General features: G+C 49.1%; 49 protein-coding genes and 1 pseudogene. 30 read left to right on the forward strand and 20 right to left on the reverse strand.

Going from position 1 to position 57,057, the window contains the following annotated elements:
• Positions 1–868 precede the first annotated feature (868 nt).
• Together QN379_RS17730 and putA are read right to left on the reverse strand one after the other, a co-directional pair.
• Positions 869–2,872: an AsmA family protein gene (locus QN379_RS17730; RefSeq protein ID WP_323507190.1), complete on the reverse strand. Its 2,004-nt coding sequence runs from the start codon at positions 2,870–2,872 to the stop codon at positions 869–871.
• Between the two features lie 566 nt (positions 2,873–3,438).
• Positions 3,439–7,176 carry a trifunctional transcriptional regulator/proline dehydrogenase/L-glutamate gamma-semialdehyde dehydrogenase gene (putA, locus tag QN379_RS17735; RefSeq protein WP_323507191.1) on the reverse strand — a complete coding sequence of 1,246 codons (3,738 nt, stop codon included), beginning with the start codon at positions 7,174–7,176 and terminating at the stop codon, positions 3,439–3,441.
• Between the two features lie 199 nt (positions 7,177–7,375).
• On the opposite strand from putA, the gene QN379_RS17740 reads away from it, so the two are divergent.
• Positions 7,376–7,834: an Lrp/AsnC ligand binding domain-containing protein gene (locus QN379_RS17740; RefSeq protein WP_322234490.1), complete on the forward strand. Its 459-nt coding sequence runs from the start codon at positions 7,376–7,378 to the stop codon at positions 7,832–7,834.
• 74 nt (positions 7,835–7,908) lie between these two features.
• On the opposite strand, the gene QN379_RS17745 is transcribed toward QN379_RS17740, so the two are convergent.
• On the reverse strand, positions 7,909–8,940 hold the full coding sequence (locus QN379_RS17745; RefSeq protein WP_322240316.1) for a LacI family DNA-binding transcriptional regulator: 1,032 nt from the start codon (positions 8,938–8,940) through the stop codon (positions 7,909–7,911).
• Between the two features lie 719 nt (positions 8,941–9,659).
• Between QN379_RS17745 and gntK the strand changes: the two genes are divergently transcribed.
• The gene (gene gntK, locus QN379_RS17750) at positions 9,660–11,189 is read left to right on the forward strand and encodes a gluconokinase (RefSeq protein ID WP_323507223.1); all 1,530 of its coding nucleotides are present in this window, start codon (positions 9,660–9,662) and stop codon (positions 11,187–11,189) included.
• Between the two features lie 162 nt (positions 11,190–11,351).
• Here gntK and QN379_RS17755 read toward each other — a convergent pair whose 3' ends face one another.
• Entirely contained in the window at positions 11,352–11,747 is a 396-nt protein-coding gene (locus QN379_RS17755; protein WP_323507192.1) for a VOC family protein, read from the reverse strand.
• Between the two features lie 107 nt (positions 11,748–11,854).
• Positions 11,855–12,817: a LysR family transcriptional regulator gene (locus QN379_RS17760; protein WP_322234488.1), complete on the reverse strand. Its 963-nt coding sequence runs from the start codon at positions 12,815–12,817 to the stop codon at positions 11,855–11,857.
• Between the two features lie 371 nt (positions 12,818–13,188).
• Between QN379_RS17760 and QN379_RS17765 the strand changes: the two genes are divergently transcribed.
• Together QN379_RS17765 and QN379_RS17770 are read left to right on the forward strand one after the other, a co-directional pair.
• Positions 13,189–13,509: a hypothetical protein gene (locus QN379_RS17765; protein WP_323507193.1), complete on the forward strand. Its 321-nt coding sequence runs from the start codon at positions 13,189–13,191 to the stop codon at positions 13,507–13,509.
• Between the two features lie 13 nt (positions 13,510–13,522).
• The gene (locus QN379_RS17770; protein WP_322234484.1) at positions 13,523–13,855 is read left to right on the forward strand and encodes a DUF2798 domain-containing protein; all 333 of its coding nucleotides are present in this window, start codon (positions 13,523–13,525) and stop codon (positions 13,853–13,855) included.
• Positions 13,856–14,190: 335 nt separating this feature from the next.
• Here QN379_RS17770 and QN379_RS17775 read toward each other — a convergent pair whose 3' ends face one another.
• Positions 14,191–16,056 (reverse strand): phosphoenolpyruvate carboxykinase (GTP), encoded by a 1,866-nt coding sequence (locus QN379_RS17775; RefSeq protein ID WP_322234483.1) that lies wholly within the window; start codon positions 16,054–16,056, stop codon positions 14,191–14,193.
• Between the two features lie 420 nt (positions 16,057–16,476).
• On the opposite strand from QN379_RS17775, the gene QN379_RS17780 reads away from it, so the two are divergent.
• Entirely contained in the window at positions 16,477–17,469 is a 993-nt protein-coding gene (locus QN379_RS17780) for a D-2-hydroxyacid dehydrogenase family protein (protein ID WP_323507194.1), read from the forward strand.
• Between the two features lie 16 nt (positions 17,470–17,485).
• On the opposite strand, the gene QN379_RS17785 is transcribed toward QN379_RS17780, so the two are convergent.
• Positions 17,486–18,253 carry an L-asparaginase gene (locus QN379_RS17785; RefSeq protein ID WP_322234479.1) on the reverse strand — a complete coding sequence of 256 codons (768 nt, stop codon included), beginning with the start codon at positions 18,251–18,253 and terminating at the stop codon, positions 17,486–17,488.
• A 125-nt stretch (positions 18,254–18,378) separates the two neighbouring features.
• On the opposite strand from QN379_RS17785, the gene QN379_RS17790 reads away from it, so the two are divergent.
• From QN379_RS17790 to QN379_RS17805, 4 genes are read left to right on the forward strand one after another with little or no spacing between them, the layout of a single operon-like run.
• The gene (locus QN379_RS17790; protein WP_323507195.1) at positions 18,379–19,149 is read left to right on the forward strand and encodes a sorbitol dehydrogenase family protein; all 771 of its coding nucleotides are present in this window, start codon (positions 18,379–18,381) and stop codon (positions 19,147–19,149) included.
• A gap of 2 nt (positions 19,150–19,151) precedes the next feature.
• On the forward strand, positions 19,152–20,753 hold the full coding sequence (locus QN379_RS17795; RefSeq protein WP_323507196.1) for a GMC family oxidoreductase: 1,602 nt from the start codon (positions 19,152–19,154) through the stop codon (positions 20,751–20,753).
• Positions 20,750–22,336 carry a cytochrome c gene (locus QN379_RS17800; protein WP_323507197.1) on the forward strand — a complete coding sequence of 529 codons (1,587 nt, stop codon included), beginning with the start codon at positions 20,750–20,752 and terminating at the stop codon, positions 22,334–22,336. Before QN379_RS17795 ends, QN379_RS17800 begins: the two co-directional genes overlap by 4 nt.
• Positions 22,337–22,341: 5 nt before the next feature.
• A complete protein-coding gene (locus QN379_RS17805) occupies positions 22,342–22,827 on the forward strand; it encodes an asparaginase domain-containing protein (protein ID WP_323507198.1) in 486 nt (161 codons plus the stop codon).
• Between the two features lie 147 nt (positions 22,828–22,974).
• On the opposite strand, the gene QN379_RS17810 is transcribed toward QN379_RS17805, so the two are convergent.
• The 5 genes from QN379_RS17810 to QN379_RS17830 form a co-directional block, all read right to left on the reverse strand.
• Positions 22,975–24,042, reverse strand: a complete 1,068-nt coding sequence (locus QN379_RS17810) for a porin (protein WP_322234469.1) — start codon at positions 24,040–24,042, stop codon at positions 22,975–22,977.
• 149 nt (positions 24,043–24,191) lie between these two features.
• On the reverse strand, positions 24,192–25,268 hold the full coding sequence (locus tag QN379_RS17815; RefSeq protein WP_323507199.1) for an ABC transporter ATP-binding protein: 1,077 nt from the start codon (positions 25,266–25,268) through the stop codon (positions 24,192–24,194).
• 24 nt (positions 25,269–25,292) lie between these two features.
• On the reverse strand, positions 25,293–27,107 hold the full coding sequence (locus QN379_RS17820) for an iron ABC transporter permease (protein WP_322234464.1): 1,815 nt from the start codon (positions 27,105–27,107) through the stop codon (positions 25,293–25,295).
• 299 nt (positions 27,108–27,406) lie between these two features.
• The gene (locus tag QN379_RS17825; RefSeq protein ID WP_322234461.1) at positions 27,407–28,510 is read right to left on the reverse strand and encodes an ABC transporter substrate-binding protein; all 1,104 of its coding nucleotides are present in this window, start codon (positions 28,508–28,510) and stop codon (positions 27,407–27,409) included.
• Positions 28,511–28,639: 129 nt separating this feature from the next.
• The gene (locus tag QN379_RS17830; RefSeq protein WP_322234459.1) at positions 28,640–29,665 is read right to left on the reverse strand and encodes a Bug family tripartite tricarboxylate transporter substrate binding protein; all 1,026 of its coding nucleotides are present in this window, start codon (positions 29,663–29,665) and stop codon (positions 28,640–28,642) included.
• Between the two features lie 336 nt (positions 29,666–30,001).
• Here QN379_RS17830 and QN379_RS17835 point away from each other — a divergent pair, with 336 nt between their 5' ends.
• The 14 genes and pseudogenes from QN379_RS17835 (at position 30,002) to QN379_RS17900 (ending at position 45,707) form a co-directional block, all read left to right on the forward strand.
• Positions 30,002–30,682, forward strand: coding sequence for a response regulator (locus tag QN379_RS17835; RefSeq protein ID WP_323507200.1), 681 nt, complete (start codon positions 30,002–30,004; stop codon positions 30,680–30,682).
• Positions 30,682–32,184, forward strand: coding sequence for a sensor histidine kinase (locus tag QN379_RS17840; RefSeq protein WP_322234455.1), 1,503 nt, complete (start codon positions 30,682–30,684; stop codon positions 32,182–32,184). The genes QN379_RS17835 and QN379_RS17840 overlap by 1 nt, the downstream gene beginning before the upstream one ends.
• Before the next feature lie 493 nt (positions 32,185–32,677).
• The gene (locus QN379_RS17845) at positions 32,678–34,459 is read left to right on the forward strand and encodes a ShlB/FhaC/HecB family hemolysin secretion/activation protein (protein ID WP_323507201.1); all 1,782 of its coding nucleotides are present in this window, start codon (positions 32,678–32,680) and stop codon (positions 34,457–34,459) included.
• Positions 34,460–34,533: 74 nt separating this feature from the next.
• Positions 34,534–40,590: pseudogene (locus QN379_RS17850) on the forward strand (filamentous hemagglutinin N-terminal domain-containing protein); the annotation flags it as partial.
• A 1-nt stretch (position 40,591) separates the two neighbouring features.
• On the forward strand, positions 40,592–41,539 hold the full coding sequence (locus QN379_RS17855) for a hemagglutinin repeat-containing protein (protein ID WP_323507202.1): 948 nt from the start codon (positions 40,592–40,594) through the stop codon (positions 41,537–41,539).
• 68 nt (positions 41,540–41,607) lie between these two features.
• The gene (locus QN379_RS17860) at positions 41,608–42,078 is read left to right on the forward strand and encodes a hypothetical protein (protein WP_323507203.1); all 471 of its coding nucleotides are present in this window, start codon (positions 41,608–41,610) and stop codon (positions 42,076–42,078) included.
• A 2-nt stretch (positions 42,079–42,080) separates the two neighbouring features.
• Positions 42,081–42,347, forward strand: a complete 267-nt coding sequence (locus tag QN379_RS17865; protein ID WP_323507204.1) for a hypothetical protein — start codon at positions 42,081–42,083, stop codon at positions 42,345–42,347.
• Positions 42,238–43,260 (forward strand): hypothetical protein, encoded by a 1,023-nt coding sequence (locus QN379_RS17870; protein ID WP_323507205.1) that lies wholly within the window; start codon positions 42,238–42,240, stop codon positions 43,258–43,260. The genes QN379_RS17865 and QN379_RS17870 overlap by 110 nt, the downstream gene beginning before the upstream one ends.
• Positions 43,257–43,526 (forward strand): hypothetical protein, encoded by a 270-nt coding sequence (locus QN379_RS17875; RefSeq protein ID WP_323507206.1) that lies wholly within the window; start codon positions 43,257–43,259, stop codon positions 43,524–43,526. The genes QN379_RS17870 and QN379_RS17875 overlap by 4 nt, the downstream gene beginning before the upstream one ends.
• Before the next feature lie 115 nt (positions 43,527–43,641).
• Positions 43,642–44,085 carry a hypothetical protein gene (locus tag QN379_RS17880; protein WP_323507207.1) on the forward strand — a complete coding sequence of 148 codons (444 nt, stop codon included), beginning with the start codon at positions 43,642–43,644 and terminating at the stop codon, positions 44,083–44,085.
• Entirely contained in the window at positions 44,073–44,303 is a 231-nt protein-coding gene (locus QN379_RS17885) for a hypothetical protein (protein WP_323507208.1), read from the forward strand. The genes QN379_RS17880 and QN379_RS17885 overlap by 13 nt, the downstream gene beginning before the upstream one ends.
• Positions 44,304–44,311: 8 nt before the next feature.
• Complete coding sequence (locus QN379_RS17890) at positions 44,312–44,656, forward strand: DUF2489 domain-containing protein (RefSeq protein ID WP_323507209.1); 345 nt, start codon at positions 44,312–44,314, stop codon at positions 44,654–44,656.
• A 16-nt stretch (positions 44,657–44,672) separates the two neighbouring features.
• A complete protein-coding gene (locus QN379_RS17895; protein WP_323507210.1) occupies positions 44,673–45,350 on the forward strand; it encodes a hypothetical protein in 678 nt (225 codons plus the stop codon).
• Between the two features lie 72 nt (positions 45,351–45,422).
• Complete coding sequence (locus tag QN379_RS17900; protein ID WP_323507211.1) at positions 45,423–45,707, forward strand: hypothetical protein; 285 nt, start codon at positions 45,423–45,425, stop codon at positions 45,705–45,707.
• Positions 45,708–45,816: 109 nt separating this feature from the next.
• On the opposite strand, the gene QN379_RS23725 is transcribed toward QN379_RS17900, so the two are convergent.
• A complete protein-coding gene (locus QN379_RS23725) occupies positions 45,817–45,975 on the reverse strand; it encodes a SymE family type I addiction module toxin (protein ID WP_369124720.1) in 159 nt (52 codons plus the stop codon).
• A gap of 324 nt (positions 45,976–46,299) precedes the next feature.
• Between QN379_RS23725 and QN379_RS17905 the strand changes: the two genes are divergently transcribed.
• The gene (locus QN379_RS17905) at positions 46,300–46,632 is read left to right on the forward strand and encodes a hypothetical protein (RefSeq protein ID WP_323507212.1); all 333 of its coding nucleotides are present in this window, start codon (positions 46,300–46,302) and stop codon (positions 46,630–46,632) included.
• A gap of 9 nt (positions 46,633–46,641) precedes the next feature.
• Positions 46,642–46,854 (forward strand): hypothetical protein, encoded by a 213-nt coding sequence (locus tag QN379_RS17910; RefSeq protein WP_323507213.1) that lies wholly within the window; start codon positions 46,642–46,644, stop codon positions 46,852–46,854.
• Positions 46,855–47,017: 163 nt separating this feature from the next.
• On the opposite strand, the gene QN379_RS17915 is transcribed toward QN379_RS17910, so the two are convergent.
• From QN379_RS17915 to QN379_RS17940, 6 genes are all read right to left on the reverse strand, one after another.
• Positions 47,018–47,686 carry a hypothetical protein gene (locus tag QN379_RS17915; RefSeq protein ID WP_323507214.1) on the reverse strand — a complete coding sequence of 223 codons (669 nt, stop codon included), beginning with the start codon at positions 47,684–47,686 and terminating at the stop codon, positions 47,018–47,020.
• Positions 47,687–47,884 carry a YqaE/Pmp3 family membrane protein gene (locus QN379_RS17920; RefSeq protein ID WP_323507215.1) on the reverse strand — a complete coding sequence of 66 codons (198 nt, stop codon included), beginning with the start codon at positions 47,882–47,884 and terminating at the stop codon, positions 47,687–47,689.
• A gap of 199 nt (positions 47,885–48,083) precedes the next feature.
• The gene (locus QN379_RS17925) at positions 48,084–48,449 is read right to left on the reverse strand and encodes a hypothetical protein (RefSeq protein WP_323507216.1); all 366 of its coding nucleotides are present in this window, start codon (positions 48,447–48,449) and stop codon (positions 48,084–48,086) included.
• Between the two features lie 244 nt (positions 48,450–48,693).
• A complete protein-coding gene (locus QN379_RS17930; protein WP_416186793.1) occupies positions 48,694–49,356 on the reverse strand; it encodes a DUF799 domain-containing protein in 663 nt (220 codons plus the stop codon).
• A gap of 10 nt (positions 49,357–49,366) precedes the next feature.
• Positions 49,367–49,729, reverse strand: a complete 363-nt coding sequence (locus QN379_RS17935; RefSeq protein ID WP_322234425.1) for a DUF4810 domain-containing protein — start codon at positions 49,727–49,729, stop codon at positions 49,367–49,369.
• 15 nt (positions 49,730–49,744) lie between these two features.
• Positions 49,745–50,431, reverse strand: coding sequence for a CsgG/HfaB family protein (locus QN379_RS17940; protein ID WP_323507217.1), 687 nt, complete (start codon positions 50,429–50,431; stop codon positions 49,745–49,747).
• 511 nt (positions 50,432–50,942) lie between these two features.
• Here QN379_RS17940 and pilV point away from each other — a divergent pair.
• The 5 genes from pilV to QN379_RS17965 all read left to right on the forward strand — a co-directional run bounded on the left by pilV (position 50,943) and on the right by QN379_RS17965 (position 56,417).
• Complete coding sequence (gene pilV, locus QN379_RS17945) at positions 50,943–51,497, forward strand: type IV pilus modification protein PilV (protein WP_323507224.1); 555 nt, start codon at positions 50,943–50,945, stop codon at positions 51,495–51,497.
• 17 nt (positions 51,498–51,514) lie between these two features.
• On the forward strand, positions 51,515–52,069 hold the full coding sequence (locus tag QN379_RS17950) for a pilus assembly PilX family protein (RefSeq protein WP_323507218.1): 555 nt from the start codon (positions 51,515–51,517) through the stop codon (positions 52,067–52,069).
• A gap of 44 nt (positions 52,070–52,113) precedes the next feature.
• Complete coding sequence (locus tag QN379_RS17955; protein ID WP_323507219.1) at positions 52,114–54,042, forward strand: pilus assembly protein; 1,929 nt, start codon at positions 52,114–52,116, stop codon at positions 54,040–54,042.
• Positions 54,043–55,016: 974 nt separating this feature from the next.
• Positions 55,017–55,340, forward strand: coding sequence for a helix-turn-helix domain-containing protein (locus tag QN379_RS17960; protein WP_323507220.1), 324 nt, complete (start codon positions 55,017–55,019; stop codon positions 55,338–55,340).
• Between the two features lie 3 nt (positions 55,341–55,343).
• Positions 55,344–56,417: a replication initiator protein A gene (locus QN379_RS17965; protein WP_323507221.1), complete on the forward strand. Its 1,074-nt coding sequence runs from the start codon at positions 55,344–55,346 to the stop codon at positions 56,415–56,417.
• Between the two features lie 435 nt (positions 56,418–56,852).
• Here QN379_RS17965 and QN379_RS17970 read toward each other — a convergent pair.
• Positions 56,853–57,057, reverse strand: a 205-nt coding sequence (locus tag QN379_RS17970; RefSeq protein ID WP_323507222.1) for a hypothetical protein, incomplete at its 5' end; no start/stop codon positions are given.

Here is a 57,057-nt window from a genome sequence, read left to right on the forward strand (position 1 = left end):
TAGTTAAATGTTTGTAAATTTTCGCCATGGCGGCACCTTACAGCAGAAGGTGTTGCACTTGGTCTTTGAGAACGCCCAGCTTCCAAACAACTATTTGCAGAATTAAATTCTCAATAGGCCAGTTAAACGGATTTAACTGAGTGAAACACCTGGTTTTTGCTCTATTTTTTTGAAAAAATCTTTTTTATCTCTTTAGTTAACGATTTATAGATATAAATAGTAGTAATAGTTAACGACGACATTTTTTGTGGATAACAGCATAAATCTGTTTGTAAACATACTGTTAAAGAGTGAATAAAGCTTGAGTAAACGTTGTATGAGTAAAGGATAGTTGCTGAATAAAAAAGAAATGCGTCAACAATAACGAGATATCCCCATTAATAGATCGACATATCCACAGCCTTATCCACATTACTTCTATTCATTTAAAATATTAAGCACGACATCAGCCAGCACATCTGGTTAGTTCGCGTACGGCATATTGCATGTCAATTTGGGCTTTACCCAATGAGGCAATTAGTGCATAAAATCACCTAAGGCGATTCACATTTGGTGCAAATTTGCGAAGTAAGGAATCAAAATAAGGAGTCGAAATAGGAATGAAGCGCTATAGAAGCCAGAATGAACGCTCTAAGCATCCGGGACGAACGATACAATCGCTTTTTGCACCTCAAGAAGCGATTGTCGAGCATTACCTGACCTTGAATTGCGCTCCGAATAGGAAAGCGCCTGACCGTCCGAAGGAAGCGCTTGGCGCGGAGGGTGTTTGCTGCAATTTTTGAAGGCGCTTAATGGAATGATTAGCGACTGCTATTGATAAGCCGAGTAAAACATGCTTAGACATCTAGTGAGAGTCTAGTTGTAAGTTTCAATGTGCTGACGGAGGTATCACAGGTTTAAGTTTGACTTCTGCAAGTAACGACGCGCAATCTGTCTGCTGGGTAGAGCCGATATTCACCAGTGGCAAGATCGCTGCGACCGGAAATAGGACGCCAAGCGCAATCGCGCTGCCAGCCTTTAATGCCAGTACACCCTTATCAACCCCTACATCTGGGTTTTTGAAGGTCCCAGCGACGTATAGAGGCGATCTGAAGGAAATTATGCGTAGACCTTTGCTTTTTGGTTTGACATTCAGCGCCATAACCTCGGTCTTCAGATTAATCTGACCATTGACGGTAATCATTGCATCATCCGTATCCAGTAGGAATGTTCGTGTCTGCATGACGCCATTGACAATCACAAAGTCGCTAGCCAGGCAATTGAGCTTTACCTGTTTATCGCCGAAGAGTTTAGACAGGACAACATTACCGACGTTCAGACCGGCTGCCTCCAGTATGAATTTACTCAGGGTTCCTTGGTTAATCAACGTTTTGAGTTCGCCGTTAGACGTCGCCATTAGCGCTGCAACAGAATTGCCCGTACCCATCAAGGCAGCATCACCATTGATCTCACCAAGGCTGGCGCGGGCTGACTCAAGGGTTGGGAAAAGACGATTAATTTTCAGGTGCCGAGCTGAAAGCGTTATTTTGGCCTTCATAACTTTACCGCTACCGTCCAGCCTGATGGTTGAAATCAGGTTTCCACCCGCTATACCGAAATCTAACGGCGTCAGTGATAGTTGGCTGTCTTTTAAATGGATATTCGTTTTGAGGTCTTGAATAGGCAGGGCCTCAGACCGGATGATTTTTTTAGCGGTAAATTTTACATCAGCATCGATACTGCCCCAACGAGATGTATCAAACTGCTCCGTCGGAAGCACTTTGTCGGCGGGTTGATTTGGTGCTACGCCTCGGTTAGCTTTACTTGCATTGGAATCTGCTCCGATTAACGGACCCAGGTCGACCAGGCGCAACTGATTTGATACCAATGTGCCCTTCAATAATGGTCTTGGATCTCGTGCCATATAATCGAGTGTCCCGGATAAATCGCTTGAGCCGACGTGACCGTTAAAATTCTCGTAACGCCACTCGCCGCCGCTAGGCTTGACGTTGCCGATCAAGCGTCCTTCTGTGGAAAACGGAGGTGTTGCTGGCAATAAAATACCAGTCAACGGATACAAATCAGCCATACTTGTTGCGGATAGTGTTAAACGCAAATCGAGCGCGGCCAGATCGCTCGGTTTGGTTAAACTTCCTTTGATCGCGATGATGGTTTTTCCGATGTGCACGTCCGCTTCTAGTGGATAGGGCGCATTCACATTCTCCAGCGATAATACTGCGCCGGCTTTGCCTTTACCGCTGACTGCTGCTTTGTTAAAACTACCTTTTACACTCCAACCTAACCCATAACCCTCTTTTGTAGTGGTCGGCAGAGTCGCAATATGCGCGTCGATATCAATTTTTTTTATTGGACTCAGCAACCGTATCGTGCCTTGCGTTAACACCACTTTTTGCAGGTTTACTTTCCATTGGCTCGGCCCTGTTGAAGGAAAGGTCCAGTTATTCTTACCATCCGCAGATTGTTCAAGCATGACGACCGGCGTATCGAGTTGCAGGTTCGGAATGATGATGCGTTTTTCAAGTAGCGGTAGCGGCTGTAACGTAAAGGTGACCTGACCCACTTCAACCATATGCAGACCGGTTTTTGCCCAATCGGGGTTGGCCAGCACAATATTTTGCGCCGTAAGTTGTGGCCACGGAATCCATTTGTGCCAACTGGTTTCTTCTGTTTGCGGATTAAACCAATGTAATGACAAATCACCGTTAATTGCAAAGGGGCGGCCTGCAGCATCGCTAACGCGCTGATTTAGCCATGGGCGTGCCAGATTCCAATCGAAAGTCAGCATAAAAACCACGCATAACGCCAGCAGAATAAATAAGCCGCCGAGACACCATGAAAAAATTTTTAACAGGCGAAATTTGGTAGTAGTCATATCAATATGGGGATAAACATATGGGGTTAGACATGCTGCAAATTTCAATCGGAGAGTAAATCGTTAGCGTGGACTTATCACGTGAAAACTAGTCACTTGGTCGATGTGCACACATCAAACTCTCAGGCAGCGAATGCAATATATCTTTCAGCACTACCATGTTAAAAGCATGGTTTTTTGCGGTGCCGTCGTGCGATGTTAGGTAGTAAAAAGAGTATTTTGAGTCTTTATTCAGCCTATTTAACCAGATTAATAGCTTGAAGAAAAGCAATGTTTACGCATGAACCTATTACGATAATATCGGATGTCTACGAATTTATACATGCCTAAATCAGAGATTAGTGTCAGATGGCGTCGCTAAAGTGATTCATAAAAAGATGATTAGCATCGATTCACGCCGCTTAGGTGCATAGCCAGTAAAACAGCGCGGCAATAAAGTTCACGTTTAAAGATGAATGTCACCAATGCCTAATATCGACGTTCTGTGCAATTTCACAAATAAAAAAGGCCATCGCTTTAAACGATGGCCCCGCGAGCACGCAATAAAGCCAGAAGAGGTTGAAGCCTTAAGCTTCTAACGTCATCAAACTGGCATTTCCTCCCGCTGCGGTAGTATTCACGCATAGGGCGCGTTCGGCCACTAATCTCCACAATGGAATTGGTGCATATTCCGATGTTTCAAGTACTGGCACAAGAGCACCTTCGCGGGCAGCCAATAACGGATACAGTCGCTCCAGATCGGCACCATCAACCAGGGCAAAATGTAACGCGATAGTATTTTTATCGGCACGGTCAGTCGTATTGCTAACCGTGTCAATGATACGAATAGTGTCGTGTACAGCTTTTGGTAATCCGCTTGGTATTAAAGCATATGATGCCGCTTCGATGATTGGTGTGTTGCCGGTAGCAAGTACGGCTGCGAGCTGATTTAACATGACTGCGACCGTCCGTGCACTGCATAACACCGCACCGCGGGGTGCGAACGACAGCGTATTACGCTCACCCGTTGGTCCCGGCAAGACCATCGATGTTCCAAGCCAGCTATGATGAATATATTCCTGACCTAACGCGGCAATACGTTGATGGCCGTGCGTTTTTGCCCAGCCCAATAAGGATTGCAATGCTGACGTGCCTTCTTGAACAATCGTATTGGCCTCGTGAATGGTATGCGCGCCTAAATTAGCTTCGGCGTTGCGCTGCAGACGTTTCAGGTATAACGGGCCACCCGCTTTTGGACCTGTCCCTGATTTACCTTCTCCACCGAACGGTTGCACGCCCACTACTGCGCCAACAATATTCCGATTGACGTAAATATTACCGACATGTGCACTGCGTGAAATGAAATCGATAGTTTCATCAATGCGCGAATGCACCCCAAGCGTGAGCCCATAACCGCTCTCATTAATCGCATTAATGAGCTGCGGTAACTGTTCGCGGGCATAGCGCAAAACATGTAATACCGGACCGAAAACTTCGTGTTTCAATTCACCCAGCGAACCAATTTCAATCAAAGTTGGGGATACAAATGTGCCATGGTTTTCTGCCTCAGATAATGGCAATTGAAAGAAGTCTTTTGCTGTCACCTTCATCTTATCAATATGCACCAATAATTTTTCTTGCGCTTCAGCATCAATAACTGGGCCGATATCGGTAATCAGACGATCGGGATTGCCAATACACAATTCTTGCATTGCACCTTTCAGCATATGGATTGTTTTGTCTGCGATATCATTTTGCAAACATAAAACGCGCAAGGCAGAACAGCGTTGGCCAGCGCTATCAAAAGCCGAACTCAGCACGTCAACCACGACCTGTTCCGGAAGTGCACTGGAGTCCACAATCAATACATTTTGACCGCCGGTTTCAGCAATGAATGGCAGATCAACTTTTTCCTTCGTTGCGCGATCTGCAAGCGTGCGATTAATCAATTGCGCAACTTCCGTTGACCCAGTAAAAATAACGCCTTTTACACGTGGATCAGCGGTTAATCTGGCACCCACGGTATCACCACGACCCGGCAATAATTGCAGGGCAGCACGTGGAATACCAGCTCGATGCAACAATTCTACTGCTCGTGTGGCGATCAATGGCGTTTGCTCAGCCGGTTTAGCAAGTACGACATTTCCTGCTGCCAGCGACGCGCTGATTTCACCAACAAAAATTGCTAATGGGAAATTCCATGGACTGATGCACACTACTGGACCAAGCGCCAACGCGTTTTGCGTATGACGAATTTGGGCGGCGTAATAACGTAAAAAATCAACCGCTTCACGCACTTCAGCAACGCCATTGGGTAACGATTTTCCAGCTTCACGGATAGCCAGCGCAATCAATTCAAACTGATTTTCTTCAAACAAATCGGCAGCTCGCATTAACACCTCTGCCCGATCTGCGGGCTTCCTTGTTTGCCAGTCCATGGCGTAAGATGTTGCTACATGCAGAGCGGTTTCAATGTCATCAGCGCTAGCCTCGACTACGGTACCAACGATATCGCGATGATCGGCCGGATTCAAAATTTTCTGGGCTTCGCGTGTTGCCGTAACTGTAGTTTCCTCACCAACTTGATCGACGGCAAGTAAAGGTTTGGCTTGCCATTGATTGCTGCGGAATTGCTGAAATGCGGTATCGATGTCACGCAAAACATCTTCGTTGCTGAGATCAACACCAGCCGAATTTTTTCTTTCAGCGCCATACAATGCACGCGGCAATACGATATTGGCATGCGGTTCACCGCCGAGCTTACGGGATTCTTCCAATGGATCAGCAATCAGCATATCGATGGAAACATTTTCGTCCACGATTTGATTAACAAACGACGAGTTCGCACCATTTTCCAGCAAGCGACGCACCAGATAAGCCAGCAGTGTCTGATGCGATCCGACGGGCGCATAAATTCGGCATGGTTTGTTCAGATTTTGTTTTCCCACGACTTGATCATAGAGCGTCTCACCCATACCGTGCAGGCATTGAAATTCATAATCGTTAATCCCTTTTTCTTCTGCCCAGCAATAAATAGTCGCCAATGTCCGCGCGTTATGTGTGGCGAATTGTGGGTAAAGTACATCCGTTGCAGCTAATAATTGTTGGGCGCACGCAAGGTAGGAAACATCGGTATAGACCTTGCGGGTGTAGACCGGATAGCCGGGCATGCCATCGACTTGCGCACGTTTAATCTCAGCGTCCCAGTACGCGCCCTTAACTAGTCGTACCATAAACTTTTGACCGCTGCGGCGCGCCAGATCAGCCAGATAATCGATGACGAACGGGCAGCGCTTTTGATAACCTTGTACGACGTAGCCAATACCCTCAAAACCGGCAAGGTCAGGATCGAAAGCCAACGCTTCCATTAAGTCCAGAGAAAGTTCAAGTCGATCAGCTTCTTCGGCATCAATATTCAAACCAATGTCGTATTGCTTGGCTAACAGCAACAGCTTTTTTAGGCGTGGCAGTAATTCAGTCAGCGTGCGATGCTTTTGAGCACGTGAATAGCGTGGATGCAGGGCGGATAATTTTACCGAAATCCCTGGACCATCTTTGATCCCACGACCATTCGAGGCGCGGCCGATAGCGTGAATCGCTGTTTCATAGGAAACATAATACGCAGCCGCATCTTCTTCGGTTAATGCGGCTTCACCCAACATATCGTATGAGTAGCGATAACCGCGTTTTTCATTGTCGCGGCTGTTGACGAGCGCTTCGGCGATGGTTTGCCCCGTGACAAATTGGTTGCCCAGCATTCGCATAGCGACGTCTACACCCTTGCGGATTAGCGGTTCACCGCCTTTGCTGATGAGTTTGGTCAGCGCCGAACCGAGACCGCGCTCGCTATTGGTGCTGACTAATTTGCCAGTGATCAGAAGGCCCCAGGTGGCTGCATTGACGAACATTGATGGCGATTCGCCCAGATGACGACGCCAGTCACCTTTGCTGATTTTGTCGGCGATTAATCGGTCTGCGGTCTGATGATCGGGAATGCGTAATAACGCTTCAGCAAGGCACATTAGCGCCACGCCCTCTTCTGACGACAATGAAAATTCATGCATTAACGCGTCTACACCCGACGCACGTGTACGTTTGTCGCGCACCGATTGCACCAGTTTGCTCGCCAGTTGGGCACTCGCCACTCTTGCGCTCGAACTATCTTCCACCTGGCCTAGCAACCATTGCACCGCAAGCGATTCATCACGGCGATAGGCGGCGGTGATCGCTGAACGCAAAGGCGATGGATTGCGAATCACTTCAGCATGAAATTCGGTGAAGGGGATTGCGCCCAGCGAGGAAGTCAACGTGGATTGCGTCGGCATGGTATTTTCTCAAAATAGGTAAAAAAACAATAAAATAAGGGAGGAACGGGTAGAATTGCTGAATAATGCTAAGTGCAGGCGAATCGTTCGATTGTAGGCGGCATCACGATGGATTTATTCTGGTAATACAGGTCTCTATCAAAATTTTGTTATTAATGCGAAAATTTAACCGAATAAAATTCTTCCGGAAACAAGCAAAATGCTAGATAAAATAAGCAAAAAAATTCTATCCGAATTGCAAAACGATGGCCGGATTAGCAATGTAGACTTGTCAGGGCGCGTCAATTTATCACCAGCGGCTTGTCTCGAGCGCGTACGTAAATTGCAGGATGCTGGTTACATCATGCATTACACGGCTCAACTCAATCCCCAACTGCTGGATGTCGCGTTGCTCGTGTTTATTGAAGTGGTCTTGGATCGTACGACCCCGGAGGTGTTTGATGCCTTTAGCAAAAGCGTACAGGTAATCCCAGAGGTTTTAGAGTGCCATATGGTCGCCGGCGGCTTTGATTATCTGGTTAAGGCGCGGGTAAAAGACATGAACGCTTATCGCGAGTTTTTGGGGAAATCGTTATTACAGCTGAAAGGTGTGCGTGAAACCCATACTTACGCAGTGATGGAAGAAGTAAAACATACCACAAAGTTGCCAATTCGATAGTCTTGATACTCTCAGAACTTACGCTAAAACGCCCTGGCGGGGGGCTTTCCCAAAGCACCCACGCTGGCGATTTTTCAGGTGCTTCCTCTAATTGCCAGTTCAAAGCCGAGATCTATTCGGGCTTTTTCTATCGGTTTGCCTTTTAACGTTTTCAGTAAGAGTTCGGCGGCGACGTAACCGATGTCGTAGCGTGGCGTGACGATTGTGGTAATTGCCGGAATGGATTGGGCGGCCCACGGCAGATCATTAAAACCAACGATGGCCATTTGCGCTGGCACTGCAATGCCACGGCGCTGACATTCAAATAGCACCCCAAGGGCCAAGTCATCGTTGCAACAAAATACCGCGTCGCAATTCGGGGTCTGCGCCAGAATTTTGGCGAGTAACTGCGCGCCAAGTTCGATGGTCGAAGGTACTGGCAACAGAATTTCCAGATTCGGATTCAGTCCAGCTTCCATCAAACCTTTTCTAAAACCTTCGCGCCGTTTCATTGACCTGGGATCTAGCTGGGCTGCCATAAACGCGGGACGTTGATAGCCGCGCTCGATGAAATGTCTGGCAACACTGTAGCCCGCTTTTTTTTGCGAAAAGCCGACGGTCAGATCATGACTGCTTTTGCTAAGATCGTACATTCGGACTGCCGGAATATTATTGGATGCCAACATCACTCGCGCAGATTCTTGCTGCTCAATACCTGTGAGCAAAAAACCGTCTGGCGCATGCGCCATATAGGTTGCGATCAGTTCACTTTCTTTATCGGCAGAGTAGCGACTCTCTCCAATTAAAAATTGATAACCTGCTTGTCCGAGGCAATCGCGAATTCCACTGAGCGTATCGATAAAAACCGCATTGGTCAACGACGGTACGATGACACCGATTACGTGCGACTTCGATGACGCCAACGTGCTTGCGGCCTGGTTCGGCACATAACCTAGTTTTTTGATTACGGTGGTAATGCGATCACGTAAATTTTGCTGGACAGAAGCAGGAGATTTGATTGATCGCGACACCGTCATTGGGCTGACATTCGCAGCCTTTGCCACGTCCGTAATGGTCACTCTGCCGGTGGAACGTCCGCGACGTGCGAGGTTGATTTTTGCACTCACCGCTTCCGTATCCTGTTTTGTGGTTTGTTTTGTCGCTTGTTTTTTTGTACTCAAGATACTATTTTTTTCGTTTTTACCTATTATCAGGGTTTCTGCTTTAGTCATATAGTGCGTTCTATTTCTGTGAATTGACCGGTCCGCGCTAACAAGTTTTTTACTTAAAAGTTGATCTTACGCGCTTTAGCACTGGCTTTATCGTCTATTTTCGAGTGTTGTGATGTTGTTGTAATTTTCAGGATTAGATAAATTTTAATACCTGACCAAGAAACGCTTATCGGGGTCATTGAGCGAGATCGGTTTTGTTTTTTATAAGATTCTCTGGAAAGCAAATTAACAGAGAAAATAACCAAACTATTTTCGGACACAATTTGACAGAAAATAACGAGTCGGCCAAGATACGCCATTAAATGATAGCGCTACCAAACTGTACATTAATATACATTTTAGAGCTTATCGTTTTGACCGCAACACAGGTTAGAATTGTTTGATGATGGCTTTAGTGATAGTAATGTTGATAGCAATGGCGATAGTTGACCTGAAAGTAACGGCTATACCATCCGACGCTATTGGTTGAAGTAGATGCTTTTGTGCATTATGAATTAAAGAACAAATTCCGAGGAAATACGATGTCACTCCAATCAACACAGAACACAGCACCTATGGTGCAACGCAATATTAAAAATAATCAAAGAAGTGTTGAGGAAAATACTCAGGAATTTATGCTCGGTGTGGATATCGGCACGACCAGTACCAAAGCCGTGTTGTTCAGGATAAATGGTCAAGTTGTGAGCCAATTTGCGGTGGAGTATCCCTTAATATCAACAGCAGCAGATATGGCCGAGCAAGATCCGGCACAAATCTACGCAGCCGTCTTGACCAGTATCGCGCAGGCCGTCAAACAAGCCGGGATCAGCGCGCATGTGCGTCCTGCGGAAATTGTTCTGGTCTCTTTTAGCGCTGCCATGCATAGCGTGATTGCGATCGACAAAAATGATCAGCCGCTGACCAACAGTATTACGTGGGCCGATAATCGGGCTGGCGCATGGGCCAACAAAATTCGTGACGAAATGGACGGTCATGCGATTTATTCTCGGACCGGAACGCCGATTCATCCCATGTCGCCGTTATGCAAATTGATGTGGTTGCGGCATGATCAGCCGGATGTTTTTTCGCGTAGTGCACGTTTTGTCGGCATTAAAGAATACGTGATGCATCGCATGTTCGGACAATGGCTGGTCGATCATTCCATCGCCTCTGCGACCGGTATGTTTAATTTGTTTGAGATGGATTGGGACAAGGCTGCGCTGGCATTGATCGGGGTTGACAGAGCACAACTGTCGCAACCGGTTCCGACTACACATCGTTTAGACGATTTGCCAGCAACCTTGGCACAGCAACTCGGCTTAATGACCACAACGCCGTTTATTATCGGTGCGAATGACGGCGTTTTGTCCAACCTCGGCGTCAATGCGATTGCGCCCGGACAGGTTGCGGTCACTATCGGCACATCCGGTGCGATGCGCACAGTGGTTGAGCGTCCTGTGACCGATCCGGCGGGCCGTACTTTTTGCTATGCATTGACCGAAAACCATTGGGTAGTTGGTGGACCGATTAACAATGGTGGCAGTATTTTACGGTGGGTGCGAGACGAGTTAGCGACGCAAGAAGCGGCCGAGGCATTGCGTTGCGACCGCGACCCTTACGAAGCGTTAATGGACATCGCGCAACAAGTCAGGGCTGGTGCTGATGGTCTGCTATTTCATCCCTATCTGGCTGGTGAGCGCGCGCCATTATGGAATGCCGATGCCCGCGGCTCATTCTTCGGATTGGCATTGCACCACGGTAAGCCGCAGATGATTCGCGCTGCATTGGAAGGCGTCATTTTCAGCTTGTATAGCATTTTGCCGGGAATCGAAGAGTTGATCGGACCGACCAGGCGTATGATGGCGACCGGTGGTTTCGCCCGTTCTGCGCTTTGGCGCCAAATGATGGCAGATATTTTTGATCGGGAAGTGGTGGTGCCGGAAAGTGTTGAGTCGTCGTGCCTCGGCGCGGCTGTATTGGGTTTATATGCGTTAGGCCGCATATCCTCGCTTGAGGCGATTGCCGATATGGTGGGATCGACCCATCATCATCAACCGCATCCCGAAAGTGTGGCGATTTATAAACAATTATGGCCGATTTATGCCGCTATTCCACAGCAACTTTCACAGCAATATCGTCAACTGGCTGCGTTTCAGCGGCAATAACGGTTGCGGAGTAATTTGTATGACGATTGGCTTGGTCGGATGATGGATGATGGATGATTTGGAGGTCGCTCTGTACTGTTCGGCGTAATTAAATGGGAACGAGCGACTGCCGAATCTTTACCATCCGTAGGGCAGCTTTATCGTCGATATTCACTGGTCAACTTACTCCGCGCGATGACATACCGCTTCAACGCGATTGCCTGCAGGATCAATCAAAAAGGCGCCGTAATAATCGGGATGGTAATCAACCCGTAAACCTGGTGCGCCATCATCACGACCACCCTGTTCCATTCCTGCGTGGTAAAAGGCACGAACTTGCTCGCGGGTCTTTGCCTTAAAGCACCAGTGGCGTTTGTTATTGAAGTTGGCATCTGGCGATAAATAAATAGCGAGATAGGTGTGAGAATCTTCGCCCGCATGGCAACGTGTTCCATAACCCATGGCATCGTCGAGATCGTAGACCTTCTCGACGCCTAAGGCACACATGATCGCGTCGTAAAAAGGTCTGGCAGTAGCAAAGTCGGGAACCGCAATGGAAACGTGATCTAACACCGACATATTGACCTCAAGCTCTTTTGCCTCAACTATTGCGCGAACAAATAGATCGCTTTTATTTGCTCACTATTGTTGCAATTTATTTGCAGTTTATTTGCAATTACTCGCTATTACTTTTTCTCGACAATTTCCTGCGTAAATTTCGCGTGAGCTGTTGCCGCCAGATGGGCGCGTAACCATTTGTGCGCAGGATTGCGCACGTCGCGCTCATGCCAAAGCATGTCGACATCCACGGCCGGCGTGGCAAAGGGAAGCTCACGTGCCACCAGCACGTCGGTCATTCCGGTGGCGCCAATTAAATGGCGTGGTAATACGGTAACAAGATCTGAACTGGCAACTACCCGGCCAGCCGTGAAAAATTGATTTACCGTGAGCAAAATCCGGCGCTTGCGATTTAAGCCCGTTAATATTTCTTCGATCAACCCATGCGCCCGGCCAGAAAAACTGACCAGTAGATGATGCGCCTCGCAATACCCATCCAGCGTGAGCGGAACTTGTGCCAGCGGATGATCCTTACGCATGACACACACGTATTCGCCCGTATATAAGCGTTCGTGGTGCACCGGTGAGGCAGAAGTGGTCTGACTACCGGCTAACTGCGCTGTCACGCCGGGGAAAAAACCAATTGCCAGATCAACATCACCACGCAATAACATTTGGCGTGGATCACGTGTGGTTAGCGGGACCATTCTGATATTCAGTTGCGGTGCTTCCTGTTCAATGGTGCGCACCAGCGACGGCAACCATAGTGCTGCTGTTGCATCAGCCATTGCCATTTGAAAGGTAGTGTGCGCGCGCGAGACGTCAAATGTTTCGGGGGTAATTGCCGTTTCCAGATCCGTCAGCGCACGTCGTACCGATGGCCATAGTTCTTCTGCATATTGGGTCGGTTTGACCCCGTGTGCGGTGCGTATCAGCAGTTCGTCATTGAGCGAATAGCGCAAGCGCTTGAGCGCGTTGGAGACTGCTGGTTGTGTCATTGCCAGACGACTGGCGGCCCGAGTGAGATTTTGCTCAGTCATTATTGCGTCGAATACGCGCAGTAAATTTAAATCAAGCGTCAGAAAGCTCATGTTCGGGCCAGGGTCAGTTATCGAGTGTCAGTAATGATAATCCGGTTAATAGCGGGCTATCGTTAGTTTAGATGCAAAATAAGTGCATTCATTAAGTGTATAACTGTTGAGAAAAAGGGGCTAATACAATTTCGAGAGTTTTATAAATATATTGCGATGCAATATGATGCTTATCAAAAGTCTAATATGATTGTTTGATCATCAACGGACTGATGAAAACCTATTGGTGAATTTCTACTTTTCAGCGAAATTTTGCTTAAGAAGGTATACGCAAGAGACATAACAGATATCCAAAATCACGATTGGATCAGTGGTCCGGCAAATAATATACTGCAATGCACAAGATCAATATTATTAACAAGCCAGATATCATGTCATTTTTAGCCTTTACTTCCTCCGCCGCTTTATTAGATTCTCCGTTGATGCGCCTTGCCGGAGAAACCGCCAGCACGTTGGTGTGGCCGATCATCGGATTGTGTGTTGCGATAGTGCTGGGCATGGTATTTAAACCGTTATTACGCGGCCTTTTTCGCGCGGCGTTGTTACTAATCAAGCCACGCAAATCGTTGGAAAGTCGCATAGCAGAAAACAAGATGGTCGGCCGCAAGTTGGCGCGGCGCATGGCAAATGATGAGGCGGGTAGCCAACCAAGTCTGGCCGCTGAACTACGTTTGTTAGCAAGTAGTAACTAGTTCTGGAGGCGATATGGGGCGGCACACCTATTCGGATCGAGAGCAACAGTTTGCCTCGATAGATAAGCGACAAATAGCAATTCGCCCGCCCAAGCCTAACGCTAATGCGTGGCCAAAGTCTCGCAGTCTGGCGTCAATGTTGCCTTCTTTTGTTTTATCCTGTGTATTGACCGGCTTAATGTCGGCTTTGATGCGGTTGATGTGGTTTGGTGTTGAGGGACATTTTTTCAGCACCTGGATCGAAAATTGGCTGACTTTATGGCCAATCGCATTTCCGATCATGTATGTGTTGCACGCGCCGTTGCAGAAACTGGCGGCGTATATCTCGCCCCATTCGACAGTCTAAGTTGCTGTTGTAGTAATTTTGGAAGCGTAATTTTTTGATCGTTTTTGCATCATCGTTTTGTACGGTATCTGGCACAACCCTAACACTTTTTTTGCCTCACCGAATGTCTCCTCCATCCTCCCCGGGTGGATTCTACCCACCACGCGGTGCGCTGGTGGGTTTTTTTTGCCCGTCTTGCAAGTGTGCGTTGTGATGTGAGAATTGTGGTTTAAGTAATATTTAGTGAAAATATATTAAAAAAATATATATAGATCCCTTTAAAAAGCAAAAAAAGCGCAACCGGACCTCGATTGCGCTTATGGGATTACTTTGGCACAGTGGATGCCATCAAACGGTTACTGCGCGAGACGTTTTTCTAGTGCCGCTTTGACCTCTGCCAGTTCCTTTGGCAGGTGATACTTCAGTTTCTCGAATAACTCGGTGTGCAGCGCAGTTTCGGCCTGCCATGCAGCTTTATCTATCGATGTAATTCGATCGAATTGCTGTTCGCTAAACGCAAGACCATCCCATTGCAAATCGCTAAACTGTGGTGTTGTTCCGAATAGATGTTCCACGCCGCCAGCATTGTTATCCAGGCGGTCCAGCATCCATTTCAAGACTCGCATGTTGTCGCCAAATCCAGGCCAGATGAATTTGCCGTCGTCATCGGTTTGGAACCAGTTGACGCAGAAAATCTTCGGCATCTCCGCTGGAGAAGCGGCAATCTTGCGCCCCATATTTAACCAATGCTGGAAATAGTCGCTCATGTTGTAGCCGATGAACGGCAGCATCGCAAACGGATCACGGCGCACCACGCCTTGCTGACCGACTGCCGCAGCAGTAGTTTCCGAGCCCATGGTAGCCGCCATGTATACGCCTTCGACCCAGTTACGCGCCTCTGTAACGAGTGGCACGGTAGTCGAACGGCGTCCACCGAAGATAAATGCAGAAATCGGTACGCCGGCAGGATCATCCCAAGCCGCATCAATGACCGGATTTTGTGTCGCAGCGACCGTAAATCGGGCATTCGGATGAGCGGCTTTCGCGCCAGTTTCTTTGGCGGTTGCCGGTGTCCAATCCTTACCCTGCCAGTCGATCAGATGCGCCGGTGCTTCTTTGGTCATGCCTTCCCACCAGACGTCGCCATCGTCGGTTAAAGCGACGTTGGTGAAGATGGTGTTGTCTCGCATTGACGCCATGCAATTGAAGTTGGTTTTTTCGTTAGTGCCGGGAGCGACGCCAAAATAACCCGCTTCTGGATTGATGGCATATAAGCGACCATCGGCACCCGGTTTGATCCAGGCGATATCATCACCGATAGTGGTGACTTTCCAGCCCTCAAAACCGACCGGTGGAATCAGCATTGCAAAGTTGGTCTTACCGCATGCCGATGGAAATGCAGCGGCCACATAGTGTTTTTTGCCGGCAGGAGACTCTACGCCAAGAATGAGCATGTGTTCTGCCAGCCAGCCAGCATCACGCCCCATGTTCGAGGCGATACGCAGCGCAAAGCATTTTTTGCCGAGTAAAGCATTGCCGCCGTAGCCTGATCCATACGACCAGATTTCACGCGTCTCAGGGTAGTGAACGATGTATTTTGTCGGATTGCAAGGCCACGCCACGTCCTTTTGACCGGCTTGCAGCGGCGCGCCAACTGAGTGCACGCACGGTACAAATTCGCCATCGGTGCCCAACACGTCGTACACCGCTTTGCCCATGCGCGTCATGATGCGCATATTGACCGCCACATACGGGGAGTCGGAGAGTTCAACCCCGATATGGGCGATATCAGAGCCGAGCGGACCCATCGAAAACGGCACCACGTACATAGTCCGACCTTGCATGCAGCCCTCGAATAAGCCTGCCATGGTGATCCGCATTTCAGCTGGATCGGTCCAGTTATTGGTCGGACCGGCATCTTCTTTTTGTGCAGAACAAATAAAGGTGCGATCTTCCACGCGGGCGACATCCGAAGGATCGGAACACGCCAGATAACTATTTGGTCGCTTGGCCTGATTCAGCTTTTTCATGGTGCCAGCAGCGACCATTTCAGCGCACAGTTGATCGTACTCTTCTTGAGAGCCGTCGCACCAATGAATGGCTTCTGGTTTGGTCAGCGCTGCAATCTCGTTTACCCAGTTAATCAGTTTTTGCTGTTTGACAAAGGCTGGCGGCGTAACGGCCAGGGCGCGTAATATGTGAGCGCTGTAAGGGTGATTCATAAAACTACCTCCAATATAGAAATTTTAGAAATGTTTGGGTGCAATGGCAGGCCGCCGCTTCATGATCACTGGCCGGTAATATTCTCGGGTTGGCGGCGACGCTACTTAACTTTGGTTTTTTATCTTTTAAAACAAAAGCATGTGTTTTATCTGTGTTCTATATTCGGTAAAAATGGACTCTTTTCAAACTTGCCGAGCATTAAACTGTGATGCTGTACCATCCCTTTATCGGTGTGTTTATGTTATTTTTCTATGGTGCAGATCGGCAATTACTGGCAAGTAGGTATTAATTGTACACTCGAATTGTAGTAAAAATGACCAACTAATGTAGTAAGGTATTTGCGGTTTTGCGTATGCCGTTGCTTTATTACGAGATCGTGAATTTATGACTCCCTCAAATCTTTCCTCGCGAAAAATAATATGAAAATAGCCATACTTGACGATTATCAAGATGCCGTCAGACATCTCGAATGTTTTGCATTATTACAAGATCATGAAGTGAAGGTATTTACCAACTCTGCGCGTGGAAGCGGCCAGTTAGCGATACGTCTCGCCAGTTTTGAGGTTTTGGTTCTCATTCGTGAGCGGACGGTACTTTCTAAAGCGCTACTACAAAAATTACCCCATTTGAAGCTCATCTCTCAAACCGGAAAAGTAAGTGGTCACATCGATGTAGACGCCGCTACAGCGTTAAATATTGCCATTACAGAGGGATCTGGTGACCCGACTGCACCAGCTGAATTGACTTGGGCATTAATTATGGCGTCGGCACGACGGATACCGCAATACGTGCATAATTTACAACAAGGTTTGTGGCAAACGGCATCGTCAGAACCGCAATTCAACGGTCTCGGTGTTGCCTTGAAAGGACGCACGTTAGGGGTGTGGGGATACGGAAAAATTGGTCGTATGGTGGCCGGTTATGGAAAAGCATTCGGTATGCGCGTGATGATCTGGGGCCGCGATGCCAGCCGTGCTGCCGCGCTGGAAGATGGCTATCTGGTCGCCAGTTCAAAGGAGCAGTTCTTTGCCGAAGCGGATGTTTTGTCGCTCCATCTGCGCTTGAACGAGGCAACCCGTGGAATCGTCACAGCAGAAAATTTAGCAGGTATGAAGCCGACCGCGATTTTTGTTAATACTAGCCGTGCCGAATTGGTGGCGACTGACGCTTTGTTGCCAGCACTGCAACAAGGACGCCCCGGTTTTGCGGCGCTTGATGTGTATGAGTCCGAGCCTTTGAAGCACGATAGCCTTTTGCTAAAAATGGACAACGTGGTGGCCTCGCCGCATTTAGGATACGTAGAAAAAGACGGGTATGAATTATATTTCCGTACTGCGCTACAGAACATCGTGGACTTCGCTAACGATACGCCAAAGAACGTATTAAATCCTGCTGCGTTAGCGAATCGCTAACTATAGACCGCCGCGCTTAATCGTAAAGCTTAAGCGTAATGATATTGTTCTGTATCTCGGTGCGTCTGGCGCCGTGCCACAACCTTGCCCATCCTGGCGGCCACGGCAATGCCGGTCCGCTGTATTCCGGTACTCCGCTACGGACCGGGATAACCGGCAAGCTATCCGGCATGCTTGCAGCCTTTGCCGCGTGCCCGCCTGCGCCGTTCGCATCCCAAGCCAGACTAAACGCATAATCCGGCAATAACGCATCACAAATCGTGGCGAACCAACGCGTGTGCTCTTCATCATCGCCCAACGCTTGTGCAAAGCCTTGCGGGTCGAATTGCGCCAGTGAACTGGCAAGTTCACTGGCCGAGGCACCGGGATTGTCGCCCCATCCCAGAATCGGATTAAAGTTGTAATCAGCGCCCGAGCCATACCATCCCTCGCGTCGTGGTCGCTCCAGCCAGTTATGGCGGCCACAAAATAAATGCCAGCGCCAATGCATGCCGGAGGGTTTCGGCCAAGTGTATAAATACAAACGCTGATAACCGGCGTTGTGTAACTCACGCAGCATCGCCATCAGGCGCGCATGCGGCATCCGATCCGGCGGGGCATGTCGAAACAGTATCGGTTCGCCATCTGCATGTTGGATCTCGTCCGAGGACAAATTTAGATCAAGCGTGCGTATTTCGCTACCGAAACGCGCCGAAATCCAACCGGTCAGCAAATTGACCGTGACGATAACGCCATATCCACGATAGCGATGAAAGATGACTGTGCCGGGGGCTATAGGTTTCATGAACTAAATTGCATTAATGAAAGTCAAAGGGAAATGTCATCTAAAAATGTTAGCAAAAGGTCCCGCAATTAAAAAGCTCCCGTCAGTATAATCGGATCATCCACAAGGCAGAAAGGACTCGCCACATGAAGCCACGTCCAGATCACTCAATCGACCAACGATCAAGCCAACACGGCACGCCAGCCAACAATCAACCAGACGGTCCATCCAATAGTCATTTTGATAATTCGGATAATAATCGCGCTTACCACCAAGGTAGCCATCAAAGCGACCATCAATTCCTCAAGCGTAACCTTCCTGGCGACACGCATGCAACCCCTTATAATGATTTAAGCGTTACTACATCGCCCTATCGCCTTAATCGACGCGATCTGTTTTTGCTGGCGGGTGCGAGCTTTGCCGTGATAAGTCTGCCACGCTGGTTACAGCAAGCCTCGGCGCAAACAACAACTAGCGTCACCACAGCACCTAATCCGAAAACTCAGCAGCAGAGTGATTTTCTTGCCTTATCTGCATTGCTTACCGCCAAACTGAAACCCAATTCGGCAGTCAGCGCGCGCCTTTATGCGGTGCTCAGTGCGCAATTCGTTGAGTTCGAAAAGCATTCCGCTGATCTATGGCAATTTGTGCAGATCAAAAAAATCAATGATGTTGATGCGTTGGTTGGAGCGGTTGCTGATAACGCTGACCTGAGCAAGGTTTTGCATCAAATCGTCAGTGCCTGGTATTTGGGTGTCGTTGGTAGCGGCGTGCAGGCAAAAGTGATTGCATTTGATCAAGCCCTCATGTTTGATCCGGTACGCGATGCCGTGGTGGTGCCGACTTATTGTCGTGCTGCTCCCGGCTATTGGGTGAAAAAGCCCGCGCAACTAGTGGCCATGAAAGCGAGGGTATAAGGATGGCTGATAATTTATCTGCAGACGTCGTCGTAGTCGGTTCCGGCGTGGCTGGCGCGCTGGTCGCGCATCAATTGGCGAAGGCTGGCATCTCGGTGCTGGTGTTAGAGGCCGGGCCACGGCTGGAGCGTTGGCGCATTGTTGAAAACTATCGCAATACTGCCAGCAAAGATGACTTCATCTCGCCTTACCCTTCGACCAAATACGCGCCGCATCCAGAATACTCGCCAGAAAACAATTATCTGATCCTTAAAGGCGAGCATAAATACAACTCGCAATACATCCGCGCGGTCGGCGGTACGACATGGCATTGGGCGGCGGCGGCATGGCGTTTTTTGCCTAATGATTTCAAGATAAAAGATCTTTACGGCGTGGGTCGAAACTGGCCGATCAGCTACGACGAATTAGAGCCTTATTATTATCGTGCTGAAGTAGAACTGGGCGTTTCCGGCCCTAACGATGGCACCGATCTTGGCTCCCCGCGCAGGCAGCCGTATCCAATGGATCATCTGCCGTTGTCGTGGAATGACCAGCGCTTTAGCGCCGTCGTCAATGCTAACGGTCACAAAGTGGTGTCTGAACCGGTGGCACGTAATAGTCGCGTCTATGACACACGTCCCAACTGCTGCGGCAACAATAACTGCATGCCGATTTGCCCGATTGCCGCTATGTACAGCGGCATTATTCACGTCGAAAAAGCGGAGCAAGCTGGTGCCAGAGTGCTACCGAACGCCGTGGTGTACCGTATCGAAGTCGATAGCAAGGACCATGTCACGGCGGTGCATTACAAAGATCCCGATGGCACGACCTACCGAGTGACGGGAAAATATTTTGTGCTGGCGGCAAATGGTATTGAAATTCCAAAGTTAATGCTGATTTCGACCGATGATAAACATCCGAATGGCATTGGCAACAGTTCTGATCAGGTTGGTCGCAACTTGATGGACCATCCCGGTACGGGTGTTACTTTTCTTGCCAACGAAGACATGTGGCCGGGACGTGGGCCGATTGAAATGACGTCCATAGTCGATATGCGAGATGGCGCTTTTCGTTCGGAATATGCAGGTAAAAAACTCCATTTAAACAACATGGCGCAGACCAATCACGCAGCGCAGGCTGCGTTGCAGCAAGGATTGGTCGGCTCAAAACTGGACGCAGAAATTCGTCGTCGGGCAGCCCGCACTGTCAATCTCAACAGTTTCCACGATATTTTGCCTAATCCCGATAACCGCATACGCGCCAGCACTGAAAAACGCGACGCGCTTGGGATTCCGCAACCTGAGATTACCTACGCCATCGATGATTATGTAAAAAAAAGCGCGGTCCTGACGCATGAAACCTATGCCAGTATCGCCGCCATGTTTGGCGGAACCGAGGTCAAATTCGAGGATGATTTCGCCCCGAATAACCATATTATGGGTGCCACGATTATGGGCGGCGATCCACGCGATTCGGTGGTTGACGCCCATTGCCGGTCACACGATCACGAAAATTTATTCATCGCCAGCAGCGCCGTGATGCCGGTTGCAGGAACAGTCAATTGCACGCTGACCCTTGCCGCCTTATCGTTGCGCATCGCTGATACCTTGAGGACAGTCCTATGAAAACGGCTCCTTATGTTAAATCGTTGTTCGCATCGTTATCGATGAGCATCGCTATGGGTGTGGCAACTTACTCAGTCTTGCCTGTGACGATTGCGGCTGTCGTCACGTCGGTACCGCAGGTGGCGGCCGATGTGGTGGTGTCTGACGGGACTTCACGCGCATCGGCGGCAGCGATGGCTACGGCGACCAATCCGGCCAGCAGTGCCGATCAGATCAAGCGCGGAGAGTATCTGGCGCTAGCTGCTGACTGTATCGCCTGTCATACCGTAGACAAAGCCAAGCCGTTTGCCGGTGGCTATCCGTTAGCGACGCCATTCGGCACCATTTACGGGCCGAATATTACGCCTGACAAAGAAACCGGTATCGGCACCTGGACTGACGAAGAGTTTATCCGTGCGCTGCATCTCGGTATCGGAAAGCACGGCGAACACCTCTATCCCGCTTTCCCGTACACCTCATTTACCAAACTTTCACGCGACGATGTTTTAGCAATCAAGGCGTATTTATTCAGTTTGCCCGCCATTAACCAAAAAACACCGGAAAACAAGCTACCGTTTCCACTCAATCAGCGCGAATTGCTGGCGGGCTGGAATTTGTTTAATTTTACACCAGGACGTTGGCAGCCCGATCCCGCCAAAAGTGTGGAATGGAACCGTGGCGTGTATTTAGTTGAAGGACTGGCGCACTGCCAGGAATGTCATACCCCGCGCAATATCACGATGGGCGTCAATAGCAAGCTCGCCTTTAGCGGTGCCCAATTGGGTGGCTGGACAGCCTATAACATTACGCCGGATGCCGTCAGCGGTGTGGGCGGCTGGAAGGACGCCGAACTGGTGCAATATTTGCAAACCGGCGTGGTGGCAGACAAAGCTTCCGCTGGCGGTGGCATGGCCGAGGCGATTGAACACAGCCTGCAATATCTCACCGATGCCGATGTGAAGGCGATAGTGACTTATTTGCGCAGCGTTCCGGCGATCCATAATGAAGGCGATCTCAAGCCGCGCTACGCGTGGGGAGCGCCATCCCAAGATGACGCAGATTTACGCGGTATCGCGCTAGTATCGAATAGTATTGTCGCGTCCGGTGGCGCAGAGTTGTTTAGTGGAAATTGTGCGAGCTGTCACTCAGCCAGCGGTTCCGGCGTAGTGGGTGGTTACTATCCATCGTTATTTCACAACACCGTGGTGGGCGCGCGGGACCCGAGCAATCTCCTCATGGTGATCCTTAACGGCGTGTCACGTAACGGAAAGAGCAACGGAAAGAGCGACGAGGCTTTCATGCCGGGATTTGCCCAACATCTGACTGATCCGCAGATTGCCTTATTGAGCAATTATGTTCTGAAGCAATACGGCAATCCGGACGGTGCGACGATAACGGCAGATCAGGTAAAAATACAACGCCAGGGCGGTCCCAGGTCACCGATAATAGCGTTGCTGCCGTGGGGAATGGGTCTCGGCGGTTTAATATTGCTTTACCTGATTTATCTGTTCTCACGGCGCGGTGGACGTAAAGCCGGTCGTCGTGAAATACAGCGCACTAATACCAATGACCAACATACCCAGCCACCAAAAAAGGAAAGTTAACGCGTATGGCACTCCGCATCATCGCCACCGGCGGCACATTTGATAAGCACTATGACGAAATCGCTGGCAAGTTGACTTTTGCCGCCAGCCATTTACCGCAAGTGATTGCACGCGCGCGCATCACTGCAGACCTAGAACTGGAAGAGTTGCCATTGCTGGATTCGCTCGACATGCAAGACATTGACCGCCGCCGGGTGCTGGCGTCATGCACGCACGCGGTGGAAGAGGCAATCGTCATCATTCACGGCACCGACACCATGCAGGATACCGCCGCGGTGTTGGGTGCTGCCAATCTCGCCAAAGCAATCGTGGTCACGGGTGCCATGATTCCGTACGAGATTGCCAATTCGGATGCGCTGTTTAATCTGGGATTTGCCTGTGGCGTTGCACAATTTTTGCCGCATGGCGTCTACGTGGCGATGAACGGAAAAGTATTTGGCTGGGATAAGGTTCAGAAAAATCGCGTTGCTGGCGTTTTTGAATCGATTTAAGCGGTATTTCGCTCCGCCAATCGTCAATTGGTAAAGCCCGATCAACCTACAACCGGGCTTCCATCAGATACTATAGAGTCAGATTCAAACACTTTCAAAAACATTAACCGTGTTTTCCAGCGGAAGAACTATCTGTTTGATTGGTTTTTAGAAGCGATGTTGAATACCGCCAATCACGCCGGTCTGACTATTACTAAATCCAGCATCGTCGCGAGACACCCCAACCAGTTGGTTGTTTTTGGCTTTGGCGTAAGCGGCGCTAAGGTACAAGTCCGTACGCTTTGACAAGGCATACTTGGCGCGTGCAGAGTACATAATCGGGTCGGCATCTTTGCCGCTCGCGACATTTTTAATATTTTGATAGTAGATTTGACCAATCAGGGTCCACACCGGCGTCACGCGGTAGCTGGCGCCGCCCCAAAACATGTCGCTACGCAAATCCGCACCGTTGTTGGCCAGTGTTTTTTTGTAATTGCGATAGCCGAGGTTCATTTTCCAGTCGTCGTTCAATTGATATAATCCAGCTAGATGAATGCTGGTGGCTTTGTCGTAATCGTTCCGTAATGCCGGAACGGCAGCACCGTTCGAGCGATCATAAGCCGCTGCCAGACTGATCGGGCCAACGACATAACCCACGCCAAGTGCGTATTTAGCGCTATCGCTATTATTGCCAGCGACTTCGCCGAATCCATACGTTGCGCCGAGTTTGACGCCACCAAAAGTACCTTGGTATTTAATGATATTGGCCGCGTTGGTAATCATCCCATCTTTGCGACCACCGGTTGCATTGCCGGACGTAACCCAGGAATATTGGCCCGAGTAACCCATCAAATCGAACGGCAGAATAAAGTCGTACGTCGTCGTGTATGAACGACCGGCAATAATCCGACCAAAGGCGCCTTCCAGACCGACGTTTGCCTGACGACCGAACAATGTACCTGGGCTATCAAATTCGCCGGTGTCGACTTTGAAACCACTTTCCAATTGGAATATGGCTTTCAAACCGCCGCCTAAATCTTCAGCACCTCTAAATCCAAGGCGCGACGTGTTCATGGCACCCGAGCTTAGACGGACGACGCCATCTTTTTTTGCATTGGCGTTGTTGGTGTATTCCACACCAGTATCGATCAGTCCGTACACGGTAACGCTGCTTTGCGCATAAGCGGTCAGCGCACAAGTATTGAGTACAACTGCGGCGAATAAACTTCTTTTCATTTCGTCTTCCTCTAGTGATTTGCTTAAATTTCTTGCCATCTACAGCGGCAATGATGGGACAACGGTGGGACTACAAAAAAGCTTCATAACATCTAAGGAACCGACAAAATGTCATTTCATTAGCGGCCCTGATTAACAGCGCTCAGTCATTAAAATGCCCACAGCGCCTCTTGCGGCAACTGCAACCAGTACTCGCCCGGATCAAGTCGGTGGTTGGCGTAAGCACGCAGTCCTACGGTGTCTACGGCGTCACCATTCTTAAACAGACATTCCCAGCGATCACCCAGATACATGCACGTGGATAAAGGTAGTTTGATGGCGTTTTCGACTGATTCGCTGGAGATGCGTACCTGCTCAAGGCGAATGATCCCGATTGCCTCTTTGCCGTTGTTGCTACCACGTGCAGTGGCTTTTACCGTGCCGCCCTCCACTTCCAGCAGCGCCAGATCACCGTCACGCTGCAGCACTTTTGCCGGCAATCGATTATTGCTACCCATGAATTCGGCGACGAAAAGTGTATCCGGGGTCTGATACATACTTTGAGGCGTACCTTGCTGTTCGATCTTGCCGTTATTGAGCAACAGGATGCGATCCGAGATCGCCATCGCTTCGGCCTGATCATGCGTGACCATCAGCGCAGACAGGCCGAGTCGCACGATTAGCTCGCGCAAAAATGCACGCGCCTCTTCGCGCAGCTTGGCATCCAGATTCGATAGTGGTTCGTCGAGCAAAATAACTGGCGGGTTGTAAACCAGAGCGCGCGCAATCGCTACCCGCTGTTGCTGACCACCGGAAAGTTGATGCGGAAAGCGTTCGCCAAGATGACCCAGACCCAGTTGCGTTAAGGTGTTGTTAACCCGCTCGGCAATGTCGGTTTTACCCATTTTTCGTAACTGCAAACCGTAAGCGACATTGTTAAATACGGTTTTGTGCGGCCACAATGCATACGACTGAAATACCAGACCGAGATTACGTTCTTCGGCAGGTATTTCCAGCTTGCCGTTGCCATTAAAAACGGTACGTTCACCGATTTGAATCGTGCCGGATTTTGGTGATTCGAGTCCCGCCACAGCACGCAGCAATGTTGTTTTTCCGCTGCCGGATGGGCCCAACAACGCAACGACTTCGCCACGTTGTAATTCCATCGAAACACCTTTTAAAATCTGATTGGCACTGGCTCCGGTGCCGTAGTCCAGATAGAGATTGTTGACACTTAATTCGCTCATGATACGTTTCCTGAATAAGATGGTTTAATCGTGCAACTTGACGCCGAAGCGCAGCGCGATACCGAGGCCGATAGCCACTAAAAATATATTGATGAAAGAAAGCGTCGCCACCAGATCGACCGAACCCGAAGCCCATAAAGAGACGATCAATGCACCGATCACTTCAGTACCCGGCGACAGCAGATAGACGGCAGTGGAATACTCGCGCTCAAAAATCAGAAACACCATCAGCCATGCGCCGAGCAAGCCGTAACGTACCAGCGGCAGTGTGATATGACGGGTGACCTGACCGCGTCGTGCGCCGACTGCACGTGCGGCTTCTTCCAGCTCCGGTCCTACTTGCAATAGCGCTGTGGTGATCAGGCGCATGCCGTAAGCCAGCCATACAACCGAATACGCAAGCCATACTGAAAAGATCGTCGAGCGTAGTTCACGCATGACCGGAATCACGCTATCTACCATCCAGTGCGCAAAGAAGTTATCGTGACCCTTGAACACATCATTGAGCGCCGAAGGCACGAACAGGAACACCCACAAAAATGCCAGACCAGCCAACAATCCCGGCACGGCGCGTGGGACCAGTACGCTGTAATCGAGAAAGCGTGTAATGCCGTCCGGCTTGCGATGCATTGCCAATGCAATGCAGCAATAACAGGCCACCGTGATACCGCCGCCAATGACGCCGATCAATACAGTATTAAGAATTCCGCGCATCAACGATGGCTGCTCAAAGACATCGATGAAATGTTGCACAGTAAATGCGTCTACCAGCGAAACGCCGTAACCCCAATGCGACACAAATGCACGTAAGGCAATACCCGAAAGAGGTATCACGATGGTGAAAATGATCCACATCGCGATGAGTGCAAACGCAGGCCATTTCCACTTTCCAAGTGGCAGCGCCTTCTGGCGTGCGCCCTTCCCTTTTATAGAGACATATTTGTTGGCCGAACGCAGCAACCAACGCTGCATCATCACTAATGGAAACGTAACCGCAACCAGACACACGGCGACTGCCGCCATCAAATGATAAGACGGCGTTCCGAGCTTGTTGGTGAGTTTGTATAAATACGTTGGCAATACCAGATGACCTTCAGGATCGCCCAATACCAGTACCAATCCGAATACTTCAAAGCCCAGGAAAAATACCAAAACACCGGCATACGCCAGCGCTGGCGTGATCATCGGAAGAGACACATTCAGCGCAACCTGAAGCGGCGAGGCACCAGCGACGCGGGCTGCTTCTTCGACATCTGCACCCAAGCTTTTGAGTGCTGCGGACGCATACAGATAAACATGCGGCACATGGGTCAGGCCAGCGATGATAACAATGCTGGGAAACGCATACACATTCCACGGATCGCCTTCAAATCCAACCAGACTCAACAGGTTTTTGACCCAGACGGTATAAAAGCCAACCGGCCCCATCGATACGACATAACCGAAACCGATCACCATCGGCGAGACAAAAATAGGAACAAGCAACAACGGTGCGATCCAGCTACGACCGGGAAGGTCAGTACGGATCATCAAAAACGCCAACATGCCGCCCAATGGCACCGCAATCAACGCAAGACCGGCGGCAAGCATCATGCCATTAGCAAATGCCTGCCGAAAATCCGGATCGTCAAATATAAAGCGATACGGCTCCAGACTTAATTCTTTTATCGGCGCAAAAAAGGGTGCTGACAAGAAGCTTTGATAAAAGATCAGTGACAGCGGGACAAACACGGCCAGCGCGGTCAGTGTCACCACCAGCCCGCGCGGCCAGTTCAGGCGAAAAAGCCACGCTGCCCACGTGCGGCGCGCTAGCGAATGTGAAGCAGAAAGAGTGTGCATAGTGTGTACAGTCCAGATCAGAATGCAGATAAAAAATGAGTGCCAAAAAAGCGTGATGCCCGTGCGAACGGCGTGTGAAATCAGCGCAAATACCAACCGCTCTTCAGAATTTAGACGTGAAGTGACCTTCCGTCCTGCGCCTGGTAAGGGACACGACAGTTGGTCGACTTTCAGAAATCAGTTAGATAGAGTCAGTTAGAGAAAAGTAAAAGTTGGCAAAGGCGCGAGATACCGACCGTTAGCGCAGTTTGCTATTAAATAGTTTGAACAAAATGCTGCGAACAGTCACATTCCAGAGATTACTTTTTACCCGCCGCCGCTTTCCATTGCTTCAGAAAAGCTAGACGTTTGGTTTGATCCAGATATTGCAACAGCGCTGGACTAACAGGAATCGGTTTGAGTGCCGTGCCAAGTTGCTTGGTCAACTCTGACATTGTTGAGGGACCGGTTACGTCGCTACGAATCGCAAATAACTGTGCTTCATTGGCGACGATAGTTTGTCCTCGTTTCGACAATAGATAATCGAGCCACAATTTAGCCGCATTGCTATTTTTCGCCGATTTGTTGATAAACGCCACGCGTGACATCACCAGGTTATAGTCGGTGGTGAACGCCACCCCTAACGAAGGGTCTTTCTTTGCACGGCTGAGCGCGTATGAACCCAACATGTTGTAGCCGATCAGATTTTCACCCGATGAAATCCGTTCCAGCATCGTGCCGGTAGAAGACTGAACCCGCACCGCAACATCGCCAAGTGCCGTAGCAAGTTCCCAGAATTTTGGATTATCTTGTGCGTCTTGGGTAATGAAAGAGAAACCAACGCCCGATTTTTCGATGTCGTAAGTGGTGACTTTATTACGATATTTATCCGCTTTGGTGGTCAGCAGTTTTGTGAATGCCGCGTGTGAAGTAGGAACTTCATCGGCCGGTACCAGACGCTTGTTATAGACGATCGCGATTGGCTCGTAAGTTGTGCCGTACGCCGTGTCTTTATAGTTCGCCCAAGCTGGAATCGCACCCACTTCCGGCGATTTATACACAGCACCGTAACCTTCGGACACTAGTTTGACTTGCAGATCCATTGAGGATGACCACAGCAGATCCGCGGTCGTGCCGCCCGCAGCGGCCTCGGAGATAAAGCGGTTGTAGACTTCGGTCGAATTCATATCGTTGTATTCGACTTTAATACCTGGATAAAGGGCACTGAAATCCTTGATCAGCGGTTCGGCTGCTTTTGAATCAGTGGCGCTATAAATCACCACCTTGCCTTCTTTTTTTGCCGCTTCAATGATCTTGTTATAGTCCGCAGGATATCCAGCGGGCGTCTGCGCCAATACGCTTCCGGTGGCGGCTAGCGAGATTGCTGTGACCAACAAGGTCAACGATTTTTTTGGTGTAAGCATAGGTGTTATCTCCTGATTATTGGTTGTGTAGGCATGGGTGTACCGAGCGAGCATTGTTGCTATTGCAAAAACGATATTTTCTGAATAACTATCAGCCGACGAACTATTGTCCGACGAACTATCAACTGACTACCGCATCAACCCCAGCGCGGTTGCCTGTTGTCCGTATTGATCTACCGTTTTTTTGACATAGTCGGCGAGTGCTTTTCCGGTCAGGGAAAACGGATAAAGTCCGCTCTCAGCGCGCAAACGATTGAATTCAGGCGCCGCCATCATCTGGTCGAAAGCGGTGACCCAGTGCTGATAATCAGCATCGGATATGTGCGGGCCCATATAGACCCCGCGAATGATGGGCCAACTCACATTAATGCCTTGTTCCCGCGCTGTTGGTACGTTCGCCAATGCGCCGGGCAAGCGGTTGTCGGACAGTATCGCTAGAATGCGAATCTCGCTATCCCGCGCGTGCAGCGTCGCTTCTGACGCATCGCCAGATACCACCTGAACATGACCGGCGCGCAATGCGGTAAATGATTCACCACCGCCTTCGAGCGCGACAAAACGTAAGGTTTTCGGATCAATTTGACGTTGTCTGGCGAGTAAGGATACCTTCAGCCAATCTTGACTACCGACCGTGCCAGAAGCACCAATGGTGACCTTGGATGGGGTGTCTTTTAAGGCTTTCATCAGATCGCCCAAATTCTTATAAGGCGAATCACTACGCACGGCAATCATGCCATAATCGGCACCGACTGCCGCCACCCAGCGCACGTGGTCGGGGCTGGCGCGTCCATATTTTCCCTGTGCCAGATTGATCAGCGAACCACCAGAAAATATCACCAGCGTTTGCGCCTCGGCGCTGCGTTGCGTCACGATTGCGTTCCACGCTACTGCACCGATTCCGCCAGGTATATAACTGATACGTAGAGGAATATCGTTTTTCTGATTTTTATAATGAATAGAAGGAAGCAGCAAGCCCTTTTGGATAAGCTTGCACGATAGATCCATGCCACCGCCTGGTTTGGCCGGCACCAGACATTGCGTACCGCTTGGCAGTTTTGTTGACACAATGGTATTGGCAGACACGCCAAAAGCGGTCGATAGCAAGCAGACCGCACTGGCGTATGCCAAAGTTGTTCGAAAGTTCATTGTCTCCACCCACAATCTAGTGTTGTCATCGCATCTCTGTCGCTATTACACCTTCTGGGTGTAAATACAACCGACCTTATTTAAACTTCAAGGACGATTAGGGCAGAAATGGAACAAGGGGTTTTTATAATTAATTGCATCATAGCCGGTCGAATCTTTCAGTTTCCTTTCAGCGCTGGATCGAATCAAAAATGTTGTATTTTTATGCGCCTCTCTGCGCAATACAATATCGGTTAATACTGATGCGCGCTTTTTTTAACTTTTTTCATAGCTAATAACTGCGTTTTGCCAAACTGACCATTCTATGTAAATATTGGCGACTCATTCAAACGGCTTCTGACGATTATGCGTATTCTATTAATTGAAGATCACGTGGAATTATCGCGTTGGCTCTCAAAGGCGTTGCGAGATGCGCATTGGACGATCGAATGCGCGATGAACGGTGCCGACGCGGATTCTCTCTTGCATACACAGCAATACGCGCTGGTAATTTTAGATTTGACCTTACCAAAGATGGATGGACTAGAAGTCCTGAAGCGTCTGCGTGCCCGCGGCAGCAAAGTTCCGGTCTTGATTCTGACCGCGCGCGGCGATGTACAGGATCGTGTGCAAGGTCTGAATCTGGGCGCGGATGACTATCTGGCCAAGCCCTTTGAGCTGGCAGAACTTGAGGCGCGGGTAAAGGCCTTGGTGCGGCGTGCGCAAGGTAACGAAGGTTTGATTTATAGCTGTGGCGCGTTACAGTTTGATACCGTCTCGCGCATGTTCACTTATGGAGAATCGCCTTTAGCATTGACCCCGCGCGAACATGCGGTGCTGGAGGTATTGATGACGCGTGCTGGTCGCGTGGTGTCGAAAGAAAAGCTTTTTGATGAGGTTTTTTCACTCGCTGATGATGCCAATCCGGATGCGATTGAAATTTATATTCATCGACTACGCAAGAAGTTGGCAAGCGATCAAACCGGTCAGGTCGCCATTACCACTTTGCGCGGTTTGGGATATTTGCTGGAGGCGCAAGCAGAATAATGCGTCCGCCAATATTTTCTGCAGCATCCGCTGAAAAAGCGTCGAATAAAGCCTCCCAAAAATCGCTTGGGACCTTGCGTAGTCAATTATTACGCTGGCTTCTTATCCCGTTGTTATTGCTGGTAGCGCTAGACGCTGTCTCGGTGTATCGCAATGCGCTGGATGTGGCTGATCTGGCGTATGACCGGGCTTTGCTGGCCTCGACGCGAGCGTTGGCCGAACGCGTGTCGATCGTTGATGGCAAGGTCGTGGTTGACGTGCCATACGTTGCGCTGGATAGTTTTGAGACCGACACGCTGGGACGGATTTATTACAAAGTGACCGGGACGAAAGGTGAATTTATTTCCGGCTACGAAGATTTGCCAGCGCTTCCACCAAACATCCCGCGTTCAGAAATTTATCCTGCGCTGGTGCGTTTTTATCACGCGATCTACCGTGGCGAACCGGTGCGCATAGCCGCACTTTACCAGCCAGTGTATGACGATTCGATGCGTGGTATCGCCCTCATTCAGGTAGGAGAAACGATGGATGCGCGGAGTGCGCTGACACGACAAATTTTGTTTGGTACTTTGTGGCGGCAGGGCTTGTTGGTGACCGTCACTGCGTTGTTAGTATGGTTCGCGGTCAGAATAGTGCTGCGTCCGTTAATGCAATTGAAGACAGCCGTTGAAGGCCGAACGCCGACCGATCTGACTGATTTCGATGCAAGTCAGGTACATACGGAAGTCCGGCCGCTGGTCGCTGCGATGAATGGCTATATGGGACGTCTACAGACCTTGATTACCGGTCAGCGCCGTTTTATTGCCGATGCCTCGCATCAGTTGCGTACTCCGCTTACCGTATTAAAAACGCAGGCAGAATTGGCATTGCGAGAACTTGAACGAAATCCACAGGACCCCCAATCGATACGTGATATTCGTGAGATCGTCCACAGCATGGCATCGACTACTGATGCAACGGTACATCTGGCGAATCGACTACTGACTTTGGCGCGCGCGGAGCATGGTGTTGCCGAAGGTGGGATGGTACCGCTGTCGCTCACCGCCGCAGTGCGTCAGGTCGGTGTAGAACTGGCACCGCAAGCGGTCAAGAAGCAACTCGATTTATCATTTGATGCTGAAGAAGATGTGTCAATCAACGGCAATCCTCTGATGCTGCATGAGTTGATCACGAATTTGGTAGATAACGCCATTCGTTATACGCCACCGAATGGAAAAATTATTTTGCGCGTGCGACGTGACGATCAAACTCAGCACGGATTATTTGAAATCGAGGACAGTGGCAGCGGCATTCCTGAAGCGGACCGCGAGCGTGTTTTTGCAGCCTTTTACCGCGCGCCTTCAGCCCAACAATTGAACCCAAGCGGGGCTGGATTGGGATTGTCGATCGTGCGTGATATCGCTGCGGCGCATCATGCGTCGATTCTGCTTTCAGCGCCATCAAAAAAAAGCGGCTTAAAAGTGTGCATCACTTTTCCGTTACGTCTTGCGGCAATTGATTAGGCTTATTGCCGGATACAATTTCTGAAAATTTATGTGCGTTTTTTTGCAGCTGATTATGAACTCTGCTACGAAAATATTTACGAAACCATGTCAAAAATAGTTTATCAAGCAACGTTCTAAGTATCTGATTAAGTTTTTTTTCAAACAAAAAACCTTCATCATTGCCTTTAAATTCTCTCCTGTTTTGCTATCACACCTAAGTTTTTTTCTAAAAAAATATGCACTTTGAAGCCTAATATTTTAGGTCTTTTACTTATTGGTTATATCAACCTTCAATGGCTATAATTTCGACCGACCGGTTTCAAGGTTCTTAAGAATAGTCATATTGTTGCATTGATAATTTATGACTAATAGCGTCGGAAGACAAAAAAGCGCACTCAATCGGTCCTCTATTCAGCTCCAAGAACATATGACGTCCGGTTAAACGACATCCCGTTTGTGTGAAGTCTCGTCTACACCGTATTAGCTTTAGTAAAGGCTCTCCAAGCAATTCATGAAAAAAAGTATTTGTCTCAAGCAAAGTGATGTGCGGTTAAGCATAGTTAAATACAGTATCGGTTTATTTTTATTATTCACAGGCACTTTTTCCGACGCCAATAGTCAGGCTATCCAAACTCCCGCCAGCGAAGAGCAACGTCGGCGCAGCCAGCTTGAGGCCGCTGAGCGCGTGCGCCAATTGCAATCACCCAATGTGGTGTTGCCAACAGCTGTCGCCACTGGATCTTTAGCAGATATTCATTCGCTGACGCTACCTGACGAGTCACCTTGTTTTCAGATGAATCAATTTGAATTAGTAGTGCCATTGCAGCTATCACCTGCCGCCCACGTAGCCGGTGCAAGTCAGCTGGCTTTCGATCCTTTTCGTTTCGCACAAAACTACCTGAATCAATACAGTGGCCAATGTATCGGTCAACAAGGGTTGAATGTCATTGTGCAGCGCCTGACCAACCTTATTATGCAAAATGGTTACAGCACCACGCGGATTGGCATTCCTGAACAGGATTTATCAGCAGGAACACTCACACTGACCTTGGTACCTGGCGTGATTCACGCCATCCGTTATACAGATTCGGGTTTGCATGGCACACCACGTAATGCGTTTCCAACCGGTGCGGGTCAATTGCTCAATCTGCGTGATCTCGAACAGGGTTTAGAACAACTTAAGCGTGTGCCGAATCAGGATGTCGATATGCAGATCGTACCGGCCGATGCACTTGGCGAGAGCGATGTGATGTTAGACGTCAAACGCACTAAACCCTATACCTTGAGCGCAAATTTTGATGACGGTGGCGCAAAAGGCACTGGGCAATATCAAGGTGGCTTTAATCTGGGATTGAATAATGTACTGGGTGTCTCTGACATTCTCAATCTGGGTATTAGTACCGACGCTGATCGTCAAGGCGACAATCATGGTACGGGCGGCCACAGTTTGTATTACGCAGTGCCGATGGGATATTGGAATTATGCACTTTCTGCCAGTGACTATTCCTATCACCAAAAGATTGCTGGTAATAACGAAGACCATATCTCTAGTGGCAAATCAAAGAATCTCGAATTCAAAGTCACACAACAATTCCAGCGCGATCCATCGCAAAAAAATAGCTGGCAGTTCAAAGTCGGTAAGCGATGGAGCACTACCGCAATCGATGATGTCGACATTGGCGTTCAAAAGCGCAATACCGCGTTTGTGGAACTCGGTTGGGTGCATACCCATTACATCGGCAATGCCCAGCTTGATGTCACCTTAGCTAATCGGTGGGGCACATCTGCTTTTGGTGGCATGGGCAATCCAGAAGGCCGTCCATCCGATTACCCCACGTTTATGTACACGATGCAAACCGTCGATGTAACCTTGGTTGCGCCATTTCAAATGGCGTCGCAACCTCTGACATACATCGCCACCTTCCGTGGGCAAAACACCCGTTCTCCGCTCTATACAACAGATCAGTTTTCTATCGGTGGCCGATACACCGTGCGCGGATTCGATGGTGAATTAACCCTGACCGGCGAGCGAGGATTTTACCTGCGCAATGAACTCAGTCTACCGATTGCCAATACGGCCCAGTCGGTCTATGTGGCGGTCGACTTCGGCAAGGTTTATGGCCCATCGGTCCAGTATTTAGTCGGTGACACCCTGGCTGGCGCAACTGTGGGCGTGCGTGGCGGCTACAAAGGTTTTACCTATGACTTGTTTTCGGGATGGTCTTTATACAAACCTGCGCAATTTAAAACGGCTACACCATCCATTGGCTTTAACGTGACATATCAATATTAAAAAACGGGTCCTTCCTGTTTTTTTCCACTCATCATTTACAGATCAGACCAGATTTGTTGCATTGGAGTTGTCCCATGAATAAAAACGCCTATCGCACCCTGTTTAGCCACGCCTCCGGCACGTTCATAGCCGTGGCCGAGAACACGCGTAACCGCGGTAAAGGCGCAACCGGTGGCAATACACCGGTAAATGACTCCTTCCCGCTGATGCGTTTTGCACTTTTGAGCGTGTTGGTGGCGGCGGCCTTTGGGCAGGTGACGACGGTGCACGCACAAATGATTGCCTATAAGAATGGTGGCCCTGCGCCCATCATCGATCGCGCTGGCAATGGCGTACCGGTCGTGCAGATTGTGCAGCCGAATGGGTCCGGTCTGAGCCACAATCGCTACACCGATTTTAACGTTGATCGCAACGGCGTGATATTGAACAATAGTCCGACATCGGTCAATACCACACTCTCAGGATACATTCAGGGTAACGCCCAGATCAACACGAGTGCCAACGTTATTTTGAATGAAACGATGGGTGTAGCGCCGAGTCATCTCAATGGCTACATTGAGGTCGCCGGTCAACGCGCCGACGTCATTATCGCCAATCCGAACGGTTTATCCGTGAATGGCTTCGGCGTAATCAACGGTGGCAATGTCACCCTCACGACCGGTGTGGCGCAGTTCGGCGGTGACGGCAGCCTGGCCGCTTATCGCGTCACACGCGGCCAGATCGCAGTCGATGGTGACGGTATTAACGCCCTACAAAACGACAGCCTCTCGCTGATTTCACGCTCAGTGGCGTTCAATGCGCAATTACAAGCCCGGAATCTGGGGTTCGTCACCGGTGCCAATAGTGTCACGCCTGATATGACGGGTATTGAGGTCATACAAGGTGACGGCGAGCAACCGACCGTCGCCATCGATTCCTCTGCGCTTGGTGGCTTATATGCGCAAAAGATTAAATTGGTGGGTACGGAAGCGGGCGTCGGCGTAAGAACGTATGGCGACATGGCTTCTTCCGGCGACTTCGTATTGGATTCGGCTGGCAAAGTATCGCTCAACGGTAAAACCCATGCTGGTGGCCAGATGACGATACGCAGCAACGACGATATCGACAACACCGGCACTCTTTACGCACAGCGCGCCAGCATCAACAGCACGGGGCAAGTCGTCAACAGCGGCACAATGGCATCGCAATCCGACCTCAGTGTTGTAGCTAACAGCATCAACTCGACCGGCATTTTAGCTGCCGGTATCGATGCGAACGGACAGGCTACGCAAGCCGGAAATCTGGTACTGAATGCCAACGGGCAATTAACCGCGACAGGTCAGAATACTGCTGGCAATAATGTCACGATGACGGGCGCTAGTGTGAACCTCACTGGCGCACACACCAGCGCGAATGGTGCGACGACATTGACGGCAACGAATGGTGATATCCTCCATGCTGGCGGAAATATTCAGGCGGCAGGCGGCACGGTATTGCAGGCGACTGGCACGGTAGTCAATGACCATGGCGTCATTAACACTTCTTCGTTTAACAGCACTTCCGGTGCGTTCTCCAATATTTCTGGGAGTGTCACGCAGTCCGGTACAAGCGATACCAACATCATTACCAGCGGCATAACGAATAACACTTCTGGCGTCATCGCCACTAATGCCAATAATAGCAATCTGCAATCAGCTAGTTTTATGAACGATGCCGGTGTTGTTACCCAAGCTGGCGGCGGTGCATTAACCATTAACTCTGGCGCAATTAGCAACGTCAATGGCCGCATCGCCACCAATGGCGCGTTACTGCTTACTGGCACTAGCTTGAACAATTCTCGCGGATCGCTGATCGCCAATCGTGATGCAATGCTCAAGCTTTCAGGTGACCTGCGCAATACGCAAGGCACCCTACAAGCGGCCAACGCCTTAACAGCCAGCGCCGCCACTATCGACAACACCGCTGGCCGCATCACCTCGCTCGACGCCAGCGGACTATCTTTGGACGCAAGCGGCGTATTGCGCAATATCGCGGGCACGACAGCCGATGGCGCACAAGGTGGCGTCATCGGCGGCAATGGCGATGTCGCGCTTACCGCTGCAAATGCGATCAATAGTGGCAGTATCACCGCTGGAAACAACCTCTCAGCGCACATCGGCAATCAACTCAATAACGATGGTGGACGGTTAGCGGCCGCCAATACGTTAGCGCTACAAGCAGCATTGCTCAATAATGCACAAGGTACATTGGACGCGGCGAAGATCAATGCGACCATCGCGCAACTCAATAATAACAACGGTAAAATCAACGCCGATCAGCTCACGCTTCACGCCACCAATCTCTCGAATCAAGGCGGTCATATCGCCCAGTTTGGCAAAGACGCCAGCATTATCGACGTCACCGACACACTCGATAATGCCAACGGTGGTGTGATACAAACCAACAGCACCGATCTGACTCTCACGCCACGGCAGTTGAACAACAACGGTGGCACTATATCTTTAGCCGGACAGGGCGCACTCACCATTGACGTTGGCGAGAGTGCTTTACAAAATGCGGGCGGCACCATCGGTTCCAATGGTGCGACGCAGGTGCATGCCGGTAGCGTCCATAATGCCGGAGGCAGTGTATTCGGTGCAGGGGCAACCACGATTACCGCGCGCAACGGCGATATCGATAATTCCAACAGCGGTTATCTCGGTGGAGACAGTCTTGCGTTACAGGCGTTCGCACAATTCAACAACGTCAGCGGCAAAGCCGAAGCCATGAAGAATGGGTTCACGGTGCATGCCAACAGCCTCAATAATGCGGGCGGGACCATTCAAAATCTCGGTACTTCGGCATTAACTATAGCCCTGCAACAAGGTTTGAATAACAGCGCTGCCGATGGCGTCGGCGGCTTCATCGGTAGTGCCGGTAGCGCCGCTATTCATGCAGCGGATATCGGCAATGCTGACGGCACGATCTACACCAAAGATGACTTGTTATTGAACGCGGATAATGTGCTGAACAACAATGCTGGTGTCATTCAAAGCGACAATGCACTTGTTGCCCATGCCGGACAGGCAATCCTCAATCAGAATGGTCGCATTGAAGCGAACGGTGCGGGTGCAACACTCACTCTTTCTGGTGCAAGCATAGATAATTCTGCCGGACGTATCGCCAACAGCGGTTCGGGGGCAACCACCATCAACAGCGCTGGCAACATTGCCAACGATGCCGGGACCATCGGCGGAAACGGTAATGTGACACTTGCCGCAAATTACCTGACCAATACGCAAGGTCACGTCATCTCAGCTAATGATCTAACACTCGCCATTGCCAACAGTATCAACAATGCGCAAGGCAGTCTGTATGCAGCACGCCATCTCAAGGCTAATCACGCCAATGCAACCTTCAACAACAACGCCGGTAAAGTCAGTGCGGGTGGCGATATCGCCTTGACGCTCGCCAGCCTGGATAATACCAATGGGCAAATCGGTAACACCGCTGGTGATGGTGGCAACATTGCGCTCTCCACCAGCGGCAACGTGACCAATGCAGCGGGCAATATCGGCAGCGACAACAATACCACCATCAACGCCAACACCATCATCGGAGAGGGCAAAGTAATCGCCGGTCAGGATGCGACCATCAATCTGCAAGGGGATTACACCAATACTGTCGGCAATACGTTCACGGCCAATCGTGATCTGCATGTCTCCACCACCGGCACACTTACTAACGCAGGCAATCTCGAAGCCGTGCGTCATCTCGGTTTGTCAGCCGCCAACGTCACCAACCAGTACGGTGCATTGATCAATGCGGGCAATGGCAATACCGTCATAAGAGCGAGTAACGCGGTCTATAACCTCGGTCGTATCTATGGTGATGACGTCGCCATCGGTGCGCAAACGATGACCAATGATGGCATCTTAAATAGCGATGGGTCGACTTATCAAGCCGGTGTCATCGCTGCACGCAACGATCTCACGATTGGCGCGCACACCATCCTCAACCGCGAACACGCCACCCTCCAAAGCTTGAATAATATGGTGCTGGGTGGCGCGTTGGATGTGGAGAACAAAGCAATAGGGAATGCAGCATCAATCATCAATGCTTCCGCCACTATCGATGCAGGAAATGACTTAACGTTCCAAACAGCCACGCTCACCAACCAGAACAACCATTTCACCACTCATCTGGTGATCGATCCCGCACAGACCAGGCGTGTCACGCAATACCGCGCTTACGGTTCCGACATCTGGTACAACGCCGATCAGATCACGTGGAGCGACAGTGGCGATGGCGGCATCGTCTTGGTATTGCCGGACGGCAACCGATTTGAAAAGTTCTACAAACAGGACTATACCCAGATTGTTCAAAAAACCACCGTCACGTCCAGCGATCCCGGTAACATCACCGCCGGTCGCCACATGACCTTATCGGGCGATGTCACCAATGACAAAAGCACCATCATTGCTGGCGGCACGTTAGGCGGTCAGGTCGGCAACATCACCAACCTCGGCGCGCCCGGCGAAATCACGACCACCAACCAGATGACCGCCGGTCACAATTACTATCACTGGGTAGACGGACACCCGCATCAGAATCATTACATCTACGATAACAACGGCGAGGCCTACGATGTCAATTTACCTTCACAGCAGTTTACGTTACCGGTCTGGACGGTACTGGATTTAACCAAGCCAAACCAGGGCGACAATGGCGCCGTTGGCACTGGCGTCGACAACAACACGGTGCCCGCAGGGGACAACAGCACCATCGGTGGCAATCAAGGCGGGCATGACTTAGTCGGTGACGGTCAAACGGTAGGCGCAGCCGATGGTGCTGCGGGCGGCAACACCGGCACATCCGGCACGCCCCAAACAGTCGGCAAACCAGGCGTGCCCCTACCGAATATCAGCATCGGCAATAACCAACTGTTCCCTATCGTCCAAAACCCCCACTCGCCCTTCCTGGTTGAAACCGATCCCAAGTTCACCAATTACAAAAACTTCATCTCCAGCGATTACCTGCTAGGACGTCTCGGTATCGATCCGATGACCACCCAAAAACGGCTGGGTGATGGCTTCTATGAACAAAAGTTGATCAATGATCAAATCGCGGAGCTCACAGGCAAACGCTTTTTGGGAACCTTCGCCACCAACGAAGAACAATACCAAGCCTTGATGGACAGCGGCGTCGCCAGTGCCGAGCAATTCCAATTGACGCCGGGTATTGCCTTAACCGCGGCCCAAATGGCCGCGCTCACCACCGATATCGTCTGGCTTGTCTCGCAAAATGTGGCATTGCCCGATGGCAGCACGCAAAGCGTCCTGGTTCCCGTGGTGTATCTGGCACGCGTGGACGCCAACGATGTCAGTCCTACCGGCGCCGTGATGGGTGGTCGCAATATCGACCTCAGCATCAACGGCACGCTCGATAACGGCGGCACGTTGCAGGCGTCGAACAATACCCTGATTCACGCCACCGACATTCACAACACCGGCACGCTACGCAGCGATGCCAAGACCGGCACGACCATGTTGGTCGCCGACAACGACCTCATCAACAACGGCGGCAGCATTGCTGGCAACCGCGTCGGCATCCTGGCGGGTCGCGATGTGTCCATGGAAAGCATCACCTCCAGCGCCAGCAGCAAAAATGGTGTCAACGTCGGCATCAGCAAAGTTGCCAGCGTCAGCGCTGATCAACTCAGTATTCAAAGTGGGCGCGATATCAACTTAAAAGTTACGGCGATCACCACCACTGGCGACGCCGCCATGATTGCGGGTCGGGATATCAATCTGAGCACCGTCACCACGCAAGCCACGTCGAATGTCACGTATGGTGACCAAAACCATCTCAACGAAAGTCAGACCCAAGTCCACGGCACACAGATAAACGCTGGCGGCAACCTCACCCTTGCCGCGGGACAAGATATCAACGCCCAGGCGTCCACCCTGCACGCTGACGCGGCATTGACTGCCGCAGCAGGACGCGATGTCAACATCGTCGCCGCCGCACAAACCAGAACCAAGGATCAGGAAATCTATACCACCAGCAGCGGCTTCATGTCCTCCAGCAGTTCGCACATGCAAGATCAACAGCGTACTACCCAAGTCGTTGGCAGCAGTGTGACCGGTGACAGCATCGCCATCGTTGCGGGGCGTGACGCCACGCCACGCCACGCTCCAAGGCAGCCAGATCATTGCGCAACACGACGTCACGCTCAATGCCGGGCGGGACCTGAACATTGTCACGGCGCAAGAAACCAGTCAAACGCGCTACGCTATCGCAGAAAAGAAATCCGGCTTCTCGGCCAATCTCCTCGAAGGCGTCAGCTATGGCAACAGCGCCCAGGATCAACAACAAAACGGGACCAGCACCCAGCAGATTGGTAGCAGCATCAGCGGTGCCAACGTCAACATGGTCAGCGGCCGCGACACCACCATCGCCGCCAGTGCGATCACCGCCGATCAGGATGTCGGCATTTACGCCGGACGCAACGTCAATGTCCTCGCCGCTGCCAACACCGACACCTCGGCCACAGACAGCCACAACAGCGGCACCAGCTTCGGCATTCAGGGTGGACTCAATGGGCGTTTTACCAATTTCAGCAACACCAGCGCCGTCCAAACCGGCTCGGGAAACGCCACCACCCAGAGCACCAGTTTAATTTCTGCCAACGGTGGCAACCTCAATCTACAAGCAGGATTAGACAATCACTACAAGGGAACAGGGCAAGGCAACGTCGTCACCCAAGGGGCCGAATTGCTGGCTAAGAACAATATCACCCTCGCCGGTAACGCCGTTGATCTGCAAGCCGTGCACAACGCCACCGCCAGTAAAACCCATGCAGAAACTCACAGCGTCACGCTGGGCAGCAGTTTAACCGGCAACATCGGTGGTGCCATCACCCGCATCGGCGATCAAGTCACCGAAGCGCAACATACCGACAATGATCGATTAAAAGGCGCGCTGGCACTCAAATCGGGGTACGACGCCTACAAACTCGTCAGCGGCGGCCAGATCAGATTGGAACAACCGCAGAGGGAGAACCCATCTTTACGCAACAAATTGCACCGGACGATGCGGCATTACGTGCCTATATTGTAGGCAATACCAATAATAATGTTGTACCGAGTTTGATCACGTATGCTGGCAATAGTGAATACACAGCGCCAGTGACGAGAAATATACTGCCAATTCCTACCGCACATTGCGGCGCAGCTGCCGCCGACTGTGCTGCGGGAATTGCACCTCCGAGAACGCAGGCGGAGCGGGATGCACAACGCAATCAAGGCGCAGATTTAGCCAGCGATATATCTACACAGGCGGGCCGATTTGCAGCAGCGGCAACAGCCTATGGGACTTATCTGGCATCGCAACCGAATGCGGCAGCACAGGGTGTAGCGGCCATTCAGTTTGGGATGGCGTGGACGGCGACCATTGCTGGATTTGGGGCGGCGGCGTTTGAACAGGCATTGAGACCTGATTTTGGACAAAGCACTATTGACATGTCTACATCAATTTTTGGCGATCTTTTAGGAAAGACTGCACCAATTGCGTCGCCTATTACGAATGAAATTATTGAAAAAATTAAGAACACTCAAGAAGTAATTAATTGGCGCGATAAATTGAATGGTAAAAGCTGATCATGAAAAAAATAATTTCTCTATTTGTGAAAAATGGAAATCTGCGAGGACGTTACCAATTTATTTTTGGAATCATTGGTATTTCACTATTACTTCTTCCTGCTTTTATATTAATGTCATACGCATTAGAAATTATTTGTGTTTCTATAGGCACAATAATTGGAGGCTTGGGAGGATACGCAGCTAAAGCAGATATTCTCAAAATTAAACCTTTCGATAATAGCTATAAAAAAGCGAAAGATAGTTACGAAAAAGAGGATAAAAAATAATCTATTTTTTTCAGCCAACAACCGCGCCCTTCATCCGAAAGAAGCTGAACTCCTTAAACAAAACGCACGTCGTTTTGCGAAAGAAAAGTACAAGACAGATGACCCTACGCCAGAGCAAATCCAGGGTGCGTTATCATCGCTGGCAAACACGGCACAAAATCTAATTGATTATAATCTCGGTTACGACGTGCCTTACTCAGCACAGGCAGAAGCGTTCTTACATACTTTGCAGTCGGAATATGCCGCCACTAATCCCAGCCTGTCTATCGGTAACGGACAGTTTCTGTTCTATGCGACAAACGACCAAAAAAACTCACCTTATATCAACAGCGGTTACGTGGATAAAGAAATTGCTGGAGTGATTATTAAAGCGCCGATCAGACAACCGGAAATAGCGGGCGCGAACAAGATTAAGCGCGATCCGGCAACCAACTTACCGCTGGATGACGAAGGCCGCTATGCGCAACAAATATCGGTCGATGGCAAAATGCATGCGCCCAAATATTTTCCTTGTCCTACTGCTTCGGTTGGTTGTGGTGGGCAAAATCTGGATATGTCTGATCCCGGGACGGTGGCTTATGTAAAAGCGCTGGATCAGAAGATACTCAGTGATATCGGGAATGGAGCGACTATAGTGGTGATAGCAAATCCGGTTGGGGCAGCTGGGGCTGTTGCCGGTCTAATTGGACAAGCGTCTTCATTGACTTCTGGTTTACTTGATGGGCAGCTTAAAAAGGCGGGTAGCAAAGAAATATTAACTTTCGTTGTCCAGCGATATTTGCAACGTGTTTATGGAATTGGATCCGCTACTGCGGTCAGAATTGTATCGCTAATTGAGCTGAGTGGCGGATGGCAAGCCTTTGTTGATAGGGGCCAACAAGAAGTCAAAAATATGCAAGGAGATAAAAAATGAATCGTTTATATGCATTAAAAATACTATTAGTTGTAATAGCAATTAGTGGTTTAGTGACGGGATTTTATATTTTTAAAAGTCAGCAATATGACCAATTTATTTTTTTTATTGCTTGCGTTACTTGGGTGGTCTGGGTTTCCTGTGCAGTATTAAAAAATAGCGACTTGCCAGCTCCATTTGGATATAACCAAGGTGAAAACCAAATTCCTCGAATTGCCTACTTGATCATGGTTTTAGGATTTTTTTTCTATATGGTCTTTTTCTAAAACTAACAACCGTCAAATGCACATGTCAAATTTCCTTCGTGTGAAAGACAGCTGTAAAGGTAGTGGTTCTGCGGAATGTAAAACCATCGACAAAATGACCGGAGTACGCTCCAGCATGCCATCTGATGATCCTGCGATTCCAGAGAGTAAAGTGGTTGCCAATTACGATGCTGATGACAATGTAGTGAGTTACACACTGCTTGACCGCAACAGCAATCAGCCCACTATGATCATGGAACCGCTGGAGTTTGCTGCTCACCAAAATGCGTCATTCGGTCTACAAGCGATGATGCAATTGTCACCGCAATATGCGTTAGGCTTCGCTTCTGCAGGGATGCATTCTGCAAACGGCAATACTGGTCAGGCATACCAGAATCTGGGCGCTGGAGTAACGTCGGAAGATTATTTCCGTGACGTGGCGTTAGGAATTGCGGGCGCTGCGATTTCTGCTGTAGGAGTGGCTAAACCTAGCCCAGTTCTTTCTGACGGTGCTGCGAATGCTGGTACTGGATTGGGCTTAAAAAACAACTGGCAAACCAGCAACAATTGTTTGAATTGACTTCTGGAAAAGGATTATCAATTGCCGGAAATGGGGCTAGTACAACTTTGCGGGATGCCCCTCGTTTAGCCTCCGAATATGGTGGAAATTCAAGTGATTGGAGCAAAATAAGTAGTCAGGGCTACGTTAGTTCCGATGGTATTAAGTTTGAAATTCATGCGTATCGTAACGCAGTAACTGGGCAAGTTGTTGAGCCAAAATCAATCCGTTTGAAATAACCAATCATATGAAAAATCGAAAAGCATCAAATGAAATTGAGGAAATAGCGCGACAAAATTTGGTTACCTTGGCGGAAGCTATGCTTGATGGTGATTTATCCTTTTTTGAAGGTGCCATAGAAGTGCTTACATTAAGAGAAAAAGTCGGTGGCGTGGTCGACAGAGATCCGGATTTTGATGCATTTCTAGTGATTATGTCTGAAACAGATCACTTGCCACTCAAGAGTCAGCACTCTCTTTGGTCATCGGAATCTCTGAAGTACTTAGAGCCCGAATATCTAAGTGCTGAAGAGTGGGCAAAATCTTTTGCTCCTCAAGCATGCAAAAATTTAATTAATCGTTTTAAATTGTGATGCGAATAATCGGCAGTTGCATCCTGATGAGAAAACGCTTGCCAAGCGACTGGCGGCGAACAGCGATGGAAAATACACTGTCGAGCAAGTTGAAGATGCCATGCGGGCGGCAAACAACAAGGCGTTGGGAGAAGGCGTCGATGCAGGCGCAATTGTCGATGTGAATGGCGATACGGCGACGGTCTACGATGATGGTGCGAAATGGTCGGTCGTGTGGAAAGATGGTAAGCAACAATTAGTACAGCAGATTCCTTCGAATATTTCTCCGGATTTGATGACATACATTGCACAAAATTCTGGTGGTAATTATGGGTGGTCTCCGACAGAAAATATGGCGTTTAACATGAACAATTCGTCGGGGATATTTAATCCATTTGCAAAGGCAAATTGTGTCGGAACACAATGTTCGGTGGTGAGGGTAGATCCTCCGCTGCTGACTAGAGATCAGATGGCAGATGTTGCGGGATTCTTTGCTACGCAAGCAGGATGGATTGGCTCTGCAGCAGCGATGGCCGGAGCTATACCAGGACCTCATACTCTTGCTGCTGAAGATGCCGCATTGTTTGCAACATTAGTAGGTTTCGGAGCTGGTGGATTGGAGCAAATATTACGACTAAATGCTAAAAATATTGGCGTTGACGGCACCATAGATTTAATAAATTATTATATCTCTGAAAAAAAATCAATTACTTAGCCCGACAATAAATGGGGTAGGTGAGGCCATTAAAGGTTACGATCGGGCTAACTCATTAAAGAAGAGCAATAAATGAATACTGTGAAGATGTTTATTAAGGACGGCAATTTTGCTCCATGGTTAAGAACAGTTTTTATAATGTTAGGAGCCAGCGTCGTTTATATCAGTTTAAAGTATATCGATTCAGTTTTTTTAATGACGTTCGGATTAGTATTGGCTGCGCTAGGTGGTTATTCGAGTAGAGCAAAAATGCTTGGCTTAAAGCCGTTCGACAACGCATATAAAAAAGTCAAAGATAGCTACAAGGAAGATGAGAATAAAAAAAATGAAGCTGATCAAGATAAAAATAGCTCGTAGTATTTAGGTGTTTATAAACACAAAAATCCCCATCATCATCTAGCCGTAACCAGATGTTGTTGGGATTTCGTCTTTTTTAGCAGCTAAAAAGCGCGTGCTTATGTGCTGCTTATTCGCTGGTGATAATCAAACATCCGTTCATGACTCTGACTTTGACGTGAGTACGTGGCACGAACCCTGCTGCTGTGAGCCAGCTGCCTTGCAGACGTATCCTGCCTTTCGTGCTGTGAAACACTGGTAACTGCTCGCGAATAATCGCGCCCTTCATCCGAAAGAAGCTGAACTCCTTAAACAAAACGCACGTCGTTTTGCGAAAGAAAAGTACAAGACAGATGACCCTACGCCAGAGCAAATTCAGGGTGCGTTATCATCGCTGGCAAACACGGCACAAAATCTAATTGATTATAATCTCGGTTACGACGTGCCTTACTCAGCACAGGCAGAAGCGTTCTTACATACTTTGCAGTCGGAATATGCCGCCACTAATCCCAGCCTGTCTATCGGTAATGGACAGTTTCTGTTCTATGCGACGAACGACTAAAAAAACTCACCTTATATCAACAGCGGTTACGTCGATAAAGAAATTGCCGGTGTGATTATTAAAGCGCCGATCAGACAACCGGAAATAGCGGGCGCCAATAAGATTAAGCGCGATCCGGCAACCAACTTGCCGCTGGATGACGAAGGCCGCTATGCGCAACAAATATCGGTCGATGGCAAAATGCATGCGCCGAAATATTTTCCTGGTCCGACTGCGTCGGCTGGTTGCGGTGGGCAAAATCTGGATATGTCTGATCCCGGGACGGTGGCTTATGTAAAAGCGCTGGATCAGAAGATACTCAGTGATATCGGGAATGGAGCGACTATGGTGGTGATAGTCAATCCGGTTGGGGCAGCTGGGGCTGTTGCCGGTCTAATTGGATAAGCGTCTTCATTGACTTCTGGTTTACTTGATGGGCAGCTTAAAAAGGCGGGTAGCAAAGAAATATTAACTTTCGTTGTCCAGCGATATTTGCAACGTGTTTGTGGAATTGGATCCGCTACCGCGGTCAGAATTGTATCGCTAATTGAGCTGAGTGGCGGATGGCAAGCCTTTGTTGATAGGGGCCAACAAGAAGTAAAAAATATGCAAGGAGATAAAAAATGAATCGTTTATATGCATATCACTTGGGTATTTTTTTCGCATAGACCCAAAATACACATTTACTTCTATATTGGCAAAAAGATTTTAAATAAGCTCGTAGGCTGTGGGCCACTGATTTTCTTTTTTTCTCAGAATGGGCCTGCTAGTCGTGTTCATTTATGTTCCATCAGTCCAGCCCTTTGGACTCCCATCCAAGGCTAGTTAACTTAACGCCGCCTTGCAGTTCTTGTTTGCCCGCACCATTGACAATTTGAGCTATGTAAGGGAAGGCAATTTGAAACTCTGGTTTTTTAGTCCAATCAGCCAGATTTTCAATCTTGTATAGGTATTCCACGTTCGCTTCTTGGTAGTCGCCAAACTTCATTGGACCTTCCCATTTTACGATCTTATCGAGTGCCTTTTTGCCATAACAAACATCGCCCTGCATAAATTTTTTCGCGCCACCAAGACCAATCTGATTGACTTCTTTTTCGCGGTAAAACTTCTTGCCTGCATCGGTCAAAGAGTAACGTTTTACTTTGAATTTATGTCCGGTTGGCTTGTTGTCGAACATATCTATTTGATCGACCTCTGTATCTACTCCTGACGCTAAGCCAATTGCCGCCAGAGCTTCCATCCGGCCCGCCGTTCCAGTCGGCATAGTCTTTTGTAAGCGCAAATCCATCTCTGTTACATCGATAGGCCATTTGTTGAGTTGCAAGCAAAGCTCACCTTTCTTGTCGAGGTATTGGCTAATTGCCATGCTAAAATTTTTCTCATTTACATCCTGCTTGCTGCCGCAACCAGCCAACACCAGAGCCCCAAAAACAGTAGTAATAATTACGCGGTTTTTCATTTATCCAGCCCTTTGACTAAGAGCTTTTTCGATTTTCTTGTCGGTCTTATATTGACTCAATGCATACACTGCCCAAATCGTTGCTGGAATCCAGCCGATAAGAGTCAGTTGCAGAATCAGACAAATAACGCCAGCAAAAGGGCGACCTATTGTGAAGAAGGTTAGCCAGGGGAGAAGCAGGGAAATAATCAAACGCATTTGCAGAGTCTTTCAAGTGTAAATGTTAATGGAAGGTGGTTAAGAATATGATTTCATGTTCAATTTTTGGTCAGCGAGGTTTGGATTTGTCTTTGTACATGATGATTTCCCTTCTAGCTAGCGCGCATCACGTATTCATCATCGAGGATCGTCATGTCGATATGGTCTGGGATATGTGCCTTGATTGAGGTTCCATTAATTAGCATTTTCCTGCGGCCTTCAGCAGCGCATTGCATGACCTGTCGCTAGTTCCAGTAGTTTGCTTGACGGGTTTTCTTATTCCATTACAAATGGCATCGGACACAACAGGGCCAAGGATAGAAAACGTGCCGGTCACATAACAACTGTATTGCTTACCGGAGTTGGTTTTTACGGTATACGTTGACTTCACGCCATTGTCCACACGATCAGAAATCGTGAAGGCACTTTTTGGTAGGCCCAAGGATGAGGCCGTGTTTTGCTCGAGAGAGTCGTTACTTACGGCTAATGATGCGCAGCCAGAGGTCAATGCAGATATAGCGACAAGTGCACTGGCTAAGGTACGGTGAATGAAAGTCTGTTTCATAAAACCTTTGTAGCTGGTGTGATTGTTAGTGCCTAAAATAGGCCTGACGCGAAACGCATAGATTTAGTTGTTCAGTAAAGTTACATAAATTAGCTCGCCCTCAACACGGTGATTTTTATACCTTCCCTCTGGCATCGAATTGTCCGTAACAAAGGCTGCTGCGAGGGCTACAATTAAAAGAAAAGGTGTCCAGCTTTGCGCATGGGTGGGCGGGTCAGCCGGGCATGCCCCTTTTTTCGTTAGATCAATCAGTTCCGTATTTAGGTGAGTGCGGACCATACAATAAACCATTAGGCTTGTTGGTGGAGAGCAATCGTTGACTGGTGACACCAGCCACCGAGAAACCTTTATCTGTAATGTTATTGGCAATCTGCGTGATAGCTGCAGTCACTAACATACCGATCAATCCACCACTGGCGTTGTTACCTTCTTCATTACTTGATGCCGTCGCTGAACCATTCCATAAGACATCCCCAGTTCTTAAGTCGACTAGCCTCGCTTCGGCCGTTACGACCACAGCACTGTTAAGCACGGTATAAATTGCGCCGTACTTTTTTACATTTACATACAAGGCCGCATCTGCACCAAAGATTTTTTGGAGCTTGGCAGGTGCAATATCATGCATATCTCTGGCGCTTGTCAGGCCATTTTGCTTAAGCGTTTCATCTACCAAAGCCACGGGCAGTACGTAGTAACCAGCCTCACTTAACGGATAAGTTAATTGCGACAGCATGCTGTATGTCGCTTTTACATCCGGCGAGTCATTCAGAGGTGGCAATACCAAAATTGTTTTGGGACGACTTTGCTTGAATGCAGTCAGATCAATTTGCTTGACGGGTGCAACACACCCGGTAGCCAAAAGCATTACCGACAAACATACAAATCCATTTCGGATCTTTTTTAACATAGGTATTTCCTTATTTTTTTGAATTTTTTAATAGAAAATCTATGTAGGTTGCAGACTCAGGAAACAGTGTTTTTTCTGTCTCAAATTCCTGCGCCATCTGATCGTTTTTTCCGATCTCTGCATACAACATACCCAGATGCGCGTGATAGCCGGGTGGAGTCATGCCGTCTGTCGCGCGAATTTTCTGCAGATCTTGTTCTAGAATGCTGATTTGTTGTTCTGCGCCCTGTTCGCCTTTAAAGTGCTCGTATACTTGGGGCTGGTAGCCTTCCCACTGATAAAGCGTCTTTGGTGCGGTATTGCATCCACTTAGCAAGACGCAGCCCAAGAACACAATCGGCAAAACTGATCGTTTACTAAATAATTTTTTCATGTTTTTAATCAGGCTCTAGTTATTTTTTAATGTCGGTTGCCATGTGCCAGAATCGATGGCTGAGACGAGTTTATTGATGGCTTCGCGCATCGCTAAATCGAGTACTTTTCCGTTTAACGTTGAGTCGTAGCTAGCAGTGCCGCCAAAGCCGATGATTTCACGGTTGGAAAGATTGTATTCTCCCGCCCCTTGCGTAGAAAATACGACTTCGGAGGTCTTAATGTTGACAATATTCAGATTGACCTTGGCATAAGCTGTTTGAATCTTTCCACGTCCAAGAATGCCAAAAAGCTGTTGGTCGCCGACTTCTTTCCGCCCAAATTCGGTGACATCGCCAGTAATGACAAAATCTGCTCCTTTGAGGTGTTGAGCTTGTTTTTTGATCGCTGCTTCCTGCTGAATTTCTTGCAGATTATCGCGATCAAGGACATTAAATCGGTTAGTTTGCTGAAGATGCGTGATCAAAATGGTCTTTGCCTGACCACCAAGACGATCAACACCATCAGAAAAAATGCCGCGCATATAACTAGAACGGTTATCAAATTTTCCGACCGCAATTTGGGTGCGCTGACCAACATACGGTTTGCCAGCACTTTCTACCTGTTGAACAGGAACAGCCGTCGAACTTTCGGTAGCACATCCTCCTAAAACGGACAGTAATAAAACGGTAAAAATCAGTGGAAATATTTTAATTTTTTTCATGCATCGATCTCCAGATAAGGAATGAGTGAAGCTATTAATTCGTGTAAAAAAAGAGGTTATATTTTCAAAATAATACGTTGTGGATATCGCATAAATGTCGGCGATAAATTGTTAGCGCCTGGATGGTTTAGCGCATAAACCTGTCATATGCGAGACCACAAAGTTGATGAGAGAAAGTTCGCCCGAAAAATGGTTCGATGCGTTACCTTTAGTGCAAATTAATTTTTTGAGAGAGTCTAATAATGCTTTTCACTTTGGTTTCAGTTTACAAGGCTGTATTGTGTATCCAAAGTGAGTATATATACCGCCATCACTCGCACGATTTAGGTATTTTCCCTATTGTTGAGTCAGTCCGTGATGACTATAATTTCCAGCCATTGATTCTATGAGATTAAATAATGGTTATTTGCGCTGGGTTGATGTTTTTTTGTCAGACTTTGGGTGTTGCCAAGCCGCTCATATGCTGCGTGGGAGCATTGAGCGGAAAGGCTTTGGCTAGTTGTTGGCCGCAGTGAAATTACATCATCCGGGTGGCGCTGGTCTTATTGAAGTGTTGATCGCTATCGTGATTACCGCCTTCTCTTTACTGGGTCTGGCTGGCTTACAAATGGCCGCGCTGCGATATCAAAAAGTTGCCCATTACCGTGCGATAGCCGCCACGTATAGCCACAATCTCGCTGAGCGTGTGCGCGCCAATATCCAGGGTGCGCGTGCAGGTTATTACAGTCCGGCTTTACAAAACTATCCACCCGCTAACGGCGATGTGCCGCAAGCGCCTGGCTGCGCTATTTCCTCTTCTTGTACGCATGCGGAAATTGCGGCTCTTGATATTTACGAATGGCGCACGGCGCTTGCGAATGCTATGGCTGGCGGTTGGGGTGAAATATCTGGTTCCGTGGCCAAGGGTTTCGCCGTTAGCGTGTATTTCAGAGAGCCAGGCAACCGTACGGAAAGCGAGGCAAATGACAGCGAAAGCGTGCTCAATAAAACACAATGCCGAACCGCTGCATTGAATGCTGCAACCGATCAAGATGTGCGCTGTTTTACGACGATATTCGTTCCGTGAAAGTGAATAGTGCATTGATGATGAAAGCAAACGTGCCGGTAATCTGGAGGATAAAAAAACTGATCATCCAGTCACGTGGTATTGCACTACCGGTAACGCTGATTTTTCTTTTGGTGATGACGATTATTGGTGTTGCTGCAATTCGTAACGTCACTCTGGAAGAGAAAATGGCTGGAAATTTGCGGAGTCAGCAACTTGCTTTTGAAGCCGCGGAACAAGTGCTCCGCTATTGCGAAAAATTAGCCCAAGAACTGTCGATATCGCATGCGGTGTTTCCACCTCAGTTACCGCAAGGTCCTATTGCCGACGGCATTAGTCAAGGGAAAAACCATTGGGAGTTGTCGGAAAACTGGCGTAGTGACGTAATTTCTATCGGCCTTCCGTCTCATATTGTTAGTAGTGTTGGCCTCGTCAAGCCGCCCCGTTGCATGATTGAAAAAATGGCGCTTACCGGTGACTACGAATTTGGCTTGAATCCTGCCGATCCCCTAACGGCTTATCGCATTACTGCACGTGGTGTCGGCGTCACCACTAATGTGACGGTATTGTTGCAAAGTTATTTACGACTGTGATCACTATAGATTTGGAACCTGGAGAATGCCATGAGCGGAAAAATATGTTGAGAAAAATAATCTATAGAGCAGGGATTGTATTGATCGGACTCACGATTTTTACTCCTGCTTTCGGTCGTATATCTCAGCTACCATTTTTTACTTCCGGAGGATCTTCTGGTCTGATTTATAACAATCCATTGCTCGATAACGCATCGATTGTGTATCGCGCAAGTTTTACTGCCGATGATTGGAGTGGTCAGTTAAAAGCCTATCACGCCAATGCCGATGGTAGCGTTGGAGCACCTTTATGGGATGCAGAGAAACACATTCCTGGCTGGAAAGTGCGCAATATCGCGACTTGGAATCCAGAGACTAACAGCGCTACTGACTTTCAATGGTCCGGATTAACGGAACAACAAAAAACGACGATAGGATCGATCGAAATGTTGGCCTATGTGCGGGGCGATCCAGCCTTAGAAGCGTCGCATCAGATCGGTCATTTCAGGAGTCGTAAAAGCAGGTTAGGCGATATCGTTAATTCGCTGCCGATTTATGTTAAGAACACGCATTTGGGTTATACGGCTTTGGCGGATATTCACGGCGGCGGAAGCATCTATCAGGATTACGAAAGGGCAAAAAGTGCGCGCACGGCGATGTTGTATGTCGGTGCAAATGACGGTATGTTGCACGCATTCGAGGCCACAACCGGTGCGGAGCGATTTGCGTATATTCCCCATGCAGTGTTTCCACATTTGCACTTACTCAGCGATCCAAATTATAAACACAAACATCACTATTTTGTCGATGGCAAGTTGACGGAAGGCGACGCTTATCTACAACGAGGAAGCGCATCAACTCCGATGTGGAAAACAATCGTCCTTGGCTCAACTGGCGCGGGTGCTAAAAGCGTTTTTGCGCTCGACGTTAGCTCGCCCGATGCTTTGAGTGCTAAGAGCGTGATGTGGGAGCGATCAGATACATTGCGCGGCGGTGTGATCGATAACGATATGGGGCATGTGTTTGGTGAGGCCGCAGTCGTGCGGTTACGTAACGGGCAGTGGGCGGCTTTATACGGAAACGGCTACGACAGCAAAAATAATAAAGCGACGCTCTATCTGGTGAATGTCGCCGATGGCTCGCTGATAAAAAAAATTCATACCGAACACGGGGGGAAAACCGCACCAAACGGGTTGTCAACGCCAGCCCTGCTCTTTAACGCTCACAGAGAAGTTATCGCCGCCTATGCCGGTGATTTACGCGGCAATGTGTGGAAATTCGATTTGGAAAGCACCGATCCGCATGCGTGGACTGTCGGTTATCAACGTCGGCCATTGTATGTCGCGCATGATCGCCAGGGAAAGCCTCAGCCGATTGTTCAACAGCCGGTGATGGCACGTCATCCCAATGGTGGACGCATGATTATGTTTGGGACCGGGAAGTTATTCGAGATAAGCGATCCTGCGGATACCCAGGTTCAGGCAGTTTATGCCTTATGGGAGAAGCCTGATGGCGTGACGACCATTGATGGCGCCTATCAGTTGCAGCAACAAACGCTCTCCCGTATTGAGGGCGGTCGGACGATCAGCAAAAATGCTATTAACTGGCGTAATCAGCGCGGATGGTATGTTGAACTCCCGGATCGGGGTGAGCGCGTGGTTGGAAAATTACAAATACTGAATGGCATGTTGGTTATTATGACAATGACACCCGGCGTCCATACCGGTTTGGATAATGCGCCTTCTTCAGAGCTTATGTTAATAGATTTCACGACCGGTAGCACGCCGTCAAAAGCGCCATTTCCAACCTTGCCACCGCATCAGATGTCGATTCGCGTGCCAGCTTCAATATCGTCGCCGGTAATCGTAACCCAACCTAATGGCAAGCGCGGTTTAGTTATTCAGGCTATGGATGGCAGGGTGAAAATTGTTCCTCTGGCAGTGACGCCGAGGATACCTTTAAGAACCTGGCATCAGCTTGCTGTACCTTTTTAGGCGGTGAATAGGGATGCCACGTCAGTCCACCTTAGATTCCCGGTTCATCCCGTTATGTTGCCTTAATTTGCCCGACTTGGCATTCCGAAATTCGTGATGAGAAACGGTCTTGCATAAAATACTGCACTTAAAATTTCGTTAATTAAATTAAACGCTGTATAGATATCAAGCCATTGCATTCGTATTTATCGAGAGGGGTTACGCAGCGGTTACACGAAGCGATGTCGGCCGTAGAAAACAAAAAAGAGCCACGGGCACCAAGCGCGTAACTCTTTGATATTTATACTTTTCATTGGTGCGGCTGGCTGGAATCGAACCAGCGACCCTTGGCTTCGGAGGCTCATCTAATCCGTAAAAAGTCATTGAATCCAAAGGGTTATTTGTTAACTTCCCTAAATAAAACAATGACTTACCATAATTTCAGTATGCATAAGTACACAGTATTATATTGGCTTTTACCGAAAAAATGGGCTGACCATATGGACAAATTTTGGACAAGAAATTTTCTTTGCTAAGCGCTTGACGGCGAACAAGTACTCCCCGGTATAATCGCCATTCCGACTCTAGAACAGCCGAGGGGTGAGTTTTAGGCAAAGGTAGTTCTTTGCTGGGAAAGTCGGATTGCAACCTAATCAGCGATGGTAGTAATCAAAGTCTCCGTCACGAGTGCCATCGCGGCTTGCAAACGCTAACGGTGACGGTTGCGCCGCCTAAAAAGGATGTGATACGGGCAAGGCAATAGTAATATGATCAGCGCCAAGGTAGCGCTTGGCATGGTGTGTAAAACAAAGGGGAGGAAGCGAGAAGCCCTTGAGTTGTTCTGACACCCGATAGAACATTGTGGTTTACACACCTTAGAACATCATTATTCTTGCGTCGACTGAAAAGAATCTCAGTTTAGACAATAGCGACACATTCCTCGCGTAATGGCAACCTGCTTCAGCAGGTTGCCGGCTTACGCCTGGGAGTGTGTCTTGTTTAATTTTGTAACTTCTCTTGAGTATCTGTCCACAAGATACTCACCTACCCTGTCGGTTCCTGACGTCAGTGAAATCACAGGCGAGCACGAGCAAACAATCCGCAATCGATTGAGTGCCGGTGACTATCCGATCGCTTCATTTAAAATTGGTAAGCGGCGTCTATTTCGGTTGCAAGACATCGCAGCCTACATCGACCAGATGTGCCTTGCCGATGCAAGCCATCCATCAAACAAGCGTCCAAAACCCGGCCGCCCGACAAAGATTCAGCAACTTGCCAAGCGGCAGGCGCAGCAGAATTCCCAGATTGCAGGGAGCTGATAAATGCCATCCCAGCTCACCCTATCTTCGCCAACCGCGTCACGTCAAGACACTCAAGAGGTCGCTCGCTCCCCTTGGGCCGGGCGACTCATACAGCGTGTCAATGCAATCGCCGGGAATGTCCAAGCGAGCAACGATGTCCATGAAGAAGAGCAACACAAAGCTAATATGCACCAGTTGGCCCCTTTCGTCGCCAACCTACTCGGCTACACACTCAAGGATGATACGGCCACGATGGAGGCACCGTTATTCTCATTGTCCACCAAACCGGATATGGACACATGGAGCTGGATTAGTCCGGACAAGAAGAAATGGCTGGAAGTGACGCCTTCCTCCATCGGTCGGGCCACCATCCACGACAAAGACCTTCTGATTTACTTGACCTCACAGGTGGTGGCCGCAATGAACGACGCGGCTCGCTGCAGCGCAAAAATGCCGAGCAGGTGCATACGGTTTACATTACACGACTTTCTGATCGCAACCGGGCGCGACACCGCTGGAAAGTCGTACGCGAGCGTAAAGAGTACCATCGACAGACTATCCGGTACCCGATTGAAAACCAATATCGAAATGGGAAACATTGACTGGCGCACCAGCTTCCGGCTGATCGAACCTACCGACCACGTCATCGAGATGGACATCAATGGTATTAAGCGGACGAAGTCAATCGAGATAACGCTATCCGAATGGCTGTACCGTGCCTTAGAGCGGAAAAAGATACTGACCATCACGCCACACTACTTCATGCTGCGCAAACCACTTGAGAAGCGCCTGTACGAGATAGCACGCAAGCACGTCGGCGAGCAATCAGAGTGGTTTATCAAGGAAGACAACTTGCGGGCGAAGACCGGCAGCAAGGCGAACATCCGAGAATTCAGGCGCATGCTGAACGCTATCATTGATGACGATAACATCCCCGATTACCGAATGGCCACGCGTAGGTCGGAGAAAGGCGAGAACATGGTGCGCTTCTACCCGAAAAGCGCCAAAAAGATCGCGCTAGCCTACGCAAAGGAAGGGAAGTCAGAGCACACCACCCACTGCGCAATTAGCCAAAGGCGTAATATTTCTGACTAATTCCGGTGCGTCACACACACATCCAAATGCATTTTTCTAGGATTAACACAGACACTTTTTCCAGCTGCAGGGCGAAGCTTGCTCGTCCTCATCGACGAAGGCAATCGCGTTTGAAGACAGAAAACGATGGATCGCTGCAAATAAGTTACCAAAAAAACTACGACAGCTAGCGTCCACTGTCGTTGTTTATTAGTCATTCTTTATGTTCGGGGTTTCACACACAATCGTTCGGGGTATTACACACGCTGCCTCGGGGTATCACACACACAACTTCGGGGTATTACACATTGAGAGTTCGGGGTATTACACACGACTCAAAAATAAAAAATTATATAAATCAATGACTTAAGAAACTTGTTCACAGCCAAAAAAATCTTGTTAACTAGGTTATCTTATATAACCATTCACTGGAGTAGCTTTGGCACTGTATGTCCCCTACTCGCGGGTCAACTGATTTGGCCTTTCATGGGTCAAATACCGTGCCACAGGCGGTGACTGGATCGTTACAGGCAGCGGCGTAGTGGCTTCACCACGTATCAAATGCCGTGCCTTTGGCACTCGAGCATCGCAGCGGTCAGCCCCATGCCCTGGCTGGCACGGGTCAAATGCCGTGCCATAGACGGTGGCTGGATCGCTACCG

The sequence above is a fragment of the Glaciimonas sp. Gout2 genome (genome assembly GCF_035018905.1).
In the GTDB taxonomy this organism is placed as follows: Bacteria; Pseudomonadota; Gammaproteobacteria; order Burkholderiales; family Burkholderiaceae_D; genus Glaciimonas.

Coding starts and splice junctions, on each gene's coding strand:
- QN379_RS17730 (WP_323507190.1), bottom strand. CDS start 2,872: ATGACTACTACCAAATTTCGCCTGTTAAAAATTTTTTCATGGTGTCTC.
- putA (WP_323507191.1), bottom strand. CDS start 7,176: ATGCCGACGCAATCCACGTTGACTTCCTCGCTGGGCGCAATCCCCTTC.
- QN379_RS17740 (WP_322234490.1), top strand. CDS start 7,376: ATGCTAGATAAAATAAGCAAAAAAATTCTATCCGAATTGCAAAACGAT.
- gntK (WP_323507223.1), top strand. CDS start 9,660: ATGCTCGGTGTGGATATCGGCACGACCAGTACCAAAGCCGTGTTGTTC.
- QN379_RS17755 (WP_323507192.1), bottom strand. CDS start 11,747: ATGTCGGTGTTAGATCACGTTTCCATTGCGGTTCCCGACTTTGCTACT.
- QN379_RS17760 (WP_322234488.1), bottom strand. CDS start 12,817: ATGAGCTTTCTGACGCTTGATTTAAATTTACTGCGCGTATTCGACGCA.
- QN379_RS17765 (WP_323507193.1), top strand. CDS start 13,189: ATGTCATTTTTAGCCTTTACTTCCTCCGCCGCTTTATTAGATTCTCCG.
- QN379_RS17770 (WP_322234484.1), top strand. CDS start 13,523: ATGGGGCGGCACACCTATTCGGATCGAGAGCAACAGTTTGCCTCGATA.
- QN379_RS17775 (WP_322234483.1), bottom strand. CDS start 16,056: ATGAATCACCCTTACAGCGCTCACATATTACGCGCCCTGGCCGTTACG.
- QN379_RS17780 (WP_323507194.1), top strand. CDS start 16,477: ATGAAAATAGCCATACTTGACGATTATCAAGATGCCGTCAGACATCTC.
- QN379_RS17785 (WP_322234479.1), bottom strand. CDS start 18,253: ATGAAACCTATAGCCCCCGGCACAGTCATCTTTCATCGCTATCGTGGA.
- QN379_RS17790 (WP_323507195.1), top strand. CDS start 18,379: ATGAAGCCACGTCCAGATCACTCAATCGACCAACGATCAAGCCAACAC.
- QN379_RS17795 (WP_323507196.1), top strand. CDS start 19,152: ATGGCTGATAATTTATCTGCAGACGTCGTCGTAGTCGGTTCCGGCGTG.
- QN379_RS17800 (WP_323507197.1), top strand. CDS start 20,750: ATGAAAACGGCTCCTTATGTTAAATCGTTGTTCGCATCGTTATCGATG.
- QN379_RS17805 (WP_323507198.1), top strand. CDS start 22,342: ATGGCACTCCGCATCATCGCCACCGGCGGCACATTTGATAAGCACTAT.
- QN379_RS17810 (WP_322234469.1), bottom strand. CDS start 24,042: ATGAAAAGAAGTTTATTCGCCGCAGTTGTACTCAATACTTGTGCGCTG.
- QN379_RS17815 (WP_323507199.1), bottom strand. CDS start 25,268: ATGAGCGAATTAAGTGTCAACAATCTCTATCTGGACTACGGCACCGGA.
- QN379_RS17820 (WP_322234464.1), bottom strand. CDS start 27,107: ATGCACACTCTTTCTGCTTCACATTCGCTAGCGCGCCGCACGTGGGCA.
- QN379_RS17825 (WP_322234461.1), bottom strand. CDS start 28,510: ATGCTTACACCAAAAAAATCGTTGACCTTGTTGGTCACAGCAATCTCG.
- QN379_RS17835 (WP_323507200.1), top strand. CDS start 30,002: ATGCGTATTCTATTAATTGAAGATCACGTGGAATTATCGCGTTGGCTC.
- QN379_RS17840 (WP_322234455.1), top strand. CDS start 30,682: ATGCGTCCGCCAATATTTTCTGCAGCATCCGCTGAAAAAGCGTCGAAT.
- QN379_RS17845 (WP_323507201.1), top strand. CDS start 32,678: ATGAAAAAAAGTATTTGTCTCAAGCAAAGTGATGTGCGGTTAAGCATA.
- QN379_RS17865 (WP_323507204.1), top strand. CDS start 42,081: ATGAAAAAAATAATTTCTCTATTTGTGAAAAATGGAAATCTGCGAGGA.
- QN379_RS17875 (WP_323507206.1), top strand. CDS start 43,257: ATGAATCGTTTATATGCATTAAAAATACTATTAGTTGTAATAGCAATT.
- QN379_RS17880 (WP_323507207.1), top strand. CDS start 43,642: ATGCCATCTGATGATCCTGCGATTCCAGAGAGTAAAGTGGTTGCCAAT.
- QN379_RS17890 (WP_323507209.1), top strand. CDS start 44,312: ATGAAAAATCGAAAAGCATCAAATGAAATTGAGGAAATAGCGCGACAA.
- QN379_RS17900 (WP_323507211.1), top strand. CDS start 45,423: ATGAATACTGTGAAGATGTTTATTAAGGACGGCAATTTTGCTCCATGG.
- QN379_RS23725 (WP_369124720.1), bottom strand. CDS start 45,975: ATGAAGGGCGCGATTATTCGCGAGCAGTTACCAGTGTTTCACAGCACG.
- QN379_RS17915 (WP_323507214.1), bottom strand. CDS start 47,686: ATGAAAAACCGCGTAATTATTACTACTGTTTTTGGGGCTCTGGTGTTG.
- QN379_RS17920 (WP_323507215.1), bottom strand. CDS start 47,884: ATGCGTTTGATTATTTCCCTGCTTCTCCCCTGGCTAACCTTCTTCACA.
- QN379_RS17925 (WP_323507216.1), bottom strand. CDS start 48,449: ATGAAACAGACTTTCATTCACCGTACCTTAGCCAGTGCACTTGTCGCT.
- QN379_RS17930 (WP_416186793.1), bottom strand. CDS start 49,356: ATGTTAAAAAAGATCCGAAATGGATTTGTATGTTTGTCGGTAATGCTT.
- QN379_RS17935 (WP_322234425.1), bottom strand. CDS start 49,729: ATGAAAAAATTATTTAGTAAACGATCAGTTTTGCCGATTGTGTTCTTG.
- QN379_RS17940 (WP_323507217.1), bottom strand. CDS start 50,431: ATGAAAAAAATTAAAATATTTCCACTGATTTTTACCGTTTTATTACTG.
- QN379_RS17950 (WP_323507218.1), top strand. CDS start 51,515: ATGATGAAAGCAAACGTGCCGGTAATCTGGAGGATAAAAAAACTGATC.
- QN379_RS17955 (WP_323507219.1), top strand. CDS start 52,114: ATGTTGAGAAAAATAATCTATAGAGCAGGGATTGTATTGATCGGACTC.
- QN379_RS17965 (WP_323507221.1), top strand. CDS start 55,344: ATGCCATCCCAGCTCACCCTATCTTCGCCAACCGCGTCACGTCAAGAC.